Source organism: uncultured Christiangramia sp., from assembly GCF_913046405.1.
Classification (GTDB): Bacteria; Bacteroidota; Bacteroidia; order Flavobacteriales; family Flavobacteriaceae; genus Christiangramia; species Christiangramia marina.
The window spans coordinates 1-54,975 of the sequence record NZ_CAJWRQ010000005.1 but is presented as its reverse complement, the minus strand read 5'-3'; the positions used below and the strand labels follow the sequence as shown (position 1 = coordinate 54,975).

Annotated in this window: 43 protein-coding genes and 1 tRNA gene; 20 read left to right on the top strand and 24 right to left on the bottom strand. The window is 39.2% G+C overall.

The window, feature by feature from the left end; genetic code table 11:
* The first annotated feature begins 401 nt into the window (after positions 1-401).
* The 3 genes from QZ620_RS01360 to rlmB all read left to right on the top strand — a co-directional run bounded on the left by QZ620_RS01360 (position 402) and on the right by rlmB (position 5,968).
* Positions 402-3,656, top strand: a complete 3,255-nt coding sequence (locus QZ620_RS01360; RefSeq protein ID WP_295178275.1) for a SusC/RagA family TonB-linked outer membrane protein — start codon at positions 402-404, stop codon at positions 3,654-3,656.
* Positions 3,657-3,666: 10 nt separating this feature from the next.
* A complete protein-coding gene (locus tag QZ620_RS01355; protein WP_295178273.1) occupies positions 3,667-5,139 on the top strand; it encodes a SusD/RagB family nutrient-binding outer membrane lipoprotein in 1,473 nt (490 codons plus the stop codon).
* A gap of 94 nt (positions 5,140-5,233) precedes the next feature.
* Positions 5,234-5,968: a 23S rRNA (guanosine(2251)-2'-O)-methyltransferase RlmB gene (gene rlmB / locus QZ620_RS01350; RefSeq protein WP_295178271.1), complete on the top strand. Its 735-nt coding sequence runs from the start codon at positions 5,234-5,236 to the stop codon at positions 5,966-5,968.
* Here the strand turns inward: rlmB and QZ620_RS01345 are convergent.
* Positions 5,965-6,705 (bottom strand): rhomboid family intramembrane serine protease, encoded by a 741-nt coding sequence (locus QZ620_RS01345; RefSeq protein ID WP_295178269.1) that lies wholly within the window; start codon positions 6,703-6,705, stop codon positions 5,965-5,967. The two genes, rlmB and QZ620_RS01345, sit on opposite strands and share 4 nt — an antisense overlap.
* Before the next feature lie 77 nt (positions 6,706-6,782).
* Between QZ620_RS01345 and QZ620_RS01340 the strand changes: the two genes are divergently transcribed.
* Positions 6,783-8,057, top strand: a complete 1,275-nt coding sequence (locus QZ620_RS01340; RefSeq protein ID WP_295178267.1) for a replication-associated recombination protein A — start codon at positions 6,783-6,785, stop codon at positions 8,055-8,057.
* On the opposite strand, the gene QZ620_RS01335 is transcribed toward QZ620_RS01340, so the two are convergent.
* From QZ620_RS01335 to QZ620_RS01300, 8 genes are read right to left on the bottom strand one after another with little or no spacing between them, the layout of a single operon-like run.
* A complete protein-coding gene (locus QZ620_RS01335; protein WP_295178265.1) occupies positions 8,054-8,926 on the bottom strand; it encodes a hypothetical protein in 873 nt (290 codons plus the stop codon). The two genes, QZ620_RS01340 and QZ620_RS01335, sit on opposite strands and share 4 nt — an antisense overlap.
* Entirely contained in the window at positions 8,923-10,332 is a 1,410-nt protein-coding gene (locus tag QZ620_RS01330; RefSeq protein WP_295178263.1) for a DUF5723 family protein, read from the bottom strand. Before QZ620_RS01330 ends, QZ620_RS01335 begins: the two co-directional genes overlap by 4 nt.
* Position 10,333: 1 nt before the next feature.
* On the bottom strand, positions 10,334-10,885 hold the full coding sequence (locus QZ620_RS01325; protein ID WP_295178261.1) for a hypothetical protein: 552 nt from the start codon (positions 10,883-10,885) through the stop codon (positions 10,334-10,336).
* 42 nt (positions 10,886-10,927) lie between these two features.
* Positions 10,928-11,617, bottom strand: a complete 690-nt coding sequence (locus QZ620_RS01320; RefSeq protein WP_295178259.1) for a YjjG family noncanonical pyrimidine nucleotidase — start codon at positions 11,615-11,617, stop codon at positions 10,928-10,930.
* Complete coding sequence (locus QZ620_RS01315; protein ID WP_295178257.1) at positions 11,604-12,893, bottom strand: polysaccharide deacetylase family protein; 1,290 nt, start codon at positions 12,891-12,893, stop codon at positions 11,604-11,606. The genes QZ620_RS01320 and QZ620_RS01315 overlap by 14 nt, the downstream gene beginning before the upstream one ends.
* A gap of 11 nt (positions 12,894-12,904) precedes the next feature.
* Complete coding sequence (gene radC, locus QZ620_RS01310) at positions 12,905-13,600, bottom strand: DNA repair protein RadC (RefSeq protein WP_295178255.1); 696 nt, start codon at positions 13,598-13,600, stop codon at positions 12,905-12,907.
* A 35-nt stretch (positions 13,601-13,635) separates the two neighbouring features.
* The gene (locus tag QZ620_RS01305; RefSeq protein ID WP_295178253.1) at positions 13,636-14,988 is read right to left on the bottom strand and encodes a Mur ligase family protein; all 1,353 of its coding nucleotides are present in this window, start codon (positions 14,986-14,988) and stop codon (positions 13,636-13,638) included.
* 44 nt (positions 14,989-15,032) lie between these two features.
* The gene (locus QZ620_RS01300) at positions 15,033-15,911 is read right to left on the bottom strand and encodes a hypothetical protein (protein ID WP_295178251.1); all 879 of its coding nucleotides are present in this window, start codon (positions 15,909-15,911) and stop codon (positions 15,033-15,035) included.
* Between the two features lie 252 nt (positions 15,912-16,163).
* On the opposite strand from QZ620_RS01300, the gene QZ620_RS01295 reads away from it, so the two are divergent.
* The 3 genes from QZ620_RS01295 to QZ620_RS01285 are packed head-to-tail and all read left to right on the top strand — an operon-like array spanning position 16,164 to position 23,808.
* Positions 16,164-21,146 (top strand): gliding motility-associated C-terminal domain-containing protein, encoded by a 4,983-nt coding sequence (locus QZ620_RS01295; protein ID WP_295178249.1) that lies wholly within the window; start codon positions 16,164-16,166, stop codon positions 21,144-21,146.
* 22 nt (positions 21,147-21,168) lie between these two features.
* The gene (locus QZ620_RS01290) at positions 21,169-22,101 is read left to right on the top strand and encodes a type IX secretion system membrane protein PorP/SprF (RefSeq protein WP_295178247.1); all 933 of its coding nucleotides are present in this window, start codon (positions 21,169-21,171) and stop codon (positions 22,099-22,101) included.
* 12 nt (positions 22,102-22,113) lie between these two features.
* Positions 22,114-23,808, top strand: coding sequence for an OmpA family protein (locus QZ620_RS01285; protein ID WP_295178245.1), 1,695 nt, complete (start codon positions 22,114-22,116; stop codon positions 23,806-23,808).
* A gap of 85 nt (positions 23,809-23,893) precedes the next feature.
* Here the strand turns inward: QZ620_RS01285 and QZ620_RS01280 are convergent, their stop codons facing one another.
* The 3 genes from QZ620_RS01280 to QZ620_RS01270 all read right to left on the bottom strand — a co-directional run bounded on the left by QZ620_RS01280 (position 23,894) and on the right by QZ620_RS01270 (position 26,599).
* Positions 23,894-24,418 carry a DUF4136 domain-containing protein gene (locus tag QZ620_RS01280; RefSeq protein ID WP_295178242.1) on the bottom strand — a complete coding sequence of 175 codons (525 nt, stop codon included), beginning with the start codon at positions 24,416-24,418 and terminating at the stop codon, positions 23,894-23,896.
* Between the two features lie 69 nt (positions 24,419-24,487).
* Positions 24,488-25,483, bottom strand: coding sequence for a GTPase ObgE (obgE, locus tag QZ620_RS01275; protein ID WP_295178240.1), 996 nt, complete (start codon positions 25,481-25,483; stop codon positions 24,488-24,490).
* Positions 25,484-25,486: 3 nt separating this feature from the next.
* Complete coding sequence (locus QZ620_RS01270) at positions 25,487-26,599, bottom strand: adenylate kinase (protein WP_295178238.1); 1,113 nt, start codon at positions 26,597-26,599, stop codon at positions 25,487-25,489.
* 122 nt (positions 26,600-26,721) lie between these two features.
* Between QZ620_RS01270 and QZ620_RS01265 the strand changes: the two genes are divergently transcribed.
* The 5 genes from QZ620_RS01265 (at position 26,722) to QZ620_RS01245 (ending at position 31,530) form a co-directional block, all read left to right on the top strand.
* Positions 26,722-27,882, top strand: coding sequence for a 5-(carboxyamino)imidazole ribonucleotide synthase (locus tag QZ620_RS01265; RefSeq protein WP_295178236.1), 1,161 nt, complete (start codon positions 26,722-26,724; stop codon positions 27,880-27,882).
* A 4-nt stretch (positions 27,883-27,886) separates the two neighbouring features.
* The gene (gene purE / locus QZ620_RS01260; protein ID WP_295178231.1) at positions 27,887-28,378 is read left to right on the top strand and encodes a 5-(carboxyamino)imidazole ribonucleotide mutase; all 492 of its coding nucleotides are present in this window, start codon (positions 27,887-27,889) and stop codon (positions 28,376-28,378) included.
* Positions 28,379-28,584: 206 nt separating this feature from the next.
* Complete coding sequence (locus tag QZ620_RS01255) at positions 28,585-30,615, top strand: M3 family metallopeptidase (RefSeq protein WP_295178228.1); 2,031 nt, start codon at positions 28,585-28,587, stop codon at positions 30,613-30,615.
* Positions 30,616-30,706: 91 nt separating this feature from the next.
* Positions 30,707-31,258 carry a sigma-70 family RNA polymerase sigma factor gene (locus QZ620_RS01250; RefSeq protein WP_295178225.1) on the top strand — a complete coding sequence of 184 codons (552 nt, stop codon included), beginning with the start codon at positions 30,707-30,709 and terminating at the stop codon, positions 31,256-31,258.
* Between the two features lie 2 nt (positions 31,259-31,260).
* Positions 31,261-31,530 carry a hypothetical protein gene (locus QZ620_RS01245; RefSeq protein WP_295178223.1) on the top strand — a complete coding sequence of 90 codons (270 nt, stop codon included), beginning with the start codon at positions 31,261-31,263 and terminating at the stop codon, positions 31,528-31,530.
* On the opposite strand, the gene QZ620_RS01240 is transcribed toward QZ620_RS01245, so the two are convergent.
* Positions 31,496-32,335, bottom strand: a complete 840-nt coding sequence (locus tag QZ620_RS01240) for a hypothetical protein (protein WP_295178221.1) — start codon at positions 32,333-32,335, stop codon at positions 31,496-31,498. The genes QZ620_RS01245 and QZ620_RS01240 overlap by 35 nt on opposite strands.
* 131 nt (positions 32,336-32,466) lie before the next feature.
* Between QZ620_RS01240 and gcvP the strand changes: the two genes are divergently transcribed.
* The 4 genes from gcvP to QZ620_RS01220 all read left to right on the top strand — a co-directional run bounded on the left by gcvP (position 32,467) and on the right by QZ620_RS01220 (position 37,910).
* Entirely contained in the window at positions 32,467-35,316 is a 2,850-nt protein-coding gene (gcvP, locus tag QZ620_RS01235) for an aminomethyl-transferring glycine dehydrogenase (protein WP_295178219.1), read from the top strand.
* Between the two features lie 129 nt (positions 35,317-35,445).
* The gene (locus QZ620_RS01230) at positions 35,446-36,504 is read left to right on the top strand and encodes a 3-oxoacyl-ACP synthase III family protein (protein ID WP_295178217.1); all 1,059 of its coding nucleotides are present in this window, start codon (positions 35,446-35,448) and stop codon (positions 36,502-36,504) included.
* Entirely contained in the window at positions 36,504-37,025 is a 522-nt protein-coding gene (locus QZ620_RS01225) for a methyltransferase domain-containing protein (RefSeq protein ID WP_295178214.1), read from the top strand. The genes QZ620_RS01230 and QZ620_RS01225 overlap by 1 nt, the downstream gene beginning before the upstream one ends.
* 36 nt (positions 37,026-37,061) lie before the next feature.
* Positions 37,062-37,910 carry a glycosyltransferase family 2 protein gene (locus QZ620_RS01220; RefSeq protein WP_295178211.1) on the top strand — a complete coding sequence of 283 codons (849 nt, stop codon included), beginning with the start codon at positions 37,062-37,064 and terminating at the stop codon, positions 37,908-37,910.
* 1 nt (position 37,911) lies between these two features.
* On the opposite strand, the gene pafA is transcribed toward QZ620_RS01220, so the two are convergent.
* Entirely contained in the window at positions 37,912-39,543 is a 1,632-nt protein-coding gene (pafA, locus tag QZ620_RS01215; RefSeq protein ID WP_295178209.1) for an alkaline phosphatase PafA, read from the bottom strand.
* A gap of 117 nt (positions 39,544-39,660) precedes the next feature.
* Here pafA and QZ620_RS01210 point away from each other — a divergent pair, with 117 nt between their 5' ends.
* Both QZ620_RS01210 and QZ620_RS01205 read left to right on the top strand, forming a co-directional pair.
* Entirely contained in the window at positions 39,661-40,398 is a 738-nt protein-coding gene (locus tag QZ620_RS01210) for an ABC transporter permease (protein ID WP_295178207.1), read from the top strand.
* A gap of 3 nt (positions 40,399-40,401) precedes the next feature.
* Positions 40,402-41,166, top strand: a complete 765-nt coding sequence (locus QZ620_RS01205; RefSeq protein ID WP_295178205.1) for an ABC transporter ATP-binding protein — start codon at positions 40,402-40,404, stop codon at positions 41,164-41,166.
* 472 nt (positions 41,167-41,638) lie between these two features.
* Here QZ620_RS01205 and QZ620_RS01200 read toward each other — a convergent pair whose 3' ends face one another.
* The 9 genes from QZ620_RS01200 to porV all read right to left on the bottom strand — a co-directional run bounded on the left by QZ620_RS01200 (position 41,639) and on the right by porV (position 51,027).
* Positions 41,639-43,072, bottom strand: a complete 1,434-nt coding sequence (locus QZ620_RS01200; RefSeq protein WP_295178202.1) for a DUF389 domain-containing protein — start codon at positions 43,070-43,072, stop codon at positions 41,639-41,641.
* Between the two features lies 1 nt (position 43,073).
* The gene (locus QZ620_RS01195) at positions 43,074-44,165 is read right to left on the bottom strand and encodes a mannose-1-phosphate guanylyltransferase (protein ID WP_295178200.1); all 1,092 of its coding nucleotides are present in this window, start codon (positions 44,163-44,165) and stop codon (positions 43,074-43,076) included.
* A gap of 2 nt (positions 44,166-44,167) precedes the next feature.
* Positions 44,168-44,767, bottom strand: coding sequence for a SprT-like domain-containing protein (locus QZ620_RS01190; protein ID WP_295178199.1), 600 nt, complete (start codon positions 44,765-44,767; stop codon positions 44,168-44,170).
* A 3-nt stretch (positions 44,768-44,770) separates the two neighbouring features.
* Positions 44,771-45,454: an SDR family oxidoreductase gene (locus QZ620_RS01185; protein ID WP_295178197.1), complete on the bottom strand. Its 684-nt coding sequence runs from the start codon at positions 45,452-45,454 to the stop codon at positions 44,771-44,773.
* Positions 45,447-46,412, bottom strand: coding sequence for a M20/M25/M40 family metallo-hydrolase (locus QZ620_RS01180; protein WP_295178195.1), 966 nt, complete (start codon positions 46,410-46,412; stop codon positions 45,447-45,449). Before QZ620_RS01180 ends, QZ620_RS01185 begins: the two co-directional genes overlap by 8 nt.
* A 63-nt stretch (positions 46,413-46,475) precedes the next feature.
* On the bottom strand, positions 46,476-48,200 hold the full coding sequence (locus QZ620_RS01175) for a pyruvate dehydrogenase complex dihydrolipoamide acetyltransferase (RefSeq protein ID WP_295178193.1): 1,725 nt from the start codon (positions 48,198-48,200) through the stop codon (positions 46,476-46,478).
* A 3-nt stretch (positions 48,201-48,203) separates the two neighbouring features.
* Complete coding sequence (gene pdhA / locus QZ620_RS01170; RefSeq protein WP_295178191.1) at positions 48,204-49,205, bottom strand: pyruvate dehydrogenase (acetyl-transferring) E1 component subunit alpha; 1,002 nt, start codon at positions 49,203-49,205, stop codon at positions 48,204-48,206.
* Positions 49,206-49,316: 111 nt separating this feature from the next.
* Positions 49,317-49,799 (bottom strand): cytidine deaminase, encoded by a 483-nt coding sequence (cdd, locus tag QZ620_RS01165; protein WP_295178190.1) that lies wholly within the window; start codon positions 49,797-49,799, stop codon positions 49,317-49,319.
* A 73-nt stretch (positions 49,800-49,872) separates the two neighbouring features.
* Positions 49,873-51,027 (bottom strand): type IX secretion system outer membrane channel protein PorV, encoded by a 1,155-nt coding sequence (porV, locus tag QZ620_RS01160; RefSeq protein ID WP_295178188.1) that lies wholly within the window; start codon positions 51,025-51,027, stop codon positions 49,873-49,875.
* Positions 51,028-51,445: 418 nt separating this feature from the next.
* On the opposite strand from porV, the gene gldJ reads away from it, so the two are divergent.
* Together gldJ and murF are read left to right on the top strand one after the other, a co-directional pair.
* On the top strand, positions 51,446-53,140 hold the full coding sequence (gldJ, locus tag QZ620_RS01155; protein ID WP_295178186.1) for a gliding motility lipoprotein GldJ: 1,695 nt from the start codon (positions 51,446-51,448) through the stop codon (positions 53,138-53,140).
* 66 nt (positions 53,141-53,206) lie between these two features.
* Positions 53,207-54,517, top strand: coding sequence for a UDP-N-acetylmuramoyl-tripeptide--D-alanyl-D-alanine ligase (murF, locus tag QZ620_RS01150; protein ID WP_295178183.1), 1,311 nt, complete (start codon positions 53,207-53,209; stop codon positions 54,515-54,517).
* A gap of 255 nt (positions 54,518-54,772) precedes the next feature.
* Here murF and QZ620_RS01145 read toward each other — a convergent pair.
* Positions 54,773-54,847, bottom strand: a tRNA-Val gene (locus QZ620_RS01145).
* Positions 54,848-54,975 lie beyond the last annotated feature (128 nt).

The following is a 54,975-nucleotide window of genomic DNA, read 5'->3' as shown; positions in this document are numbered from 1 at the left end:
GTTATTTTGGCTCTTCCTTTTCGTACTAATTGTGAAATTGTTGGCATAATTTCCTATACACTAATTATTAATAAAATTTAATCCCCCGATTTTTAGGGTTTGCAAAGATATAAATAAAAAAGGATTATTCAAATACGTTACTATCTATTTTTCAAACAGTTTCATCTTCGGAGTACTTAAGTGGAACTATGGATGATTAAGAAATTCAATCAAAGGGATATAAAAGATCCTCAAACACAACTTCGAATTACTGGTTATGTTTAGCAAGTCTTCAATTTATCAACAATTAAAGCAGAATTTAACAAAACCTTCTAAAAAAGCACGTTTTTCGAGAGCAAAAGCTTGGTTTATTAACCATTTATTATCACATTTGGCATCGGCTAATTCAAACAAATTTTAAAATGAAAACAAAGTTTAGTAGTATTTTAACGCTATTACTGGCGTTCGTGGTGCAAATAACTTTTGCACAGGAACGTTCCATTGCGGGTACGGTGACTGACTCAGATGGTCTTCCCCTTCCTGGTGTGAACGTTCTTATTAAAGGTACAGGCACGGGTACCCAAACAGATTTCGACGGAAATTATGAAATCACAGCAACTCAGGGAGATGTTTTGGTTTTCTCTTTCGTTGGATTGAAACAAGCAGAATACACCGTTAGCACAAACGATCAAATCGATGTGGTAATGGAGAACGATTCTGCTCAACTTGATGAAGTTGTAGTAACTGCATTAGGTATTAAGAGAGAAAAGAAACAGTTAGGTTATTCTACTCAAGAAGTAGGTGGTGAAGCTGTTTCTGATGTTCCACAACAAAACTTCGTGAACTCTCTATCAGGTAAAGTTTCTGGTCTTAGTATTAAGTCTTCTGGAACACTTGGTGGATCTACGAACGTTGTAATTCGTGGTAACTCCTCTCTTACCGGGAACAACCAGGCGCTTTTTGTTGTTGATGGTACTCCTATTAGCAATAACACTCCTAACAGTAGCGGACAAGCTGCTGGTCGCGGTGGTTATGATTATGGTAACGCTGCTTCGGATATTAACCCGAATGACATTGCTTCCATCAACGTACTTAAAGGTGCTGCTGCGACTGCTCTTTACGGAGCAAGAGCTGCGAACGGTGTTGTAATTATTGAAACTAAAAAAGGTTCTAAAGGTAAAGGTATTGGTATATCTGTACAGTCTTCTATTACTGTGACGAATCCAGATATGGAAACACTTCCAGAATATCAGGATCAATATGGTGCTGGATACGGTGCTTACTATGATTCTGAAGACGGATACTTCAACTTGTATGATGTAGACGGTGACGGTAACCTGGATGAGACAACTCCTTTTACTGAAGATGCTTCTTTTGGTGCTGCATTTGATCCTAACAGACAAATTTACCAGTGGAACTCTATTTTTCCTGATTTAGACACTTACCAACAAGCTTCTCCATGGGTAGCTGGTAAGAATGATCCTAACAGCGTATGGCAAACTGGTTACACTTCTGTGAACTCTGTCGCTTTAGATGGTGGTTCAGAAACTTCTTCTTTCAGATTGAGTGGAACTCACCTGAATCAACAAGGTAACCTTCCAAACTCCAACATCAAGAGAAACACACTTAAGTTTAGTGGTTCTCATGAATTCACAGATAAGTTTAACGCTCAGGCGAACATTACTTATACTAAGACTGATGGTAAAGGACGTTACGGAACTGGCTACAGTTCTTTGAACATTATGCAACAGTTCAGACAGTGGTTCCAAACTAACGTAGATTTCGAAGAGCAAAGAAGAGCTTACGAGGCTACAGGACAGAACATTACCTGGAACCCGAATTCTCCAGATGATTTATCACCTATTTATTCTGATAACCCATACTGGACATTCTACGAAAACTTTCAAACTGATACTCGTAACAGATATTTTGGAAACGTAAACCTTAACTATGAATTAAATGATGTATTCAGCATTCTAGGTAGATTTACTTTTGATACGTTTGACGAACTACAGGAAGAAAGAATTAATGTAGGATCAGCAGATATTGCTAAATACAGCCGTTATAACAACAGAGCTGCTGAATACAACTATGACCTTATCCTAAACTTCAACAAAGACATTAGTGATGATGTTAACATTGATGGTAACTTAGGTTTCAACTTAAGAAGAAACGAAAGAAATAGCATTTTTGCTTCAACAAACGGAGGATTAAATAAAGCTGGATTCTACGCACTAAGTAATAGTGCTAGCCCACTTAACCCACCTTCAGAGTACGAATCTGTAAGAATGTTAGATGGTGTTTACGCTAGAGCAAGTGTAGGTTTATTCAACACTTACTTCCTTGAAGGTACAATCCGTAGAGACCGTTCTTCCACATTACCTAAAGAAAACAACACTTTCTATTACCCTGCGGTATCTGCAAGTGTTTTGTTATCTAACCTGATTGATGCAGACTGGTTAAGTTTCGCAAAACTTAGAGGTAACTATGCAGAGGTTGGTAATGATACTAATCCTTACAACGTATTTAACACGTATACCATATATTCTGGTTTCAATGGAGCTGGTGTGGCGAGTAACAATTCAACTCTTAGAAACCCTAACTTAAAGCCAGAGCGTCTTAAGTCTTATGAAGTTGGTTTGGAAACAAACTTCTTCGATAGAAGAATTGGTTTAGATGTATCTTACTATAGATCAAGAACTGAAGATCAAATTACTCCAGTTCCTGTATCTCCTTCAACTGGATTCAGTCAGCAATTGCTTAACGCAGGTGTAATTGAAAACAAAGGTATCGAGGTTGCATTAACTTTAAACCCAATTAGAACTGAAGACTTCAATTGGAACATCAACGTGAACTGGGCTAAGAACGAGAACGAAGTACTTGAACTTGCTGATGGGATCGAAAACCTTCAGTTAGCTAGCCTACAAGGTGGTATTTCTATTAATGCTGCTCCAGGTGAACCTTACGGTGCTATTAGAGGAACAGATTTCGTTTATGACGATCAAGGTAACAAAGTGATCACATCTGCTGGTTACTACGCTAAAACTCCTAACTCAAACTATGTTATTGGTGATTTCCAACCAGATTGGATTGGTGGTGTGCAAAACACATTCACTTACAAAAACATAGCTCTAGGATTCTTAATTGATGTACAAAAAGGTGGAAGCGTATTCTCTCTTGACCAATGGTATGGTACTGCTACAGGTATTTATGCAAGTAGTGTAGGTACTAATGAACTTGGTAATCCAATTAGAAATACTATCGAAAACGGTGGTGGTGTTCTTCTAGATGGTGTTCAGGGTGATGTTAGCTTTAATGCTGATGGTACTTACGAAGTAACTAACACTTCTCCAAACGAGACTAGAGCTAGAACAGATTATTACGCGAACCCTTATGGGTATGCACGTGCTCCTAACGCACTTCACGTTTATGACGCTGGATATGTTAAGTTGAGAGAAGCTACGCTTACTTATAACTTTGGTGACAGAATACTTGAAGCTTTACCATTTACTAGAGCTTCTGTATCATTCATTGGTCGTAACCTTTGGATCATCGACAAGAGTATTCCTTACGCAGATCCTGAAGCAGGTTTAAGTGCTGGTAACGTTCAAGGATACCAGTCTGGTGCTTACCCAACTATGAGAGAAATAGGTGCTAGTCTTAAATTTAACTTTTAATTAAAATACTATGAAAAAATATATTGTTGCTCTTTCAGCTGTTGCAATGCTTTGGTCCTGCCAGAGTGATGAACAGTATGAAAATTTAAACAGGGATCCTAAAAATCCCGATGCTGTAGCTTCAGATTTCTTATTTACCGCTGCTACGGTAAGTCTTGGTGACTATACTGCCAGCCCGAACGTGAACCAACCTCTTTACAGGTTCCTTGGGCAGTATTTGACTACAACGACTTATACTGATGAGCCTAACTATGATTTTACAGCTCGTCAAAATCCAGATGCAGTTTGGAGTGAATATTACACAGATGTAATTTATGATCTTCAGGACGCAAAAAGAGTTGTTAATGCAAACGAAGGTTTGACTCAAGCTCAAAAGGACGCTAGAATAGGACAACTTGAGGTGATTGAAGTTTATACTTGGCACTTATTGGTTGATGGATTTGGAGACATTCCTTATACACAGGCATTACAACCTAGTGAATTCTCACTACCTGTATATGACGATGCTGCAACTGTTTACGCAGACCTTATTTCCAGACTTGATGCTGTTGGAAGCATGCTTTCAGCAGGACAAGGATACTCAGGTTCAGATGTTGTTTACTCAGGAGACATGAGCAAATGGATGATGTTTGCTAATTCTCTTAAACTTAGAATGGGAATCAGACTTCAGGATGTAAATCCTTCTTTATCTCAAGCTACTGTTGAGTCTGCTGTGTCAGCCGGTGTTTTCACTTCAAATGATGACAATGCTACGATCGATTACCAATCTAATGCACCAAACACAAACCCACTTTGGGAAGATTTGGTACAGAGTGGTAGATCTGACTTTCTTGCCTCTGAGACAATCGTTGATTACATGAACCAATTTGAAGACCCAAGAAGAATGGTTTATTTCGATGATAATATTGCTGATGGTTACATTGGTGGTGATTATGGTGGAAGTAATAACTATGGTTCCTTTACTCACATTGGAGATGCATTCCTTGATCCAACTAGAGAAGGAATTCTCTTAGACTATGCTGAAGTTAGATTTAATCTGTCTAAAGCTGCTGAACTTGGATATAATGTTCCTGGAGATGCTGAGACTCATTACAATGCTGCAATTACAGCATCTATGGAGTACTGGGGTATTTCTGGTGATGCTACTGAAGAGTACCTGTCACAGCCTGAAGTTGCTTACGATGGTTCTGAAATGCAATTTGCAACTCAGTTCTGGATAGCAATGTATGATAACCCTGCTGAAGGATGGTCTACATGGAGATTATATGACGATCCGGTTTTCAATATCCCAACAGATAATGAGACTTTCGTTCCACTTAGATATACTTATCCAATCGATGAGCAGAACTTAAACAATGCTAACTACATTGATGCTGCTGGTGCAATTGGTGGAGATGATGCTCAAACTCCAGTATTCTGGGACACGACTACACCAGATCAATCAACTTACCCTGGTCCAGCGACTGAGGAAGATGATGAATAAATATTGATTTAATTAAAAATGAAAAGCCACCCAAATGGGTGGCTTTTTTTTATTAATCATTTCTCGAAGAATATAATTGTACTAACTTTGAAGCATGGAAGAAACTACAAGAATATTCGGAATTCGAGCTGTGATTGAAGCTATAGAAAGTGGGAAAAGTATTGAAAAGGTATTTATCCAGAAAGGCTTAGCCGGGAGCTTGTTTCAGGAATTGAACCGTCATCTAAAGGGCGGATCTTTCACCGTGTCTTATGTGCCAATTGAGAAATTAAACAAAGTCAGTAAGGGTAATCACCAGGGAGTCGTAGCTAATATATCGCCTATAATTTTTGTAAGTCTTAATGATCTTGTAGAATCTGTTCAAAATAAAAGTACAATTCCACTTTACCTGCTACTGGACGGGATTACTGATGTTAGGAATTTTGGAGCCATTATTAGAACCGCAGAATGTTGTGGAGTAGATGGCATCATTGTTCAGGAAAAAGGATCTGCTCCTATTAATGCTGATACGGTGAAAACTTCAGCTGGAGCCGTGTTCAAAGTACCAATATGCAAAGTAGATCATATTAAAGATGCATTATTTCATCTACAAACATATGATGTAAAGATCGTTGCAGCTACTGAAAAAACAGATGAAACCGTTTACGATATTGACCTCAAGCAACCTCTGGCCATCGTAATGGGGGATGAAGCTAAAGGAGTATCAAATTCCATCCTTAAGCTAGCAGACTTTAGGGCAAAACTACCTATGCTTGGAGAGATCGCTTCTTTGAATGTATCTGTAGCTTGTGGCGCCGTGCTTTACGAAACAGTTAGACAAAGAAGTTAATTCTTGTCGTCTGACTTTTTTTCGGTATAAATGTAGTTATACTCGGTTTCCTCCTCTTCCATATTCTGAAAAGGCAGATTATCTACAAAATTTCCCTGCTCGTCAAAATGCTGCATAAATAAATCATCAGAATCTTTAAAATCTGGAGATTCCCAATGATATTTAGGAGGTTTTGCGATTTGTTTTTTAAAAACCACAGCCAGCCCCAGTCCGCTCAATAGGCCAGCCAGGTGTCCCTCCCAGGAAATCTTTGGATCTATTGGAGTTACATACCATATCAACCCACCGTAAACAAATACTACTATAAGCGACAAGGCTACAAGGCGATAATTCTTAGAAAAGATTCCTTTAAAGAAAAGGAATGCAGCAAGTAAATAGATAATTCCACTAGCTCCAATGTGATTTGCAGGTCGACCTATAATCCATGTAATCAAACCTGTTGAAACGAGACCAATTAACAACACCTTCCAGCGTAAGGGTCTGTAAAAGTAAAATAAGGCGAGAGATAGTATAAATAAGGGAATTGTATTATTAAAGAGATGTTTTATATCTGAGTGAATGAAGGGTGAGAATATGATCCCCCGAAGCCCAACCGCTTCCCCCGGCCTTACACCGAAGGGCGCTAAATTTAAATTGAACCGAAGCTCTGCCCAGAAAACTATCCAGATCATCAACACGAATAACAAGGGATACCCTATTGTGCCGCTGGTAAAAACAAATGGAGAGGAAGGTTTCAAATTGTATTCAATTTTAATTAATATTACAAAAAAGCGTCCAAATAAATCAGGATGTTAACTTGTCAGACAAAACACCTATGAGTCAACCACTAGCAGAAAGATTGCGTCCTAAAACTCTTGATGATTACCTGAGTCAGCATCACTTAATTGGTAAGAATGGTGCTATGCGACAACAAATTAAACAAGGAATCATTCCATCTATGATCTTATGGGGACCTCCTGGTGTAGGCAAAACCACACTGGCGAATATTATAGCTTCGGAATCTGGCCGACCTTTCTTTACCCTAAGCGCAATTAGTAGTGGCGTAAAAGATGTACGTGAGATCATTGAAAAGGCTAAGAAAAGTGATGGTTTATTTACCACCAAAAGTCCGATTCTATTCATTGATGAGATCCATCGATTCAGTAAATCTCAACAGGATTCTCTACTTGGAGCTGTAGAGAAAGGATGGGTTACCCTTATTGGCGCCACGACTGAAAATCCAAGTTTTGAGGTTATATCTGCCCTTTTGTCCAGATGTCAGGTTTATATTCTAAAACCGTTCTCAAAAGAAGACCTGGTAGATCTTCTGAAGAGAGCAATGGAACAGGACAAGGTAATTTCGGCTAAAAATGTACAGCTAGAAGAGACTGAAGCTTTATTAAGATTAAGCGGTGGAGACGCCAGGAAACTTCTGAATATCTTTGAATTATTAGTCACTTCAGAAGAAGTAAATGTAAAGATCACTAATGAACTTGTGCTGCAGAAGGTTCAGCAAAATACCGTTCTCTATGATAAAACAGGAGAACAGCATTACGATATTATTTCTGCATTTATCAAATCTATTAGAGGGAGTGATCCAAATGCTGCGGTTTACTGGCTGGCAAGAATGATAGAAGGAGGTGAAGACGTGAAGTTTATTGCACGAAGGTTATTGATCCTGGCGAGCGAAGACATTGGGAATGCCAATCCAACCGCCCTGGTGATAGCTAATAATTCATTCCAGGCGGTGAATACAATTGGATATCCGGAAGCCAGAATTATACTAAGCCAGTGCGTGACCTACCTGGCAACTTCACCTAAGAGCAATGCAGCCTACATGGCTATTAATAAAGCTCAAAGTTTGGTTAAAAAAACTGGTGATCTGTCGGTTCCCTTGGCAATCAGGAATGCGCCCACGAAATTAATGAAAGATATAGGTTACGGAAAAGATTATAAATATGCCCATAATCACACAGGTAATTTTGTTGCAGCAGAATTTCTACCAGATGATATCGCTGGCACTACCCTATATGAACCCGGAAATAATCAGCGGGAAAATGCGCAACGTGAATTTCTGCGGAAGCGCTGGCAAAAAAAATATGGTTATTAATCTTTAGTTTTTAAGAATACTGACTCCTGCTTATTAGTTTTACTGTTGAAGTAGCTAATTTCTAATCCTGAATTTTTGCGATAAGATACCGTTCCACTATTCAGGAGTGATCTATATACAAATTCGTTGGGTTTATTGGTCTTCAATAATAACGCTATAGGTTCGGGTGCATTCAGCTGGTATAAGGCATAATTGGAATTGAAAGCTCTCAATTCAAAAACAGCATCACCGTAGATCCATTGACTATTTTCCAGAGAATCTAAATTTCCCTCAACTTCACTCCCTGCTGGCAGATCATTTTTTTTGGTAGCTACTACTTCATGAGCGACATCACTTTCAGATTCTGAAACTACCTCAATTTTTGCTTCAGAAGTTATATTCTTATCCTCTATGACAGAAGAAATCTCATTTGACTTTTCAACCGTTTCTGCATTGCCTGAGCTATAGTTATACTCATATTTCAAATCTGCCAGGTCCTGAAAAGCATCTCGAAAAGATTCCTGGTAGGCAGCTTGAAATTCCTTCTTTTTACTCTTTCCCTCACGAGTTTTATAGACGGTCATTCCTTTACAGTCCTGGAGTACTATCCGCATCTTGGTTACAAACAATCCAGAATCTTCCACTAAAACCGGACTTACGCCCAGACAAGGATTATGTTGGAGATCTTCTGGCCAGGCTTCAGTTTTCATAATAGTTTTAAAACCATTCTTTTCAAATAGGAATTTTGTAAGGGCGTTTAATTGATACTGGTTCGTTTTCCCAAGAATTTCATAGCTTTCAGGGACAATTATATATTTAAAATCCTTTAGATCCTGGGAAAAAATGTTCCCATAAAAAATCATTGCTGCTAATATTATTAATTTTTTCATAAGTCTTTAAATACGTATTGTATGCCTAATTGCAAGGATGCACTATGCGCATTGGCAAGGTTGGTATAACCAATGATATCGTTTGCTGCGATATAAGCATTAAAGTTTTTAAATCTACTGGAAGCCATTACCCCAAACTTTGTCCGCGAAAATTGATCCAAACCATAAGCCACTCTAAATCTAAAATAATCGTTTATTTTCCTGTCCCAGTAAGTGGTGACACCATAGGTAGGACCCTTAGGACGATTTACTCCGGAAACTATCATTCCGAATAAGTTCATATAGCGTGGCTTCTTGCTAATTAAATAGTCACAGGGTAAGATCGACTTGCCTGTCCCAAATTGAATCGAAGCATTATATTTCAATGGACGCCAGGTATTATAAGCTCCGAAGGTCTTGTCATCCTGTAGATTAACATCCAGTTCCTCTTCTAATACATCCCAATATGGAATTGTCTCCTGACCAGGATTTAACTCCGGAAATAATGGTTGCAAACCACTTGTCTCATAAGATCCAAAATAGCGTGAATTTTCGATATCCTTTTGGTGAAACATTACTCCAAAATCCTGTATGGCTGCATTCACAGAAAACTGTTCTGTGACCCTGTAGTGAAAACCAAGGTCTACTCCCACTCCAACATTCTGACCAAAGAAGGACCTGCTAAGAAGTTCAGCAGCTGCCTGGTCAACTGTCATATCCTCTTCATCACGTAGACTTGCATAACCGGAAGTGTTCACTACTATATCAAGGCCATTTACTGCATGTTGGTAAAAATTTACCCCACCTGGTGTTTCTGTAGTCACAAAGGCTCCTTTATTATTAGTACTCTCTACGTTAAAAATTCCAGAATATAGCTTGACTCGACCGCCAACGGTGAGTTTAGAATCCATTTTGTAGTTAAAGCCGGCGTGATAAACTGTAAGCACCTCTCCTGTAAAGCTAACATCATCGAATCTAAAGGGTTGGCCTATGTAGTCTGCATTTCCTTCAAAAGCAAGTTTTGCAGGATCACTGGGGAAGTACGCAAAGATATCGGCTTCCTGATATGCCCCTGCAGAAAAATAACCTCTATTACCCATCTTCCACCCAAAAGAAACGATCTCTATCTGCTCATTGATAGAAAAAAAATCTGTTGAAGTAAGATTCCTGATAGCGCTTTGAATTCTTGCATTGATATTACGCCCGTCATCTTCAAAAATGTCTTTGGCAGTAACACCTGTCGAACCTACAGAAAAATGAATTTGCGAAAACAAGGGAATTCCAAAATGTCTTGTAAAATCGATCCTGGCACCTGGATTCTGAAGTAATGCCTGTGGCAGATCATCTACATTATAAAGCAATGGTTTATTTTGCCCGGAGACAGAGCTGCAATAGAAGAATATAAGCAGTACTATTGCAATTCTCATATTAAAAAGTTAGTCTAAATAATCCTCTAGATGAAAATTTCAAATTTCCTTCGAGACTTTTAGAAGGCTCTAAAAGCTCTAATTCTACTGCTAGTTCTATAGATTTCTTAACCTGATTTATATTTGATTCCTGTACGATATGAAGCGTATCAATTACAGAGATCATTGTATCACTACCAGCCGGGATGATATAGTTCACATCAAATTCCTTCCTGTTTCGGTCATTCAAAAAATTCAGCTCACTTCTTATAGCATAAGGAAAACTATTTTCATGTCGAAACCTGAATTCAGCATAGGTTAGACCATCCTGCATATAACTGTCATCAAGATATTCAAGCCTAACTGTATCTCTAATGATAGCCGTAAACTCTCCGGTGTCAGAATCCAGAAAGTCATCTTTGTTGAGATCATAATAAATGATATCGACATCAATATCTGGCGTTATTTGAATATCCTCTGTCTGGCTAAGGTCTACATCTTTAAAACAGGAGGTGAAGAGCGCCAGTAAGAACAGGCCTGCAATTGTTTTGGAAATGTGGATTTGTCTAGACACGGGAAAGCTTTCTTAGTCTACGAAAATACCTAATCTTTGTTATTATAGATAATCCCTTAGTTGTTTTAACTTTTGGATCCGTGGATATTCAGTATTGAAATTATCTTCACTGGGATCCAGATAGATAACCTTCATGCCATATTGATGACCCCCACAAATATCTGCTTCGAAATTATCACCAATCATTACCGAAGTTTCAGGTTTACCGGTTCCCTTACCAATAGCTTTTTCAAAGATCAGCGAATGCGGCTTCTTTACTCCTGCTTCTTCTGAAGTTGTCACTGTCCTGAAGTATTCCAGAATGCCAGATTTCTCCATTTTTAAATGCTGAACCTCCTCAAAACCATTGGTGATAATGTGTAAATTATACGAGGCCGACAGATATCTGAGAATATCCACTGCGCCATCCAGTAAATAATTATTATTAGGAAGGTAATTAATGTAATCCTCAGACATTTTTGAGATTAAAGTATCGCTCACCTCAAACTTTAAAGCTTCAAAACTATCTCTCAATCTACCGTACCTAAGATCCTCTTTGCTAAGCAGATTGTTTCGATAAGATTTCCAGTACTGATGGTTTATAGGCATATAGATCTTTAGAAATTCCTGAAGTTCTATCTCCAGCTTCTGATCTTCAAAAATTTCCTGAAATGCGAGTGATGAATTTTTATCAAAATCCCACAGCGTATGATCGAGATCAAAATAAACGTCCCGGATATTAGTCAATTTCATGAATTTGGTTTAATACTGAATAATAAGAATTGGAATCTGAATACTGCGAAAAATCGTGATTAGAAAACACAGATCTTAAAGTCCCTTGAACTTCCTTTGTTTCCAGTATGATCCTGCGAAGATCTTCATTTAATTTATTGCGGGTCATTTTAGCTACTACATTCGAATTGAACGCATACGGGTGAACCTTTAGAGGCGTGGTCACTTCCATATTAATGTCATAAAAAAGGTAAGAAGTGCTCGTACCCGCTCTAAAGCCAAGTTTATCCGGGTAACCCATGGAGTAATCGTTATTGATCTCTAGCTCAATCAGGTTATTGTATTGATCAGGGAGCCTGAGATTGTACTGATGATTCATCGCATGTTCGACAGAACTATGCACTATATCCTCTAATCTCAATTTCTCTTTTCGCAGAATTCTGATATCTTCCATTGCATAATAACCCAACAGTAATCCAACTTTCGAATAATCTGCTACCGATTTGATCACTGCTCTGTGGGGAATCCTATTGTGGCTTATATTTCGATCATGTCTCGAAAAATCGCTTAATTGAAACATGAACAAAGTTTCGATCTTATCTTCTCTAATGATGCTAATAAGATCTTCAAAAGTATCATTGGGATCTGATTTTATTCGGATCCATACCTGCAATCTATCTATTACCTTCCCTATGTTAAACTGCACAAGGTCTGACAGCAAACCAACAAAACTTCTTAGAAAACCCTTGTTCTTAAAAATGAATGTGTTTTCTGAAGTAATAATAGTACTGTTATGGTAAGCTCTTTTTTTGTGTTCTAACTGAGGGAATCGCTCCATCAGGATTTCCTGAAACTTATAAGCCCAGATATCTACAATTGGTTTATGTAGGAAGTTTTCCTGAAATCCAATGCTTTCAGATGCCGGGAATCTTCCAAATGCGTCTTTAACGTGTGGCAGGTATTCTTCATATCTGCTAAGCAGATAGAAAGAAGCGGCAAATATATCAAAGGGTAGATCGCTGGATTCCGCCAGGGCAAAAAATCCAATCGTGTCATCCCATGGCTGCACCTTAATTTCTATTTCTGAAAAACCCTGCTCCAGAAGCAGGTCTACATTCTGAATAAAAAATTCGTTCCCCAATGCTTGTTTTCCGTAGCTTAACTTTGGTCCATCATGAGCGATAAACTCTTCGATCTTGGAGGTAAAGTTTATGGGAATCCCCAGAATTTGTGTACATAAATGCTTGAATATGTAAACAATTCGCGGTGTAACTTTCTGGGTATAAATTAGAAGCATTTAATGAAGTCTTATAGAATTCCGTCGTCGGCAAAGCTAAAATATGACTTTTCAGTAACAATGATATGATCAAGAATTTTAATATCAAGGCTTTCCGCAGCAGTTTTAAGCTTTTGGGTCAATTGCTTATCTGCTTCACTAGGACGTAAATTTCCACTTGGATGGTTATGAGTCAAGATAAGGGAAACCGCACCTATTTCTAAAGCCTTTTTCAAGCTTATCCGAACATCTACCAGAGTCCCGGTAATTCCTCCTTTGCTTATCTGAAATTTCTCCAGAATCTTATTACTGTTATTAAGATACAAGATCCAGAATTCTTCATGAGGTAATTCCCCTATTATTGGCTGCATTATCTCAAAAACTGAAGAACTAGAAGATATTTTACTTAATTCCAGAGTTTCCTCCAGCCGTCTTCTTCTTCCTAATTCCAGCGCGGCGGTGATCACTACTGCCTTTGCGCTTCCAATTCCTTTAAATTGACAGAGTTGCCCAATGCTTAATTTTCCCAATTGGTTGAGATTGTTTTCAGACTGCGCAAGAATTCTTTTCGACAGCTCAACAGCCGACTCGTTCTTACTACCAGAACCAATGAGAATTGCCAGTAATTCTGAATCGCTTAAGGCCAGACGTCCCTTTGATAAAAGTTTCTCCCTTGGACGATCATCTTCAGCCCATGTTTTAATACTTTTTAATGAATTTTCGCTCATACTCTAAAATATATCAATATGAGCTAATAGTAGCATTAGATAAGTTCTTTTAATGATTCCAAATCCAAGCCACCATAATTACCGCTGCTCATCATTAGCAATACAGCGTTATCAAAACCTAAATTTTTCAGATCAGCCTCAAAATTTTCAGGGCTTGTATATACTTTCAATCCTTGCTTTTGAAAAGCTTGTTCAATCTGATCTTCAGAAACATCATCTAGTTTTTTTATCGCGACCGCATCAGGAGAATAGAAAACAAGTGCTTCATCAGCCTTTTCTAAAGTATTTCTATATTCCTTCAAAAAATCTGCATTTAAGCTTGAATAAGTATGTAACTCCAGGCAGGCAATCAATTTCCTTTTTGGATACTGTTCTTTAACTGCGGCAGTAGTAGCAGCAACCTTGGATGGACTATGTGCGAAATCTTTAAAGATAACTCCATTGGAAGTTTCAGCAACTTTTTCCAGTCTTTTCGAAGCACCTTTAAAAGTGGCGATCGCTTCATAAAAATCATCCTCATCAATACCCATATGCTGGCAGATCCATTTTGATCCTGCAAGATTATTCATATTATGCTTACCAAATATCTCCAGCGGCAATTCACCTTCCGGGGCATCCAGTATCGTAGTATTATCTTCTGTATGATAATCTGGAGTATGATATGGATGTTTTCTAATTGGGTTTTCCGTAGTCTCTGCAAGTTTCTTTACCGTTTGATCCTCCTCGTTATAAACCAGTATTCCGCCGTTAACGATAGAATTGATGAAGATTTTAAATTGCTCTACATAATTTTCATACGTTGGGAATACATTTATATGATCCCATGCTATCCCACTCAGCAAGGCGATATTTGGTTGATAAAGATGAAATTTTGGACGTCTATCGATTGCAGAACTTAGGTATTCATCTCCTTCAATAACAATAAAATCATTCTCCTGGGTCAAATGAACAGGATTGTCCAGACCTTCTAGAGTTGCACCCACCATATAGTCAATATCCCTATCATGATAATTCATCACATGCAGGATCATTGAGGTGATACTAGTTTTACCATGTGAGCCACCTATAACTACCCGGGTCTTATTCTTTGATTGTTCGAATATAAATTCGGGATAACTGTATATCCTAATACCCAGCTCCTTCGCCTTCGCTAACTCTGGATTATCTTCCCGTGCGTGCATTCCTAAGATAACAGCATCGAGATTTGAAGTTATTTTCGAAGCATCCCATCCCATTTTCTGCGGAAGTATATTTTCTTTGTTAAGACGAGATCTGGAAGGTTCAAAGATAGCGTCATCACTGCCAGTAATATGGTACCCTTTTCGCTGAAGTGCGATTGCAAGACTATGCATTGCACTACCACCGATGGCTATAAAATGTATATTCATGGAAAAGATTTGTACAAATATAAAAGTAATATGAGGGCTAAATATTACATTCTCTGAATTTTCTGCTTTTCGATAAGCGCTTTATCGAAGTCCGGTGCAATCTCCAATGATTTTCTGATATAGCTCAAAGCTACTTCCTGATTTTGATTTAATCTCTCGATCTGAGCCCATCTATAGTAAGCCCATGATGGATCTTTTATGTCTTTATAACCATAGTTTTCGATATAACGTTTAATAAGACCTTGGCCATAGTCCAACTCAATCGAATAAATTGCCGAAACTTCGGCAAGTTCATAATTGAGATAATTGCGAGTAATTAACTCAGGCTTTCTTCTAGAAAGCTTAATCGCCGCTTCGTATTTTGTCTCCGCAAGCTTTTGGTAGTCCAAGAATTTATAGATGTAAGCGTCTGCTAAAAGACCATCCAATTCATTTATTCTATGAAGTTCTGATGCGTAGCTCTCTGCCATTGTTTGGCTTCCTCCTACAAATCCTGGAATCTGCATATAGAGTTCTACCAGCGCACGCCTTGACTCAGAGTGGTTTGGATCCAGCTCAGCAGCTTTTAATAAATGTTTTTTAACATCACCAATAAGCATGGCTGCCTGAAACTTTGACCCATAATAGGCTTTCATCCCCATTGCTCCGCCTAATTTGAAATTATAATTACTATCGTTTGGCTTCGCTTTTACAAGTTGCTCATACTTAGAGATCGCCATATCCCAACTTTTTCTGAAGCTATAAATATCACCTAGTAACTCAATCGCTTTAAGTTCAGAATCATTTTGAAGAAGCAATGTTTCAGCCGCTTTATCATCTCCAGAGTTTAGTAACTTTTCTGCCTTGGAAATGTCATTTTGTGAATTCCCGATAGCGGTAAAAAGTCCGCAGATGAATAGAAAGATTTTAAATTTTGTTAACATAAATTAAATTTTCTTAAATTTAGATCGCCCAAACTATTGAAGTTCAGTATTAAAACTATACAATTGTTATAATTAAGATGTTTCCTAATTTAACTACCCATATTAAAAATAATTTTAATATTTGTGCAAACTTAATTTAAGTTTAAACCTAATACTAATTTTGAATTTAACACCTAGCCTATGCAAAATTTTACCATGAGGTTCAAGGGTAAAATGTTTTACCTTTTTATCTTAACCCTAATTCTGGCAGGCATGTCGTCCGCGTATGGACAACAATGCCCTGTTGTAAACAATCCCAACCAGGAGTTCTGCTATTTAGATACTGTTGGTGATTTAGAAGCTACACCTGCAGCTGGTAAAACATTGAGATTCTACCGTACTTCTACTTCTACAAATCCTATTCCAAATTCGGAAATACTTGAATCAAGAATTTATTATGCAGGAAATGAGGATGGCTCATGTACTAATAGACCGCAAATCAACGTAACAGTTGATGATCTTGGAGCTCCAGTTTCTTCCTTTGGGAATTTCTTCGAACCATGTGTTTATTCTACAGGTTCAGTCACCACAGTTGGGGATTTAAAGGAATTAATAACTCCAGCAGACCCTTCATTCGATCTTAATGTCTATGCCAATGAATTTGGTAATGCAAACGATGAATTGTCTGATGCTACTGCACTTATTGCTGGCGAAAATTATTTCATTGGACAGGATGATCCAAGTGACGCTGATTGCAGATTTTCCAGCCGTATCGCGATTGAATTCAATCCTGTGAATGCTTTTGCTCCGAATGCCGCTGCAAATCAGGTATTTTGCGAAAGTGACGACCCAAGGGTAAGTGATCTTGAAGCTAGCGCTACAAGTCCCGATACTCAAGCCTTTAGATGGTATAGCACAAGAACTTCTCAACCACCTTTGGCCAATGCTACGCGGTTGATCGATGGAGAAACGTATTATGTAAGCCAGATTGTGAATAGAACTAACTCTACTCAACCTCCATGTGAAAGCACAAACAGGAGAGCAGTGACTGTGACTATTATACCTTCTGATGCAGGACCAGACAACCTGGATGAATCAACTTGTAAAGCCAATGCAGATGAAGCTTTTAGCTCTACAGAGAACTTAAGAACTCTGTTTTTAGGATTATTGGAGAACAACTTCGATTCAGACACAGATAATGATGTACCAACGAATGGAACTTTTTCAGATAGTAGTCTAAGTGAACTTGTAGCTGCATACAGTGGTCCAGGAACTTACTCAACTACCTACAGTGTAGAATTTACCGAGGATTGTACAGATGATGTTGATTTGGCAATTACTGTAGTAGAAAACCCAGAAGCTGGTGATAATACCGAATTATCTTATTGCCAAAGCGATCTTGCAGCACTTATAGGACAAATCGCTGCAAATCCTTCTTCAGCTGAAGATACATTTGCAGATCTTATTGCTGGCGCAGATGCTGGGGGAACTTTCTCCCCAGAACTTGGAACAATTGCTACTCAATATTTGAACGATGTAGCTACCAATAATTTTCCGGCTTCTTATTCTGTAACTTATACGGTTACTGCCGGAACCACAGATGATTCAGATTGTTCAGATTCTTCTACTCTTACTTTAAACGTTTTGGCTGATCCAGATGCAGGAACAGACAATTCTGAAACCTTATGTGAAAATGAGGTGGAGGATAGAAATATTTTTGATTCCAATGCTAACTTGAGAGCTTACTATCTTGATATTCTAGGTACTGAAGATGACAGAGGTAGTTTCTCACCAAATCTAACCAGCATTAGAAATGTTTATAATGATGGTGTATCTGCACCTTCTGAAGATTTTACAGTAACGTATACGGTTGATACCGGAGCTTGTGAACCAGTAAGTTCTACCGCCACCCTTACGGTAAATGCTGCTGTTGTAGCAGATGCCGGTGACGGGACAGATTCAAGTTTCTGCACCACAGATTCGGCATTCAATTTACAGACTCTAATTAGTGGTGGAAATCCTAATGGCGTATTTAGCGTAAACGGAACTGATTCAACAGATGGTAATTTTGATCCATCCAATGGTGCTGGAGAATTCACAATAGTTTATACCGTATCACCTGAAACGGCATGTGTGAGTACTACAGATACTGAAAGCTTTACTATTACAGTTCAGGAAGCTCCAGATGCAGGAGGTAACGCTACTGCAAGCTTCTGTGAAACTGATGATGAAGTTATGACTGCTTTCGCTAATGAAGATTCTCTCGAAGCTTACTTATTAGGTTTATTAGGAACAGATGATGAAAGCGGAAACTTTAGCCCTTCAGCTACTGAACTTATTTCTAATTACAACGATGGAATAGCTGGAGCTGAAGATTTCAGTACAACTTATACCATAGCTGCAACTGCAGACTGTGATGCTGTATCTTCAAGCGCGACAATTACAATCAACGAGGCTGTAGATGCAGAAGCAGGAACGATAGCAAATGTAGATGGAGTTTGCTCCAATGACGATGCGATCAATCTTTCTACCTTATTAGGTACAGATAGCATCACTGGCGGAACTTTTTCAAGTGACGATACTGCTATTACGAATGGCACATTTGATCCATCTTTAGCAGGTGCTGGAGAGTTCACTATTACTTATACAGTTGGTGAAGACGATGCATGCGTTACAGGTTCAGATTTTGTAGATTTCACTATCTCAGTAGATCAGGCTCCGAATGCTGGACCTGGAGGAGATTTTGTTTTCTGTCAGGCTGAGTTCACGGCATTAGCTGCGCAAATTGCTGCCAATCCAAGTGGACAGGGTGAAGAATTACTGAACGAATTTGATCCAACTATTGCCAGAGGTGGTACTTTCACAGATAACAACCTTGGTGAACTGTTAGCTCAGTATGCCGCTACCACTAGCTTTCCTGCGACTTTTACGACAACATATACTGTAAGCAGTGGTACATGTACAAGTTCTGCAGATTATACAGTAACTATCAATCCTAATGAAGACGCAGATGCAGGTGATGATCAAACATTAACCTTTTGTACATCTGATGGACTAGTAGATCTTACTGATTCTATTGGATCAGGGACTTTCTCTAGTGATGATTTAACTATTACCGATGGATCTACATTCGATGCTAATGCAACAGGCGCTGGTACTTATTCAGCAACCTATACTGTAGATGCATCTACAGACCCATGTGTTACTGGAACTGACAGTTCTATAATCACTGTGATTGTAGTAGCGAGCTTTGAATTAGGAGAAGATGCAACTGCAATCGTTTGCGAGAATAACGTTGATGCTGCTTTCTTTACTGAAGCAAACCTGACTACGGAATTCAATAATTTATTACCAGACGACGCTCCATCGGGATCATTTTCACCAAGCATTACTGAATTAGCAGCAATGTACACTGGAGGAATGACAACAGGTGATTTCACTACTACCTATACTATAGGAACCACTGATTGTAAAGATTCGGTTCAATTAACCATTACTGTTAGGGAAAATATTGAAGCAGAATTAGAAGAGGTTTCTAATCCAGCTCCTATATGCCAGAATGCAGGTATTCAGGATCTAACAAGTTTCCTAGAAGATAATCCAGAATTTGGAGTCTTTGAAGGATATGAAGATGGAACATTTGATCCATCAATGATGGCCGCCGGAGATTATACAATTACATATACTCTAAGTGAAGATTCTTCAGATTGCGTATCTGGAACAGATTCAATTTCATTTACGATCACAGTTCTTGACTCTGCACTTGCAGGTGAAGATTTTGACTTAACTGTTTGCACAAACGCAGGTGTACAGAACCTATTTGATGTTCTGGATGGTGAGTTTACAGATAGTGACGGGACATTCACATTAGATGGAAGTGTTATCACAGATGGTCTAATGGATCCGGCAGACTTTATGGCTGGAACTTATATGATCACTTATACAGTTGATGCTGAAAATGATTGCGGGAATGATTCTGCAATGATTAGTGTAACCGTGAATGACTCTCCAGATGCCGGAGATAATATGGCTGTTGCTGTATGTCAGAATGATGACGTAGTGGATCTTTTCACTCTTCTGTCTGGTGATACAGATATGACTGGTTCATTTACCCTTGATGGGAATATTATTACTGATGGATTGATGAACCCTGCAAATTTTGACGCTGGAGATTATTCTGTTACTTATACTTTAGAGAATGAGAACTGCGTAGACACGGCAACCTTTACAATTACTGTACAGGACGCTGCTTTTGCAGGAATGGATATGGACATTGCAGTTTGTCAAAACGATGGTGTACAGAATCTGTTTGATTTCTTATCAGTTGATGCTGATACAAATGGTGAGTTCACTCTTGAAGATGGTACTGTTGTTACAGATGGAATGATGGATCCTTCAGCTTTTGATGCAGGAACTTACACTGTAACTTATACTGTAGCTGCAATCAATGATTGTGGAGATGCTAGTGCTGAGTTTACAATTACTGTTCAGCAAGTAGGAGACGCTCCTGTAGTTGGTGATGCAACTTTCTGTGCGGTACTTGATCCAACAGGTGCAGATCTAACAGCAGGCAGTGAAGATCTAACTTTCTATACTGATGCTGATCTTACGATGATGGTTGCTGAAGATGCTCCTTTAACTGAAGGAACTTACTATGTGACTCAACGAGGAGATGCAGGTTGTGAATCTGCAGCTACAACGTTCGAAGTAAGCATTACAGATCCTGGAACTCCAACGATCGAAGATGCAAATCAAACTTTCTGCCAGTTCGACGATCCAACGATCGCAGACCTGAATGATGCAATAGACCAGACTTCAAATGTAACCTGGTATGCAAGTGCAGATAGTACTGATCCATTAAGCACTGGAACAGCACTTCAGGATGGAGTAACATATTTCGCTTCATTATACGACCCGGCATCAGATTGTGATAGCTCAGAAAGACTTGCTGTGAACGTTAGCCTGGAATGTGATTTCTTCATACCAGAAGGTATTTCACCAAACGGTGATCAATTAAACGATGATTTCGAGATTAGATATATCGAAGATTTCTATCCTAACTATACTATTGAGATCTACAACAGATGGGGTGACTCAGTTTACAAGGGGAATGCAAATACTCCAAACTGGGATGGTACCAGCAATCAAGGTTCATTCGGTGACGGTTTGTTACCAGTAGGAGTTTACTTCTATTACCTGGACTTCAAAGATGGTAGCACTGAGCCAAGAAGAGGAAAAGTATACTTAAGTAGATAATTAGGATAAACAAGAACAAGAGATGAAAAAAATAATCACAAAATATTTATTATTCGCAGGCATTATCCTTTTCTCTATAAAGGGTATGGCTCAGCAAGATCCACTATTCACTCAGTACATGTACAATATGAGTGTAGTGAATCCTGCATATGCGACAGACGATCCAGGCATGTTAAACCTGGGTGCGATTTACAGAATGCAATGGACAGATGTTGATGGTGCACCACGCACCCTCAACTTCTTTGCCCACACTCCGGTAAGCGAACGTGTTGAACTTGGACTAACTGTAGTTCATGACGAGATTGGTGATGTTGAGAAAACAAATAACATCACTGCAGATTTCGCATACGTGATCCCAACCGGTGATAACACAAAGTTATCTTTCGGTGCAAAGGCAGGTCTAACAACATTTGACGCAAACCTTGCAGGCTTAAGTGTAAATGATCCAGGTGATGCAGCATTCCAAAACATCAGCGAAGTATTTCCTGTGTTTGGGGTTGGAGCTTTCTGGTTTGGTGACAAGCACTACTTAGGTGTTTCTGCACCTAACTTATTAACGGCAGATCATCTTGATGACAGCCAGTTACTAAGAGATAAAGGTTCAGAAGAGATCCATTACTACCTTACCGGTGGTTATGTGTTTGACATTACTGAAAACTTTAAACTAAAGCCTTCTACTATGGTTAGAGGCGTTGAAGGATCTCCACTATCTGTTGATGTAAATGCGAACGCATTGCTTTATGACAGATTTGAAGCAGGTGTTGGTTATAGATTCGATAAGTCTGTTACAGGCTTGGTAAACTTTCAGGTTACTCCGGGATTAAGAATTGGGTACGCATATGATTACCCAACTTATGATCTGAGCGACGATGGTTCTCATGAGATCATGCTATTGTTTGATCTGGACCTATTCGGACTTAAGAAAGGATATGACAAATCACCAAGATTCTTCTAAAACCAGACTAAGATGAAAAATATATATAGTACACTTTTAATTTTATTCGTGAGCATTACAGCTTTCAGTCAAAAGTCTGACATTAGAGACGGAAACAAGTTTTTCGCCAATGCAGCTTATATCGATGCAGCTGATGCTTATGAAAACGTAAATGAGAAATCTCAGGAGATTCTTCAGAATCTTGGAGACTCTTACTTCTATACTAATCAGATGCAGAATGCAGCTGAAGTATATGAGATGTTATTTTTAAGACATTCCGGTGCTGTTGCACCGGAGTATCAATTCCGTTATGCTCACGCATTGATGGCTCAGGGCAATTATGTAAAAGCCGATGAGCTAATGAATGAGTTATCTGGAAATGACTGGAATCATGAAGAATTCAAGAATACTCTTGACACTGTAGTTCCTCATAAATTCAAGTACGATCAGATCATGAACAACGCTTCATCATCAGATTTCGGAATTGGATTCTATGGTGATCGTGTAGCTTTTGCATCGACAAGAAACCAGGAACGTCCTATCTATCCATGGAATAAAATGCCAGCATTGGATCTTTACAGTGCACAAATGGATGATGATGGTGAGATGAAAGACATAGTTCTTTTTTCAGATGTTATCAATACAGATGAGCATGAGAGTTCAGCAACATTCAGCAAGGATGGAAACACTATCTATTTTGACAGAACGAATGAAGATCGTGTGAAAAATGAGAATGATGTTCGTGTAGCTCACATTAGTATTTACCGTGCCGAGATGGTCGATGGCGAGTGGACGAACGTGGAAAAACTTCCTTTCAGCAGTGAAGACTACTCCGTAGAACATCCAAGTTTAAGCGCAGATGGATCGAAGTTATACTTTGCCAGCGACATGCCTGGAGGAAGTGGATCTTTTGATATCTACATGGTAGACATCAATGAAGATGGAACCTTCGGAACGCCTCAAAATCTTGGAGCTGGAGTCAACACTGCTCATAGAGAACAATTCCCATTTATCAGTGAAGATGATGTTTTATACTTTACTTCAGATGGACACCAGGGATTTGGTAACCTTGATATCTACAGAACTGAAGGAGACTTCAGTGAAGTAGAAAACCTTGGATCTTCCATTAACAGTGGTAACGATGATTTCGCATATGTTGTGAAAGAGAGTGATGAAACTGGATATTTTGCCTCAAATAGAAGAGGAACAGATAATCTATATCAATTCACCCGTGAAGAGAATGAGATCGTCGAAGCTCCTACTGAAGTTGACCCAACAAGTGGTCAGGATCTTATCCCGATCGATGGCAGCAAAATCTATTTCGACTTTGACAAAGCAACGATCAAGAAAGAGTCTGAAGTTGTTCTGGATTCAGTAGTAACTTACATGAATGATTATCCAAATATCAAAGTGAAAGTTGAGTCTCATGCAGATGCTAGAGGTTCAGACAGCTACAACATGGCATTATCTAAAAGAAGAGCAGCTTCTACAGTAGACTACCTTGTTAAGAAGGGAATTGACAGAAGCAGACTAACTTCTGAAGGTTATGGTGAAACACGTCCAGTAAATGACTGTACTCAACCAACCGGATGTACTAATGCAGAATATGCTAAGAACAGAAGAAGTGCATTTGTAGTATCAAACAGAAAATCTGAAAGTCAGTCGATGACAGAAGATGATTCTGAAGATTCCATGGATGACGATATGATTGAAGACAACGAGAACTAGTTTCAACCTTGTACTAACTAACCAATCAAAATGGAAAGCCCCATGCAATTGCATGGGGCTTTTTTATTAGTATAATTGAAGCTGACTATTCCTGTGGCGGATAGCCTTCTAAAGCTTTCTCAACTATTTTATCAAAAGTTTTTTGACGTTTTTCTGGATCAGCGTTTGCATCAAAGCTACTCTCTACTACCGCCTGCCAAACCAAAGCATCTTTCTCTATGTCTATAAAATCAAATGTTAGCTTCATGTAGGTATCCATTTTTCCAATAGGAATACCTCCGCTCACTCCTACTCCAACATTGCCTCCACCTCCACCAAGGCCAAGACCAACTCTGCTACGATTATCTCTTTCGTACTCCTGCGTATATACATTTACCTGAAGTCCGGCCGTCTCAGATCTACTGAAGCCCTTTTCCTGCATCTTAGAGTTTACAGCATTTAACAGCCTTCCCTGATCTAACTGATTGAGTCCTGTTTGTAAATCGGAATAAATTGAATAAGAATTGTATTGATCGAACTGAACCGTTTGATCGTAATCGTAGACTGCCCGTGGTGTATTACAGGCAGCCATAAATAATAATAATAAAGTAGATATTTTTAGAATTTTCATAACCGGTTTTTTCTAAAAATAGCCAAAACCGGCCGGAGCAAACACCTGTTTAACAGGATTTAAACACGCTTAATTAAGCATTTGCCATAGTTTGTCCTTCAATTCCTGTAAGCCTTTCTGGGCTACGGAAGATATAAACAGGTAAGGAAAGTCCAGTTCTTTATCTAATTGTGTCTTCATTTCCGCTTTAAGTTCTTCGTCTAAAAGATCACTTTTTGAAATCGCGATTAGCCTGTCCTTATCCATTAATTCAGGATTGTATCGACGCAGTTCATCAACAAGAATATCGTACTGGGCTTTAATATCCTTTGCATCTGAAGGAATGAGGAATAGCAGTGTTGAGTTACGCTCAATATGTCTTAAGAATCGATGCCCCAGTCCTCTACCTTCGGCTGCTCCTTCAATGATCCCAGGAATATCTGCAACCACGAAAGTTTGAAAATCGCGATACTGAACGATCCCTAAATTTGGCTTTAGGGTGGTAAATTCATAATTGGCGATCTTTGGCTTGGCGGCTGTAATTACGGAAAGTAATGTTGATTTTCCTGCGTTGGGAAATCCAACCAGTCCAACATCAGCAAGAACTTTCAGCTCCAGAGTAATGTCTACCTGCTGTCCATCAATTCCTGGCTGGGCATATCTTGGAGTCTGGTTCGTGGAACTTTTAAAATGCCAGTTCCCTAATCCACCTTTACCACCTTCAGCAACAATAAATTCCTGACCATCTTCAGTAATCTCCTTAATGATCTCGTTGGTTTCAGTATCCCTGATTACAGTACCTAAAGGCACATCGATATACTCATCTTCACCCTGAGCTCCAGAACTTCTTTGTTTACTACCATTGCCACCATGTTCTGCCTTTACATGACGCTTAAACTTGAGATGGAATAATGTCCATAGGTTTTCATTACCTCTCACGATCACGTGTCCACCTCGACCACCATCACCCCCATCGGGACCACCTTTGGTTATATATTTTTCCCTATGCAGGTGTGCAGACCCTTTCCCTCCTTTTCCGGAGAATACATGGATCTTCACGTAATCAACAAAATTCCCTTCAGTCATATCTTATTTCATTAAATCATCGATCACAGAGCTCAGTCTGGCAGTAATTTCTTCAATGCTACCTTCTCCATTAACTCCGTAATACTTATTTTGCTTCTGGTAGAAATTCTTTAAAATGGCAGTTTCAGAATAATAAACCTTGATACGATTGCGAATAACACGCTCATCAGCGTCATCTGGTCTACCTGAAGTTTTACCTCTTTCCAGCAATCTTTCAACAAGTATCTCATCCTCAACTTCCAGAGCGATCATGGCATTTACTTCAGTACCTTTCGCTTCCAGAGATTCACTTAATGCTTCAGCCTGGGCTTCAGTTCTTGGAAATCCGTCAAAAATAAATCCATTAGCACCTTCATTTTTTTCAACTTCAGCATTCAGCATATTGATGGTAACCTCATCTGGAACGAGTTGTCCCTTATCAATAAACGATTTTGCGCTGAGCCCAAGTTCTGTCTGATTCTTGATATTATACCGGAATACATCTCCTGTAGAAATATGTATAAGATCGTACTTTTCCTTTAAAATGGTTGCCTGAGTTCCCTTGCCTGCACCCGGAGGGCCAAACAGCACTAAATTTGTCATTTTGCTTTCTTTGCGTTTATATACTTGAGTTAGGTTCCTGCCCAGACCGTTGTAGTCAAGACCGTAACCAACAATAAATTTATTAGGTATCTCCATCCCGATAATTTGTACCGGAACATCTTTTTTGTAAGCTGAAGGTTTAAAGAACAGTGTTGCCACCTGGTAATTAGCTACACCAGCCTCAGTTAAAATTCTATCCACCTCAACGAGCGTATTACCGGTATCTACAATATCTTCCAGAAGAACAACTTCCCTACCTGCAAGTTCCTGTCCTAAACCCAATAAAGTTTTAACTTCCCCGGTTGTTTTGGTGCCTTCATAAGAACCCATTTTCACGAAACTTATCTCGCAGTCACTCTCAAATCGTTTGATCACTTCGGAAGCAAACATAAAAGAGCCGTTCAGGATCCCGATAAATATAGGTTTTCTGCCTGTATATTCGTCATTCAATCGTTTAGCAATATTATCAATGGCTTTCGTAATTTCCTCCTCAGAGATATAAGGTTCGAATTCCAGATCGTGTAGCTTTATCAAAATTCAGCAATTTTAAGTGGCAAAGATAAGGAATCTATACAAGCCGGCCTTCCCGAATTCTTGCTGAATAAATATGGCAGGAATCAGGAATAACTTATTTTTGCGAAAAGCCGAATTAACTTATGGTAAATTATTTCTCATCAGACTTTAAACTGGGAATTCTAGGTGGTGGCCAGCTTGGCAAAATGATGCTTTATGAGACCCGAAAGTACGATATCCAGACACTTGTGCTGGATCCAAGCCCAGAGGCTCCTTCAAGAATTTCCTGCGACTATTTTGAGCATGGAGATCTAATGGATTATGAAACTGTGCTTCAATTTGGTAGAAAAGCAGATGTATTAACTTTTGAAATTGAAAGTATCAATATAGAAGCTTTAAGACAGCTGGAAAGCGAAGGCGTTAAAACATATCCTTCCGCAGCAACACTCGAGAAGATTCAGAATAAGGCGGTACAAAAAGAATTTTACGAAAAACACAATTTACCGACTGCAGCTTTCAAAAGATTTCCAAATCTGAAACTTTTAAAATCAGACGTCAACGAACAGAAAGTAAGTTTACCTTTCGTCTGGAAAAGTGCTACCGGTGGTTATGATGGAAAAGGAGTATCGGTTATAAGAACGGAAGCTGATCTCGCCAATCTTCCCGATGCAGAATGTATTGCTGAAAACCTGGTGCCTTTCAAAAATGAACTGGCGGTTATCGTGGCACGGAATCCTTCAGGTGAAGTTCGCACTTATCCTGTTGTGGAGATGGAATTTCATCCCACGGCAAACCAGGTAGAATATGTCATCTGTCCAGCGCGTATCGATAATAATGTAGCTGAAAAGGCAAGGAAACTAGCTGAAAATGTTTCCGAAGCATTTGAACACGTAGGGTTACTCGCGGTTGAAATGTTTCAGACTGAAGACGATAAAATTTTGATCAATGAAGTAGCTCCAAGACCTCACAATAGTGGTCATTATAGCATTGAAGCTTCCTACACCAACCAGTTCGAACAGCAAATTAGAGCAATTCTGGACTTGCCTTTAGGTAAAACCGATAGTAAACTTGGAGGGATCATGGTAAATCTGGTAGGTGATGAAAATCACGAAGGAGAGGTTCTATATAAAAATATCGAGAGGATCATGGGTATGGAAGGAGTTACTCCGCATATCTATGGTAAAAAGATCACCAGGCCTTTTAGAAAAATGGGTCATGTAACCATCGTAAATAAAGATCTGGGCGAAGCTAGAAAGATCGCTGAAAAGGTAAAGAATAGTATTCAAGTTATTAGTAAAAAATAGTAAAATGGGAAAAGTAGCTGTGATCATGGGTAGTACCAGTGATATGCCTGTAATGCGGGAAGCAATCGACATACTGGAAGGATTTGATATACCGGTGGAAGTAGATATCGTTTCCGCTCATCGTACCCCAGAGAAACTATTCGATTTTAGTAAAAATGCGCACGAAAGAAATATCAAAGTTATTATCGCAGGTGCCGGCGGTGCAGCTCACCTTCCAGGGATGGTAGCTTCCATGTCCCCATTGCCAGTGATTGGAGTTCCAGTAAAATCAAGAAACTCTATAGATGGATGGGATTCAGTATTATCAATTCTGCAAATGCCTGGCGGCGTTCCTGTCGCGACAGTTGCACTCGATGGCGCTAAGAATGCAGGTATCCTGGCAGCGCAAATAATAGGCACGGCAGATAAGTGCATCATGGACAAAATTCTTGTTTACAAAGAAGGTCTTAAACAAAAGGTGATCGAAGGCGCGAAAAGCGTTCAGAAAAAGAGATAAAAAAAGGGATCACAAAGTGATCCCTAAGCAGTAAACCTTTAACCCGTTATTATTTATTAACCATTCTAAATTTTAACCAGAACTTGTTATACTACTGTATCGTTATAAGTTGATCTTTAATCGATTAAAAGGCTAAAATAGAAATTTTAATTAGATCTTTTGCAATAACGTTCATATAATATTGCAAAAGCGTTAAACTTACATTCATGAGCTCTCAAAATATATTACTGGAAGATTTCAATCAAGCTCCTTTTTCAAGCATAAAAACTTCAGATTACAAACCTGCCATTATAAAGGCTATAGAACTTGCCCAAAATGATATTGAGGTGATCACCTCCAGTAAACGAGAACCAAGCTTCGAAAATACTATCGAAGCATTAGAGTTTTCGGGAAAAAAACTTGATCGGGTTACCAGCATTTTCTTCAATATAAATTCTGCGGAAACCAATGAAGAAATTCAGAAGATCGCCCAGGATATTTCTCCTTTACTTTCAGAATTCAAGAATGATGTTATTCTGAACAATGCGCTCTTTAAAAGAGTCAAAAAGGTTTACGATCAAAGAAAATCACTGGACCTCAACAAGGAGCAAACCACCTTACTTGACCAGAAGTATAAGGCTTTTACTCGTAATGGCGCCAACCTGGCTAGCGAAGATCAACAGGCCTTACGTGAGATCGACAAGAAATTATCTAAGCTAAAATTGCAGTTTGGTGAAAATGTTTTAGCTGAAACCAATAAATATGAGCTGGTTGTTACTGAAGAATCCCGTTTAGGTGGATTGCCTGAAAGTTTCAAAGAAGAAGCCAGGAATATTGCAAAATCCAAAGATACTGAAGGCTGGATCTTCAGTCTGGAATACCCAAGTTACATTCCATTCATGAAATACGCCAATGACAGGGAATTGCGAAAGGAACTTTCTCTCGCATTTGGATCGAGAGCTTTTAAAGGTGATGAACTTGATAACCAGCAAAATGTTCTTGATATCGCAAAACTGCGATATGAAAGAGCAAAACTTCTCGGTTATAATTCCCATGCTCACTTTGTTCTTGAAGAACGTATGGCAGAAACCCCGCATAAAGTAGAGTCTTTTCTCGAGGAAATGCTGGAAAAAGCAAGACCTGCAGCAGAACGAGAGTTTAACCAATTAGAAAACTTCGCTAAAGAGCTTGACCAGATCGATACCCTCCAAAAATGGGATTCAGCTTATTATGCTGAAATATTGAAACAGAAATTATTTGATCTGGATGACGAAAAGCTGAAACCATACTTCCAGTTAGAAAAAGTGATCGATGGTGCGTTTACCATCGCAGGGAAACTTTACGGACTCAAATTCGAACAAACAACTGATGTTGATGTATATCACCAGGATGTTAGAACCTACAATGTCACCGATACTTTAGGGAATGATATTGCTCTTTTCTATGCCGACTTTCATCCCCGCCCAGGAAAAAGAGATGGTGCATGGATGACGATTTACAAACAGCAGTCGATAGAGAATGGGCAGAATGAGAGACCCCATATATCTATAGTATGCAATTTCACTAAACCAACAGAGAAGCAACCTTCATTACTAACCTTCAATGAATTAACAACTTTGTTCCATGAATTTGGTCATGCACTGCACGGTATGCTCGCAAATACAACTTACCCAAGTCTTTCTGGTGCCAATGTATACTGGGATTTTGTAGAACTACCAAGCCAGGTTCTTGAAAACTGGTGTTATGAGGAGGAAGCTTTGCAACTCTTTGCAAAACATTATAAAACCGGTGAGGCCATTCCTCAGGAATATATTACTAAGATCAAGGAATCTTCCAACTTTCTGGAAGGTATGGCAACCATGAGACAGTTAAGCTTTGGAATGTTAGATCTTAGCTGGCACGCGCAGGACCCTTCGAATGTAAGTGATGTAAAGGCACATGAAACAGAAGCATTCGAATCTACCAAATTATTCCCGGATGTAGTCAGTAATTGTATGAGTACAGCATTTTCCCATATCTTCCAGGGTGGTTATTCTGCAGGATATTATTCTTACAAATGGGCAGAAGTACTGGATGCAGATGCATTTGAATATTTTACGGAAAACGGAATATTCAGCAAGGATGTCGCAGATAAATTTAAAGATAACATACTCTCGCAAGGTGGTACAGAGCATCCAATGGAACTGTACAAACGCTTCCGCGGAAAAGAACCAAAACCAGATGCTCTATTAAGAAGAGCTGGCTTAATAAGTAAATAAATAATTCTGAAAAGAATGGTAAAACCTGATTATAAAGCTACGGGATCGCCATTCTTTTCATATTTTTGAGTTGCAACCGTCACAAGCACACATGCCTTCAAACCAACTTGAACCAAATAAATGGGTAGACAGATATTCAGATTATCTGTTTAATTATACGATCGTGCGTGTAAATGACCGTGAAGTCGCTAATGACCTTATTTCTGAAACCTTCCTGGCGGGCTTAAAATCTGCCAAAAACTTTAAAGGCGAAGCCAGCGAAAGAACCTGGCTCATTTCGATCCTGAAGCGAAAGATTATTGATCATTATCGGCGTAATAACTCCAGGAAAGGTCAGGCTGAAGTTAAGATCAATTATACTGGAGAAGATAGCGAAGGTGAATGGCTGGAAGAACAGGTTCCAGATCAATTTGTCCGTACCGCCGAGGATGACATGGAAAATAATGAACTTGGACTGGCAATTCTGGATTGTCTGGACTCTATCAACGAAAAACAAGCAGCAATTTTTAAGCGTAAAACTATAGATGGAGTTGATACGGAAGCGATTTGTAATGAATTTGATATCACGCCGTCTAATTTGTGGGTAATTATTCATCGCGCCAGAACTGCTCTGGCCGCGTGCATGGAAAAAAACTGGTTTTAATTATGAGTGAAAAAAGTAAATCTCTTTTTGTTGACTGTTCTGAAGCAGCTACCTGTTGCACGAAAGCACAGTACGATGAAGCCGGTTTTTTTGAAAAGATCAAGTTAACGATCCATCTTGCCTTCTGCAGAACATGCCGCACATTTTCCAGTAGAAATTCCAAACTCACCCATAAGCTGAAAGAAGCAAATCTGGAATGCTGTTCCGAAGAAAAAAAGAAAGAATGGCGTGAAAATATTAGTAAACTACAATCGGAAGAACATACTTCATAAATAATACAATACCCAGGTATATTATGGGAATCGACTCCACCACGAAAGAAGCATAATATTTAGCCTGCCGCTCTCTGCTCCTAAGCAGAAATACTCCAAGAATTACACAAACCAGAAATAAACTTAGAAAGCTATAACTGCGAAATTGCTGCTGAAATATTTCAATAAGACATATCAGTATCAATAAAATAACCCCAAAGATCCTTGTTTTCCTAATTCCAATTCTTTGCGGAATCGTTTCAAGAGAATGAGAATCATAAATTAGATCCCTTATTTCAAAGGGCAACGTAAGCACAACCACCATACAAAACCGCTGGAATAAATCTATAAGAGTTGATTGATTAAGCAGTTGCTGAGCATTGATCACGGGCAGTAAAACTGTAGTTCCCGCCCATACCATTGCAATGACAAATATTTTAATCCCGGCTAGACTTCTCAAATTCCTGCTGTTTCCAAAAACCGGTAATGCATACAAAAGTGTTAGTAAGCCTAGGATACCTGTTGCTAGCAGGACATTTACTGACAGTTGAACAGTAAAATAGATCAATGCAAGAAAACTTATAAAAGAAAATATTTGTATGATTCGCAGGTTTCCGGCAAGACTGGAATGATGCAGTTTCGCAATGCCAGCGTATTTGACAAAATTATATCCAGTGATCGTCGAGAAAAAAATAAAAGCCAGTAGACCTAGGCTTATTTGGAAGTTATTTTCGACTATACTTATCACCGCGAAACATACCACCGCAACAGCAACGTGAATACTGCTATTTATATATAAGTCAAAAGCCAGGCGAAGGTACCTCATCTTACGAAATTACATATTCTTTACTAGTTTTTGATCAGTCAAAAATCTTAACAACTGTACACCTCTAAACCACTTTAAATTAGCACGGAATTATGTACTTTTGCGCCACAAAAACACAACTTAATTTATTGATGAGAACAGATTCTTTCGCATTACGCCATATTGGTCCCAAAGCTGAAAATCTTCAGGAAATGCTGGACACGATTGGCGTTGATTCTATAGAGCAACTTATATACGAAACAATTCCTGATGATATCAGGCTGGAAAACCCACTTAATTTGCCAAAAGCAATGAGTGAGAACCAGTATGCAGAACATATCAAGAAGCTTTCAGAAAAGAATAAATTATATAAAACCTACATTGGTTTAGGATACCATCAAAGCATCCTGCCAGCGGTAATCCAGAGAAATATTCTGGAGAACCCGGGTTGGTACACTGCTTATACTCCTTACCAGGCAGAAATCGCTCAGGGTAGATTAGAAGCCCTTCTGAATTTCCAGACCATGGTAAGCGATCTTACCGGTATGGAGCTAGCGAACGCATCCTTATTAGATGAATCTACTGCTGCGGCTGAAGCAATGGCACTCTTATTCTCTGTTCGCGAAAGAGATCAGAAAAAAGCAAACGTCAATAAATTTTTCGTTTCTCAGCAAACATTACCGCAGACCATTTCTCTAATGGAAACGCGTGCTAATTTTCTTGGGATCGATATGGTTGTTGGAGATCATGAAGAATTTGATTTTTCTGATGAATACTTTGGAGCACTTGTGCAGTATCCTGGCAAATTCGGTCAGATCTTCGATTATAAAAAATTTGTCGAGAATTGTAAAGCAGCTAATATTAAAACCGCCTTTGCGGCAGATATACTTAGTCTGGTAATGCTTCAGGCTCCGGGAGAACTTGGAGTAGACGTGGTTGTTGGAACTACGCAGCGTTTTGGAATTCCGTTAGGATATGGAGGACCTCATGCAGCATTTTTCGCGACAAAAGAAGAATATAAAAGAAATCTTCCAGGACGCATTATTGGCCTTACAAAAGACGTAGACGGGAATAATGCCCTTAGAATGGCATTGCAAACCCGTGAACAACACATTAAAAGAGATAAAGCAACTTCCAATATTTGTACTGCACAGGTTCTTCTTGCGGTAATGGCAGGAATGTATGCAGTATATCATGGTCCACGCGGACTGGAGTACATCGCCGGGATTGTGCATGCGACAGCAGTTAGCCTGGAGGATAGTTTGAAGGAGCTTGGTTTCGAACAGCAGAATTCAGCATATTTCGATACGCTACATGTAAAGGTTGACGCTAAATCTTTGAAAACTATTGCTGAAAAGCACGAGATAAACTTTTTCTATCCCGATACTGAAAGCGCCTGTATTTCGATCAATGAGACCACTACTACAGACGATCTGAACGCGATCATTTCAGTTTTTGCTGAATTAAAAGATAAAGAGGCTACTGAAGTATCTGAGTTATCTTCAGAAATTAGGATTCCGGAGTCACTTCAACGTACTACTGAATTTTTAACTCACGAAGTATTCAATTTGTATCATTCAGAAACTGAATTGATGCGTTATATCAAAAAACTGGAGCGCAAAGATCTTTCATTGAACCACTCGATGATAAGTCTTGGATCCTGCACCATGAAATTGAATGCCGCTTCAGAAATGTTACCTTTAAGTAATCCACAATGGGGGAACTTGCACCCATTTGTTCCTGTAGACCAGGCTCAGGGTTATCAAACCATATTAAAAGAACTGGAAGACCAGTTAACTGAAATTACAGGATTTTCAGCAACCTCATTACAACCAAATTCCGGTGCTCAGGGCGAGTATGCTGGTTTAATGGTTATACGTGCGTACCACGAATCGAATGGAGACAGTCATAGAAATATTTGCCTGATCCCATCGTCTGCTCACGGTACAAATCCTGCTTCAGCAGTAATGGCCGGTATGAAAGTGATTGTCACCAAGGCCACTGAAAATGGAAATATAGACGTTGATGATCTACGTGAAAAAGCATTAAAACACAAGGACAATCTTGCTGCACTAATGGTTACCTATCCTTCTACGCACGGGGTATTTGAATCTGCTATTCGTGAAGTAACCAATATCATTCATGAAAATGGCGGTCAGGTTTATATGGACGGCGCTAACATGAACGCCCAGGTTGGACTTACCAATCCAGGTAAAATTGGTGCTGATGTTTGCCACCTTAACCTGCACAAAACTTTTGCCATTCCTCACGGAGGTGGTGGACCTGGAGTTGGTCCAATATGTGTAGCTGAGCAGTTGAAACCTTTCCTTCCTGGAAACCCGGTGATAAAAACAGGCGGGGATCAGGCGATTGGTGCAATTTCTTCAGCACCATGGGGTTCTGCACTCGTTTGCCTTATTTCTTACGGATACATCAAAATGCTTGGTACTGGAGGACTTCAAAAGGCAACGGAATATGCAATTTTGAATGCTAATTACATAAAGGAACGTTTAAACGGACATTATAAAACCCTTTATTCTGGAGAAAGAGGGCGTGCTGCACATGAGATGATCGTAGATTGCAGACCTTTCAAAGAAAAAGGGATTGAAGTGACAGATATCGCCAAACGTTTGATCGATTATGGGTTTCATGCTCCAACAGTATCATTCCCGGTAGCTGGAACTGTAATGATCGAACCAACCGAAAGTGAATCAAAACCTGAACTGGACAGATTCTGTGATGCGCTTATTTCTATTCGAAAAGAAATTGACGAAGCATCGGTAGATGAACCAAACAATGTGTTGAAGAATGCTCCGCATACCATACATATGCTTACCGCTAACGAATGGAATTTACCGTATACTCGTGAGAAAGCAGCATATCCACTAAGCCATTTACATGAAAATAAGTTCTGGCCAAGTGTACGACGTGTGGATGAAGCTTATGGAGACAGGAACCTTATGTGTACCTGCCCTCCTACTGAAGAATATGCCGAAGTATAAGCCAGATAGCACTTTAGAAATAAAAACCTGTCAACTGGCAGGTTTTTTTTCGACCAAAAAGTATTAAATTTTAAATGTAGCTTAAGGCTATTTAATTAAATTGTGAAATATTTATAATCTCAGAGTCAGATGAATTTTAAAATTACCGGTACTGGAAGTTACATACCCAATGTTGTCACAAGAAATGCTGACTTTGAGCAACATGAGTTCTTTAACCTCGACGGGAGTTCTTTTCCTCAGGACAATCCTACTACGATTCGCAAGTTCAAGGCTATTACTGGCATTGAAGAACGCAGGTATATTGAACCTGAAATGAATACTTCAGACATTGCAACTCTGGCTAGCAAAAAAGCTATAGAAGATGCTGGAATAGATCCTGAAACTCTTGATTATATAATAGTTGCTCATAATTATGGTGACGTTAAATCTAATACTGTTCAAAGCGACACCGTACCAAGTTTAGCTACCCGGGTAAAAGCAAAATTGAAGATCAGCAATCCTAAATGTGTAGGATACGACATCCTCTTTGGCTGTCCTGGCTGGATCGAAGGGATGGTGCAGGCAAATGCATTTATTAAGGCAGGCATCGCGAAACGCTGTCTGGTAATTGGTGCTGAGGCTTTATCCAGGGTTGTAGATAGTCACGATAGAGATAGCATGATCTTTTCTGATGGTGCCGGAGCAGCAATTTTAGAAGCTTCAGAAGAAACTGGAGGTATTCTTTCTCACGAGTCGGCAACATTCTCATTGCAGGAATCTGAATATATTTACTTCGGAAAATCTAATAATAGCAAATCTTCCGAAGATATTCGTTTTATAAAAATGAATGGTCGCAAGATCTATGAATTTGCACTGGTGAACGTACCAAAAGCGATGAAAACCTGTCTGGAGAATAGCGGGAAATCAATTGAAGATCTTAAAACTGTATTTATCCACCAGGCGAATGAGAAGATGGATGAAGCTATCATCAACAGGTTCTACAAATTGCATAACATGCAAGCACCTGAACATGTAATGCCTATGACCATCCACGAACTGGGAAATAGCAGTGTAGCCACCGTTCCAACGCTTCTGGACCTTGTACGCAAAGGTAAAATTGACCATCAAAAACTTGAGAAAGGTGACGTCGTAATGTTTGCCAGCGTTGGTGCAGGAATGAACATTAATGCGATCACTTACGAGGTATAATGTACGAACAAAGTTTCCCGGAAGAACGCTTTCATAAGACACTGGAATTTTTAGAAAATCATATTTCCAGAGAGGAACGAATTCTGGATCTGGGAGTTCCCAATCCGTTTTCAAAAATTATGGAAAAGGAGGGTTTTCAGGTAACTAATACCAGTGGGGAAGATCTGGACGATCACTTTGAGGCGGTCCAAACGAATTCTTATGATTGCGTTACGGCTTTCGAGATTTTCGAACATCTACTCGCTCCATACAATATTCTAAAAGAGATTAAAGCTCCAAAACTTGTAGTAAGCGTGCCATTAAAACTATGGTTTGCTCCCGCCTATCGTAGCAAAATAGATCCCTGGGACCGGCATTATCATGAGTTTGAAAAATGGCAGTTTGACTGGTTGCTGGAAAAAAGTGGCTGGCAAATAAAAGATAGTATTCAATGGGCACATCCAGTGAAGAAAGTTGGATTACGCCCTATTCTTCGGAAGTTTACTCCAAGGTACTATGCGGTCTATGCTGAAAGGATCTAATACTCTATCTTAGCTGCTTACTGAAATTCCCATTTCGTGAGAATCTATATTATCATCCCCGCACATAACGAGGCAAATATTATTGGCAGAACTCTACAGTCGCTTGCTGAGCAGTCGCTGAAACCGGCAAAAATAGTGGTTGTAGATGATAATTCTACAGATTCAACTTCAGAAATTGTAGAGGGTTTTGCTGAAAAATATGACTTTATAGATCTCGTTCAGAATCAATCTTCTGCAGAACATGCTCCTGGCAGTAAGGTAATCAACGCATTCTACCAAGGCTACTATCAGCTTGACGATGATTTCGATATCATTTGCAAATTTGACGCTGACCTTATTTTTCCAGAAAATTATCTGCAAAGGATCGTTGAGATATTTGAGTCGCAACCTGGTGTTGGAATGGCTGGAGGCTTTTGCAGTGTCCAGAGGAAGGACAAATGGATTCCCGAAAATCTTACAGGCAAAGATCATATTCGTGGCGCTTTAAAAGCTTACAGCAAACATTGTTTTATACAAATAGGGGAACTTAAACCTGCTATGGGCTGGGATACTGCAGATGAACTTCTGGCTAGATTCCACGGATGGAAAGTTGTGACTGATGAAAATCTTCTGGTCAAACATCTTCGTCCTACCGGGATGAATTATTTTGAACATTCTGGTCGTAAGCAAGGAGAGGCATTCTACAGACTTCGATATGGAGTTGCTCTAAGTATGATCGCTTCAGCTAAACTTGCTGCTCTAAAGATGAATCCCTTCGCTTTTTTACATTATCTATCTGGTTTTTTTAATGCCAGAAAGAAAAAACGACCTTTTCTCGTTTCCGAAGAAGAAGGCCGTTTTATAAGAAAGTTGCGTTGGGACGCTATTAAAGATAAGTTTCTTTAATTTACCTGTCCAGTACTTCTTTTAAAGGTTTTCCGGTACTAGCATTTGGAAAAGCAATTCCCAGCATCGCTGAAATAGTGGGTGCAATATCTCTAATGTACGTTTTCTCGTAAGTTTCACCTTTCTTAATTCCTTTTCCGTAGAAAAGAAGAGGCGCATGTGTATCGTAAGCGAAACCACTTCCATGAGTGGTTCCTTTATCAGGGTATACAATATAACCAGGATCTATCACAAATACCAGGTCTCCACTACGTTTCTGATTATATCCATTCTGGATAAGTTCTCCTATCTGGTTTGAAAACGCACCGATCTGAAGTTCATTCCTCGTGAATACTCTTGATATTTTCTCCTGTTTCAATAAAAAATGAGACATTTTAGAAGTCACTTCTTCCAAACTAAAATCTTTAGCTATTAATTCATCGTAATTAAGGAAGATCTGGCTGTTGCTTATATTTTTTATAAGACTATCATTTTTGAATGTTTCAGAAGAAAATTTATTCAGTTTTTCCTTCATGGTTAATTCGTCATAATAACCAGCAGGTACTTTTTTAGACTTTAAGTAAGCAGGCACATCTACTCCACCGTGATCTGCAGTCAGGAAAACCACATACTCGCCAGCACCAACCTCAGCATCCAGATATTGTAGAACATCGGCAATATTTTGGTCCAATCTCATGTAGGTATCCTGAATTTCCTTGCTGTTCACTCCAAAGTTATGACCTACATAATCGGTACTGGAAAAACTAAGGGTAAGCACATCTGTAACATTATCCTTTCCAAGCTCTTCACCCTTGATCGCAGCTTTAGCAAATTCTGCAGTAAGATCATTTCCGAAAGGCGTAGCTTTTATAAGATCATATTCACCATTTTCTTTAGCCAGTGCTTTCAAGTCGTAAGGGAAATCTGCAGTTTCTTTTCCGTCGAAACCAAACTCAAATTCATTACGATCCACACCACTTTGCTGATACGTCATAATATCCTTCAACGGCGCCCACTCCTTTAAATAAGATTTGGCTATACCCGATTCGTTGAAATCCTGCACCCATTGAGGTAATTGCTCCATATAGTAAGAGCTGGTGATCCATTTTGCTTCGTCCTTACCATGAAACCAGTAAGCGGCATTAGCTGCGTGACCAGCTGGGAGTATTGCTCCGCGATCCTTTAAGGCTATCCCTATGGTTTTACCCTTTCCCTGAGTTTGCAGCCTGTTCTCATCACCAAAAGTGGTAGATTTCATGCGATGAGGCGACATTTTTCCAGCACGGTCTGTAGTTCCTACAGGATTCACATTATCATCACCGGCACAATAGACAAAGGAATCCTCGAACTTGTCATACCAGTTATTTCCTATGATACCGTGATTTGCTGGAGTTGTCCCGGTGAATACTGAAGCATGCCCGGGGCCGGTATAGGTAGGAACATAATTAAAATGATGATTTTTAAAGTTATAGCCATTATTAACCATTCTCCTAAATCCATTTTCTCCAAATTGATCCCAGAATCGGGTTAGGTAATCATAACGCATCTGGTCTACAACGATACCAACTACTAATTTCGGTTTTTCTTTTGTGATCTGAGAGCTAACTGGTTTAAAACTTATTAGCATCAGTAGTATGATCAAGCTTCGTTTCATTCTGTAAAAGATTAGTTTCAATTCCCAAAATTACTAAACTTGAAACGCTAAAGTTTAATTAAGCGTTAAATACTTTAGAACGAAATTTTAGTATTTTAGCTGGACAAAATTGAATTGATGACGTACCTGTACTCCATTGGGGAATACTTTATAATGCTTAAGGGAGTTTTTGGCAGAATGACCAAAGGCTCGGTTCTAAGAAATCTAATATTTAAGGAGATCAATGAGCTTATTATGGGCTCTATGGGAATTGTATCATTCCTGTCTTTCTTCATAGGTGCGGTTGTCGCGATCCAAACAGCTTTGAACCTCAACAATCCGTTAATTCCAAAATCACTGGTTGCTTTCGCAGCAAGACAGTCGATCATTCTGGAATTTGCTCCCACATTTATCTCCATTATCATGGCGGGTAAGGTTGGATCTTTTATCACTTCCAGTATTGGTTCCATGAGGGTTACGGAGCAGATCGATGCTCTTGAGGTTATGGGTATTAATTCCAAGAACTACCTTATTTTCCCTAAGATCATGGCGATGCTTACGTATCCATTCGTGATCGCCATATCTATGTTCCTGGGAATTGCGGGGGCTTATACAGCTGCAGTTTTTGGTGGTTTTGTGACTAGCGATCAATTTCTTACTGGGTTGCAGGATGATTTCATTGGCTTTCACCTTGTTTACGCTTTTATTAAAACAATATTATTTGCCTTTATTCTCGCTACGGTCCCATCTTATCACGGATATTTTATGAAAGGTGGAGCCCTCGAAGTTGGAGAAGCTTCTACCACCTCATTCGTATGGACAAGTGTGGTCTTGATCATTACCAACTACGTTATAACACAACTTTTATTAAGCTAGCAGATGATACAGGTAAAGAATTTACATAAAGGTTTTAACGGTCAGGAAGTACTAAAAGGTATCGACTATCAATTTGAGCGCGGTAAAACGAACCTAATCATCGGGCAATCTGGATCTGGGAAAAGTGTTTTTCTGAAGTGTATGCTTGGATTGTTCAAACCAGATCAGGGTGCGATAGAATATGACGGTAAACCTTACTCCAACTTTTCAGATGAAGAGCAGAGGGAATTACGAACTGAAATTGGAATGCTGTTTCAGGGTGGAGCGCTTTTCGATTCCATGACCGTTGAAGAGAATGTGATGTTCCCATTGCGAATGTTCACTAATCAGAAGAGAGGTGAAATGCGTGATCGCGTACACGAAGTATTGAAAAGAGTTAATCTCGAAGGAAACGACACTAAAATGCCTTCTGAAATTAGTGGAGGGATGCAGAAAAGGGTAGCGATTGCCAGAGCGATTGTAAATAAACCTAAATATCTTTTCTGCGATGAACCAAACTCGGGTCTGGATCCACAGACAGCCACCATCATTGATAACCTTATACAACAGCTGACTCATGAAAATGAAATTACTACTGTTGTAATTACGCACGATATGAATTCTGTATTAGAGATTGGAGAAAGAATCGCATTTTTAAAAGACGGACTACTAGCCTGGAAAGGTACTAAAGAAGATATATTCCATACTCAGGATAAAACTGTAACAGATTTCGTTTACTCTTCCAATTTATTCAAGAAAGTTCGAGAAGCTCAGCTGAAGGGGCATTAGAAATATAAAGATTTTTGGTAATTCGTAGGACTTGCAGCAGTAGTTTTCTGTTATCGCAAGTTGTGCGATTTTGGCAACTGAATTTTCGGATCAATATTTTCTTTGTCTAATAAAAACAATTTTTCCGCTTTATACCCAGTATAAGATTGACAGTTGTTCTAAACAGACCTAGTTTAATTCTACCGGTAAAAATTCTTGTTCAAGAACTTTTTCAAAAATCAACCATCATTATCTCATTCAAGTTCTATCCAATTACCAATTAGATCTTTAAGATTATTCCATTTCTTTCGCGGTATTTATTCAGCTAAATTTTATACTAGTTTCACATGAAAACTTATCCCAATCAAAATCAGTAGTAAAATCTGTCCTATTCTCCCAATTTTCTGAATTGTTTACAACTTCTTATAGTCGTATAAGTCTAAATTTTGAACTTTCACTCAGTACAGATATTTAAGTGCTCATAAACTCTTGACTAACGAACATTCTTGATCGCTACTGTATCCAGCTTTAATCGCACCTTCATCCACTGACCAAATTTATCTTGCTGAACTTTTAGCTTGTCCCCACGCAAATCTCTATCCCAGGTTACAGTAAAAGTTGGTATCGTATCAGTCTTCTGGAAATTTGTGGTCATAAGATTAGAGTAGCCTATTTCTTCAATGTCTTCATAATTGATCTTAGCTTCCTTACTCAATTCAGTAAAACTGAATTTTTCTCCGCGATATTTAGACAACTCTTTTTCGAGAAGCTCAATTCTTTTATCCTTGTTCGCCATCACTTCCTGATTCTTAACATAAAGATCTTCAAGAATACCGCTTCTCAACTGACTCGACAGCATATCCATATCCTGTGATTGATCTGCTCCCTGGTGGACTATCAGTTCAGCATCTGCCAGTGCTTCAATCTCTTTCATCTGGCTCTTCCAGGTTTCGATCGTGGCATTCGGAACAGGGTTCCCAATAAAATAGATATCAACTTCCTTATCCTTAAAATCACTGGTATTTTTGATGATTTCAGCTCCGTTATATCTTAGGTTATTTGTAATGAACTCCTCAGCCTTACTATGATAAACCTGCTCTCTTAAAAGCTTAACAAATAAAACAACACTCGGGATCATTACGATAATGGCTATAGTAGATGCAATCTGCGCGATTCTCTTCCTTCGCTTGCTATTGGCATAACGTACTAATGGAAAACCAAGTAATTTGGCAACCACAAATGTAGATAGCGCTATAAATACGGCATTAATTGAAAATAAATATAATGCTCCAAGAGCATATTCCCATTTAGCATTGGCAATACCGTATCCTACAGTACACAGCGGTGGCATCAAAGCTGTTGCAATCGCAACTCCAAGTATCACACTGGCAATGGTTCCTCTTTTCGTCTTCGCCACTATTAGCGCTAAACCACCAAAAATCGCTACCAGCACATCCAGTATGGTAGGATATGTTCTGGCTACAAGCTCCGGTGTTTCGTTCTTAACGGGTGAGATAAAGAAGTAAACAGTGGCAGTTAAAACACTAAGCCCAACCATTATTCCCAGGTTGACAAATGAACGTCTGAGTGTATCCACATCGTTTATAGCTACCGCCATTCCAATTCCTACAATAGGACCCATTAATGGAGAGATAAGCATGGCACCGATAACTACAGCAGTGCTACTTACGTTTAGACCAATAGACGCTACAAAAATGGAGAAAATAAGGATCCAGGCGTTGTGTCCTTTAAAGGAAATATCCTTCTGCACAGCCTCTACCGTAGATTCTCTATCGGTATCCGGACGTATATCCAGCAATCGGCTCAGGAAATTTCTTGCCTGGCTGCTTATTTGCTTCGCATCCTTACTAAGGTTTTCTGAAACCTTCTCTTTCGGCTCTTCCTTAAGAGCTTGTTTTTCTTCCATCTTAACCTAATTCTACACCAAATTTGTCCATCACCGTTTTACGCCATTCTTTAATCCCCTGTTCGTTGGATTTGGGAACGATCATAAGCACGTCCTTATCTTCTACGATTATATAGTCATCAAGTCCCTGAATCACTACCAATTTATTTCCAGAGGTAGAGATGATGTTATTACTTGCATCCTTCGAAAGCACTCGGGCCTTCATTAAGGTATTCCCGTCTTCATCTGCTGGTAGCTCAGACTGGACAGATGACCAGGTTCCCAGGTCATTCCAGTCAAAACTGGCAGGGATCATATATACTTTATCCGACTTTTCCATGATACCGTAATCAATAGAAATATTAGCTGCCAAATGATAGTTCTCCTTTATAAATTTTTTTTCTTCCGTAGTATTCAAGAGTTTTTCGGCCTTCGCGAACAGGTCATACATTTCACGCAAATGAGTCTTGAAATTTGCAATGATCGTCTCCGCCCGCCAGATAAAAATACCCGCGTTCCAGGCATAATTCCCTGCATCCAGAAATTCCTGAGCTTTCTTCTCGCCAGGCTTTTCAGTAAATTTAATTACTGGTTTAACCTCAGCAGCTTCATCTTTATCATACTCTATATAGCCATAACCAGTATTGGGGCTATTAGGCTGAATCCCGAGAGTGATAAGCTTATCATTATTTTCAACCTCTAAAAAGGCCTTTTCCAAAGCTGTAATGAAATCCTCCTCTTCCTTAATCCAATGGTCACTTGGAGCAACCACAATACTGGCATCTGGATTTTTATCGTAGATCTTCATGGACCCCAGTAAAATGCTGGGTGCAGTATTTCTCATAGCCGGTTCTCCAACAATTTGATCATCGTGGATCGAACTAATCTGTTCCTTAATCACATCTACATAATCTTCATTCGTAAGCACGTAGATGTTTTCCTGGGGAATTAATCTCGACAGTCTTTTAAAAGTGGTTTGAAATAGAGTTTCACCAACAGCAAGTATGTCCAGAAATTGCTTGGGAGAAGACTTCTTGCTGGCGGGCCAGAACCTGGAACCGACTCCACCGGCCATAAGGATAGCATAATAATTGTCTTTCTTGGTTCCAGTCATATTTAAACTTTTAGCAGTTCTACTTCAGCATTAGGCTGAAACAAATATATACGTCCGGTATCAATTTCCAGACATTCAAATCTTTTTACTTTTCTAGGCCCTTTCTTGAAGGTTTTACCATTATGAATTCTGAAAATGCTACCAGAAGGGATCTCAAAAACATAGTTCTTATCATTTTCGGCATCATAGCTTTTCAATGCTACTGAAAGATGTGCATCTGTATCACTTGAAGCTTTAGGGTTTCTGAAGTGATTTGCTATCACTGGCAATAAAGAACCTGGAAAAACCTCGGGCCTGATGAAAGGTAACATTAAACTTCTAAAACAATGTTTCCATTCCTGGCCATGTGGTTTGATACTTCTTCCATATTTTTCGAAAGCTACCAGATGTGCGATCTCGTGTACTGTGGTAATTAGAAATCTATATTTATTCAAATTAGAATTGATGGTAATTTGCTGAGACCCATCTGGCATTCTCCGGTAATCTCCATGCCTGGTCACTCTTTCGTTTACAATCTTCAAATGAACCGAATGCAACCTGATCATTTCAGAAATAGGTTCCACAGCAGTAGCCGGAAGATATTTTGAAAGAATTTCTCTCATAAATTATGGAGTACTATTAGAAACCTGCATGATCTTGCCATTGTAGAACTGCTGACCGTTCTGACTAAAATCGGCTATATAACTCGCCATTTTTTCCGCAGAAATCGGTGCCTCGTAACCAGGAAAAGCTTCTTCAAGCATCTCAGTTTGAACAGCACCTAAGGCAAGAACATTGAAGGCTGGACCATTCTCTTTGTATTCTTCAGCAAGTAGCTCAGTAAGTGTAATCAGCGCTCCCTTACTTGAACTATAAGCAGCAAGTCCCGGGAACTTCATACTTCCCTGTATTCCACCCATACTACTAACATTAACAACATGTCCTCCAGTGTTCATAAATGGCAATAACTGGCGGGTAAGCTCAGCGACTCCTATCACATTCACTTTATATACTTCTGAAAAATCCTCCATGGTAGACTCAGCAAAAGGTTTATTTAAAAGTGTTCCTGCATTATTTATTAGAATATCAACTTTAGAGTCCCATCTATCAGCGATCCATTTACCAACACTTTCAATCTCAGAAACACTGGTAATATCGAATGCGAGCGCATTCACTTGGTCAAGGCATAGATTTTTGACTGGTTCATTATTTCTGGAAAGTGCCAGTACTTCGTGACCCTGTTCTGCAAAGATCTTCACCATTTCGAATCCAATTCCACGACTGGTTCCGGTAATCACAATTTTACTCATCACCCATCATTTTAATTTCTTTCTCTTCAGAATTTGCCATTTTGGTAAGTCCTGGGATTAATGCACTGATGAGCTCAGACATGAATTCCGGATCAAGTTTTTCGGCTTCATCATCTACGTGATGGTAGTAATTATAATTTGAAAAATCGAAAGTAGAAACAGTTTGTGACGGCACACCAAAGGTTTCATAGAATGGGTAGTTGTCGCTTCGTTTGAATAAGCTCATTTGCTGCGCTTGCGGCAAAAATCCAAGCACCTTCTCACCATTAGAATATTCATTGAATTTTTCAGCCAGGTTAGATTTTTCAAATCCGGTGAGATACGCCTTGTAATCTTTGGCTTTCATGGGAACTCCAATCATTTCAATATTGAACATGACATAAAGATCAAGCTCTTCAGATTTTAGTTTATTGGCAAGATGTTTTGAGCCTACCAACCCCATCTCTTCCGCAGAAAATAAAGTAAACAGGATGCTTCTCTTATTATTTTTCAGCTTAGCGAACTCTTTTGCCAGCGCGAGGACTGCAACGGTACCCGCAGCATTATCATTAGCACCATTCGCTATAGCATCGCCATCCACCGGTTTTCCTTCACCAATATGGTCGTAATGAGCTCCTATCACGATAAACTCATTTTTGAGCTTTTCGTCACTTCCCTCAAGGTATCCTACAATATTAAATCCATCGATATTTTTAACCTGAAAACTATCCCGGTAAGTTTCAAAATATGGCTTAATTCCGGCGGTTTTAAATTCTTTTTCTATAAAGCTGGCGGCCTCTTCAATTCCGGCTGTACCGGTCTTTCTGCCCAATAGATCATCTGAACTTAAGTATTCCAGATGCTCTGCAACCTCTTTACTGTCTATAACATTCTCAGTAGTTTGCGCATTACAGGATAATAATCCTGCAACTACCATTGTCAAACCAGCTATTTTACCTTTATATGTTGTATTTCTCATAAAGTTAAAGATAAAAAAATCCCGCAATTATGCGGGATTCAAATATAGTTATGACGGCTAAACTTATGCCAGCATTGTCACTGGGTTTTCCATATATGTTTTTAAAGTTTGCAGGAACTGTGCTCCTGTTGCTCCATCTACTGTACGGTGGTCACAAGCAAGGGTAAGTTTCATGGTGTTACCAACTACGATCTCCCCATTTCTAACTACAGGCTTCTCTACAATCGTTCCAACAGAAAGAATTGCTGAGTTTGGCTGATTGATAATACTTGTGAATTCTACAATCCCAAACATTCCAAGATTAGAAACAGTAAAAGTACTTCCTTCCATTTCGGCTGGTTGTATCTTTTTATTTCTAGCTTTCCCGGCAAGGTCTTTAACATTACCTCCAATTTGAGTAAGAGACATTTGATCAGCAAACTTAAGTACTGGAACTACCAATCCTTCATCGACTGCAACTGCAAATCCCATGTGGATATGATTGGCAAGTTTCATCGTGTCACCTGTCCACTGGCTGTTCACCTGCGGGTGCTTTCTTAAGGCCATTGCTGAAGCTTTGATCACCATATCATTGAAAGACACCTTAACATCAGGCATCTCGTTGATATGCTTGCGTGAAGCCATCGCGTTCGCCATGTCTACTTCTATCGTAAGATAGTAATGTGGTGCTGTAAATTTAGACTCTCCAAGTCTTTTGGCGATCGTTTTACGCATTGGAGAGTTTTTACGCTCCTCATAGCTTTCTTCACCTGCTGGAGTGTATGGCTGTACTGAAGCAGTAGTTTCTTTTGAAGAATCTGATTTTGCTTCTGTAACAGCTTCCTTCTTTTCAGCTCCTTTAAAGTTTTCGATATCTTTTTTAACGATTCTTCCATTCTCTCCGGAACCATCTACATCTGCAAGATCGATTCCTTTATCTTCGGCCATTTTCTTAGCCAGAGGGGAAGCAAAAATTCGTTTTCCATCGTTAGATGAAGAAGAATCACTCGATTTCTTATCTTCTTTTTCCTCCTTATCTGAATCTTTCGATTCGTCTTTTTGTTTTTCTTCGGAAGAATCTGAAGATTTCTTCTTGGCTGAAGTGTCTGTAGAACCATCAATGCCAGAAACATCTGTTCCTTCAGGTCCAATAATAGCTAGTAAGCTATCAACTTTCGCAGATTCACCTTCCTGGATACCGATCTTTAGAAGTGTTCCTTCATAGAAAGATTCGAATTCCATCGTTGCTTTATCTGTTTCGATTTCAGCAAGAATATCGCCTTCTTCTACTTTATCCCCTTCCTGCTTCAGCCAGGCCGCAACAGTTCCTTCTTCCATTGTATCACTAAGACGTGGCATTTTTACCACCTCAACTCCTTCAGGAATAGCTCCTGAAGAATCAGAATCATCAGAAGAGTCGTTATCTGAATCAGATTTACTCTCTTCCTTATCCTTTTTATCATTTTTCTTCTCTTCGGAATCATCATCTGAAGAATCTTTAGCCTCTTCTTTATCTTCCGAAGAATCTGAAGATTTTCCACCACCTTCAATAAGGTCTGAAATATCTTCCCCTTCTTCTCCAATAATTGCCAGAAGCTCGTCAACTGGTGCGCCGTCTCCCTCTTCAACACCTATATGAAGCAAAGTACCATCATAGAAAGATTCAAACTCCATCGTCGCCTTATCGGTCTCGATCTCTGCAAGAATGTCTCCCTCTTCTACTTTATCTCCTTTTTTCTTTAACCACTTTGCAACGGTACCCTCTTCCATGGTATCGCTCAAACGCGGCATTTTGATAACTTCTGCCATAGTTTAATCTAATTTATGTGCTAGAAATGGATAATCTTCCTGTTCGTAAACAACATCGTACATGATGTTCTTATCTGGGAAATCTGACTCATCTGCAAATTTCTCACACTCTGCCACTCTTTCCTTTACTCGCTTATCGATCTCCTTGATCTCTTTATCTGAAGCGTATTTTTTATCCTGTATGATCTTCTTCACCTTAGTGATTGGATCTAGTTTTTGATAATCGGCTACCTCATCCTTAGTTCTGTACTTCTGAGCATCACTCATAGAGTGACCTCTGTATCGGTAAGTTTTCAACTCAAGGAAAGTTGGACCGTCACCTTTACGAGCACGTGTGATCGCTTCATCCAAAGCTTCAGCAACCTTTACTGGATCCATAGCGTCTACAGGACCACATGGCATTTCGTAACCATTACCTAACTTCCAGATCTCTGTATCTTTAGAAGTACGAGCTACAGATGTTCCCATCGCGTATCCGTTATTTTCAACACAAAATACAACTGGAAGGTTCCAGTTTACAGCCATATTCAGAGTTTCATGAAGAGAACCCTGTCTAACAGCACCGTCACCCATGAAAGTTAGAGTTACGTTATCCCTTTTGTGGTATTTATCTGCAAAGGCCAAACCGGCTCCTAGTGGAATCTGACCACCAACGATCCCGTGACCCCCGTAAAATCTATGTTCTTTTGCGAAAATGTGCATAGAACCGCCAAGTCCCATAGATGTTCCAGTCTTCTTACCGTAAAGCTCTGCCATCACCCTTTTTGGATCCACACCCATACCTATTGGCTGAACGTGATTTCGGTAAGCAGTGATCATACGATCTTTCTCAAGATCCATCGCATGCAATGCTCCGGCTAAAATTGCTTCCTGCCCATTATATAAATGTAAAAATCCTCTAACTTTCTGTTGAATATAAACCTGCGCAAGCTTGTCTTCAAATTTACGCCAGAACAACATATCCTCGTACCACTTTAAGTATGTGGCTTTTGTAATTTTCTTCATCTAAAATTTATATTTAAAAGGCCAGACAGATTGGTTTTGCCGAGCGGATAACAAAAATACTATTTTCAGCAAGAAACGAAAACAGTTTTAAAGCAAAAAATTACGAAAACCTTATAGACAATTACTGTCAAAAACTAAAGGCAGAATCTCGGCAACCGATGCTGCTTTCATCACCTCTCCGGTTTCACCCATAAAATATAACTCGATAGCTTCCTTTTGCTTTACTTCGTATTCTACCAATGCCTGCCTGCAAGCTCCGCAAGGTGGTACCGGTTTGGTGATTTCCTGGTTCAAAGAACGAGCAGTAATTGCGATCTTCAGGATTCTGGACCCAGGAAACTTTGCGCCAGCATAATAAACAGCGGTTCTTTCAGCACAAAGACCAGAAGGATAGGATGCATTTTCCTGATTGCTCCCAACAACAACCTCACCGTTATCCAGTAAAATCGCGGCACCTACTTTAAATTTCGAGTATGGTGCGTATGCTTGATCTCTTACTTCAACAGCCTGCTTCATAAGATCCTGTAATTCTTCGGAAAGCTCCTGCGCAGAATCATAAACCTCGAGGCTGGTAGTAATATCTAATTTTTTCATTAGTAATTATTAAAGACAACAAAATCGGAAACCCACAGGATCCCCGATTTGTTTATAATTTGAAATGTTTTATTTAATTATTGAAAGTATCGCCAAAATTATAGCTCAAACCGAATCTAAGCGTTCCTTCCAGTGGACTAGGCACTGTAGAGGTCGAGAATAAATATGAAGCATCGATCACTACAGATTCATAAGCGAAGCCAGCTCCAAGTGCAAAGAATTTTCTAAAACCTTTTTGATCACTTTCGTTAAAATAACCTGCTCTCAAAGCAAATTTCTCCTGATACCAGTATTCCGCTCCTACTGCAACGGTCACCTCTTTCAATTCTTCTGAAAAACCATCTGGAGCATCTCCGAAAGATTCGAAAATACCACCAATGGAACTGGTTTCGTTATAAATAAGATCATCTTCAGCAGATATTTGTCCATCACCATTAAAATCCTGCGGAGTTGGAACCAGAAGTTTATTAAATTCTACGTAAGTCCCTAATTTATTATCCACATCAAAAATAAAATCAAAACCACCTCCAAGCTTTAAATTGGTTGGTATGAAGTTTTCCTGACCTGCATCATCATACTTCATTTTAGGTCCAATGTTCGCAATGTTTGCACCTAATCTCCATTGCCCGTCAAAACCTCCAAAGGTTAGATTGGCACTCTGATAATATGCGGCTACATCCACTCCAAAGGTAGAGGCCGGTCCAAGATCCTCGTTATCCTGTAAACCAAGATCAGATCGTAAGTACCGGCCGGCTACAGCCATGGAAATATAATCACTTAGCTTTAAGGAATAAGAAATATCAAAAGTAAGTTCGTTAGGATTCACAAGGATTGGCATCTGCTCGAAGATCTCTCTGGTTTCAATAGAACCAAGGCTGAAATATCTTAGCGAGGCTGCGGCCGCACTTCTATCATCGATCTTATGGAAATAGTTTAAGCTACCAAGAAAGATATCATTCACTATTTCACTGAGGTAAGGAGTATAAGAAACAGAAACTCCATTTTCACTGTTAGCAAAAGCATATTTTGCTGGATTCCATTGTTGAGAGAACACATCTGGAGAAGTAGCGACTCCCTGGTCTCCCATCCCTGCAGCTCTGGCATCTGCCGCTACAAGCAAAAAGGGAACAGCCGTAGTTATCACACGATCCCCACTATCCTCCTGTGCAAATATTGAAAAGTCGACAAGAAAGATAGTCGCGATCAATAAGATTGTAGTTTTTTTCATTTTCCTTATGAATGAATGATAAACAAATATATAGTAATATTCCTGTTAAGAAAGCACCATTTAGCTAAAATGCCTTAGACAGGGGTCGATCAGAAGCTTATGTGAGATAACTAAACCTTAAATAGTTATAACTCAATATACGACCATTTATTGCAATTTATGAGTATAAATTAAAATTACGGGAATGAAATATACATACAACTGCAATTTTTCATTTTCCTTTCCGTTTTGAAAACCAGATAATCATGAAATTCTAACAGTCTAGTAACTAAGCTTCTATAAATCATTGTTACCTATATCTATATCAGGCAGTTATAGCTTTCAGCGAGCTTTTAGAATTAACAAAATAATCTTGTACTTTTATCGTTAATTAGTATATTGCAAAGCCTAATTTTCTATCATTTAAGAAGGGAATACTATGAATTTGAATGTAGCTTTTAAAGCCGTAATTGCTGTGGTTTGTGGCGTAAGCTTACTGAGCTGTAATAAATCGAACAATTACAAAAATACCTCAAGAGCAACCGGTTGGGATATCAATTCTGACGAAGGTGGCTTTCAATACAATACAGATTATAAAGAGCAGGATGCTGCACCGGGTCTTGTATTTGTAGAAGGAGGAACCTATACAATGGGACGCGTTGCCGATGATCCTATGCACGATTGGAATAACACTCCAACCCAACAACACGTGCAGTCATTCTACATGGATGAAACCGAGGTGACCAATAAAATGTATCTTGAATATCTTGATTGGCTAAGAAAAGTTTTTCCACCAAGTGAAGAGAATTACAAAAACATTTACACCGGTGCTTTACCGGATACCCTTGTATGGAGAAACCGTTTAGGATATAATGAGACTATGGTAACCAACTACCTTCGTCACCCGGCATATGCTGAGTACCCGGTAGTAGGAGTTAGCTGGATACAGGCTGTGGAATTCAGTAAATGGAGAACAGACCGTGTAAATGAAAGCAATCTTGAAAAAGAAGGTTTTATAAAGAAAGGTGCAAGATATACAGATGTTGCTGCAGGTACAACTTTCAACACCGACACCTATATTCATTCTCCTAGCAAGGCTTACGGAGGTAATACCGACATTAGCCAGGGTGGAGACGAATCTCAGGATAGACTTTCTGAAACTAATGAAGCAGGAAATCCTATCAAAAAGGTTTACCCAGGTCGCGAAAGTGGTTTAATTTATCCTGAATACAGACTTCCAACTGAAGCAGAATGGGAATATGCTGCACTGGGCCTTACAGGAATTAGAAGTTATAATACTTATCGTGGACGTAAGAAATATCCATGGGATGGACAGTACACCAGAAATGGTGATGTAAAGAAAATGGGAGATCAGTTGGCTAACTTTAAGCAAGGTGATGGTGACTATGGCGGAATTGCCGGATGGAGTGATGATGGAGCAGATATTACTGCTGAAGTAAAATCTTACGAGCCTAACGATTTTGGCCTGTATGATATGGCTGGAAACGTTTCTGAATGGGTAGCTGATGTTTACAGACCTATAGTAGATGATGAATTCAACGATTTTAACTACTACCGTGGTAACGTTTACACCAAACATGCTATCAATGAAGATGGCTCAGTAAAAGTAGTAGGCACAGATGATGTTGTTTACGACACTTTAAGTAACGGGAAACTGGTAGCAAGAAATCTTCCAGGTGAAATTGCTCAGGTAGCAGTTACCGAAGAGGATACTTACATGAGAACTAACTTCACAGATAGTGACCAGAGAAACTTCCGTGATGGTGATAAGAGCTCTAGCAGATATTACCAGGCATTTCAGCAAGATGATGAAGACCCTAACAAGAGAATGTATAACTCTCCTAAATATGACAATTTCACTTACGCTGATAGTAGTTCTGATGCTTCCCTGTCTAAAAGAGGATATGACACGGAGAAAAGAACAACGCTTGTTAGCGATGAAGTAAGAGTATATAAAGGTGGTAGCTGGAGAGATCGTGCTTACTGGCTGGATCCGGCACAAAGAAGATATTTCCCGCAGGATATGGCAACAGACTATATTGGTTTTAGAAACGCTATGTCCAGAGTTGGTTCGAAGTCTCTTAATGACAATAAAACCGCAAGAAGCAACTAGACTTCCTGAACATAAAATAAACTTAAAGCCCTAACTTGTTTAGGGCTTTTTTTATAGATTTATTTCATGAATACAGCCAGACTACACCAACGCTTCTTATTATGCAGTGGAGCAAACACAGATACCAGAAAAATAAAACAAGGTTCCATGTACTTCGCTCTTAAGGGCGAAAACTTCGACGGAAACCTATTTGCGGCAGATGCGCTTGCTGCGGGCGCACGTTACGTGGTTGTTGATGATAAATTGGTTGCCGAGTCCAGTGAACAATACATATTAGTAAAGAACGTACTTGAATCATTACAAAAGCTAGCGCTGTTCCATAGAAATTATTTAGGCATTCCAATTTTGGCAATTACTGGAAGTAACGGCAAAACGACAACTAAAGAGTTAATCAACGCAGTACTTTCCAGAAAATTCAAAACCATTGCTACGCACGGTAATTTAAATAATCATATCGGAGTGCCACTTACCTTGCTATCCATGGATCAGCAAACTGAATTCGGGATCGTTGAAATGGGTGCGAACCATCCATTAGAGATTGCCTTTTTATGCACCATCGCAAATCCAGATTATGGGTATATTACAAACTTTGGTAAAGCCCACCTGGAAGGATTCGGTAGTCTTGAAGGTGTTATAAAAGCGAAGACAGAACTGTATCATTATCTACAGGAAGAGACCAAACTTATATTCCTGAATCTGGATGACGAGGTACAACAAAAGCACAGGAACTATAAGCATACGTTTGCATTTGGTGAAAATCCTGAATCTGAAGTTCAGGTAAAATATCTGGACGGCGAGAAATACGCCGGTTTACATTATAACCAAACCGACTTCATCAGCAAACTTACTGGTAATTTTAATGGTCGGAATATGGCCGCTGCCTTGTGTATTGGACTCTACTTTAAGGTCCCATTTGATGAGATAGACAAAGCGATTGCCGCATATTCGCCAGATAATAATAGATCTGAGATGATAGAAGCAGGAAGCAACACGATTATTCTGGATGCTTACAATGCAAATCCAACTAGCATGCAGGCAGCGCTTCAAAACTTTACGAGCTTAAAAACTGACAAACAAAAAATAGCCATTCTTGGAGATATGTTCGAATTAGGAAGTTCTGCACCGGTAGAGCATCAAACGATCATTACAGATGCCGAAAACGGCAATCTGACCGAGATATACCTGCTTGGAGATAATTTTAATCTAACTGAAACTTCCAGCAGCTTTACTTTTAAATTCAAGTCGATGGAAGCCTTGAAAAATCACCTGGAAGAAACGAATTTTAAGAACTGTTATTTTTTGATCAAGGGCTCAAGAGGAATGGCTCTCGAAAGAGTGCTGGAAAATATTCCCGCAGAAAAGTCCAGTAAGAAGTAAGCTAAAATAGTGTGTAATCTATCGTAAAGCGGCATCATCTATTCGAAAGGAGCTAAGACTGTATGCTAATTCGCGTTAGTTTCGCACTATGATAAAGAAACAATACAAGATTCTGATATCAGCTTTAGGCGTCACGGTCATAGCACTTATCATTTTGATAAGCACCTTGCTTTCGTAAAGCTGTAAAATAAAATATATAAATAAAAGGTTCCCTCGGGAACCTTTTTTAGTTTCAACGAAATTTAACCTCAATAGTGAGTGATACTGGATTCGAACCAGTGACCCCTACCCTGTCAAGGTAGTGCTCTGAACCAACTGAGCTAATCACCCTTAATATCAAATATAGAAAAACAAAAGACATTGCATAAAAAAAGGCTTCCAAATATGGAAGCCTTTTTAATAAGTGGGCGCGAAGGGATTCGAACCCCTGACCCCTTGGGTGTAAACCAAGTGCTCTG

Excerpts from the sequence above, each read along its gene's own strand:
- QZ620_RS01360 (WP_295178275.1), top strand. The coding sequence starts at position 402 with ATGAAAACAAAGTTTAGTAGTATTTTAACGCTATTACTGGCGTTCGTG.
- QZ620_RS01355 (WP_295178273.1), top strand. The coding sequence starts at position 3,667 with ATGAAAAAATATATTGTTGCTCTTTCAGCTGTTGCAATGCTTTGGTCC.
- rlmB (WP_295178271.1), top strand. The coding sequence starts at position 5,234 with ATGGAAGAAACTACAAGAATATTCGGAATTCGAGCTGTGATTGAAGCT.
- QZ620_RS01340 (WP_295178267.1), top strand. The coding sequence starts at position 6,783 with ATGAGTCAACCACTAGCAGAAAGATTGCGTCCTAAAACTCTTGATGAT.
- QZ620_RS01335 (WP_295178265.1), bottom strand. The coding sequence starts at position 8,926 with ATGAAAAAATTAATAATATTAGCAGCAATGATTTTTTATGGGAACATT.
- QZ620_RS01330 (WP_295178263.1), bottom strand. The coding sequence starts at position 10,332 with ATGAGAATTGCAATAGTACTGCTTATATTCTTCTATTGCAGCTCTGTC.
- QZ620_RS01320 (WP_295178259.1), bottom strand. The coding sequence starts at position 11,617 with ATGAAATTGACTAATATCCGGGACGTTTATTTTGATCTCGATCATACG.
- QZ620_RS01315 (WP_295178257.1), bottom strand. The coding sequence starts at position 12,893 with ATGCTTCTAATTTATACCCAGAAAGTTACACCGCGAATTGTTTACATA.
- radC (WP_295178255.1), bottom strand. The coding sequence starts at position 13,600 with ATGAGCGAAAATTCATTAAAAAGTATTAAAACATGGGCTGAAGATGAT.
- QZ620_RS01305 (WP_295178253.1), bottom strand. The coding sequence starts at position 14,988 with ATGAATATACATTTTATAGCCATCGGTGGTAGTGCAATGCATAGTCTT.
- QZ620_RS01300 (WP_295178251.1), bottom strand. The coding sequence starts at position 15,911 with ATGTTAACAAAATTTAAAATCTTTCTATTCATCTGCGGACTTTTTACC.
- QZ620_RS01295 (WP_295178249.1), top strand. The coding sequence starts at position 16,164 with ATGTCGTCCGCGTATGGACAACAATGCCCTGTTGTAAACAATCCCAAC.
- QZ620_RS01290 (WP_295178247.1), top strand. The coding sequence starts at position 21,169 with ATGAAAAAAATAATCACAAAATATTTATTATTCGCAGGCATTATCCTT.
- QZ620_RS01285 (WP_295178245.1), top strand. The coding sequence starts at position 22,114 with ATGAAAAATATATATAGTACACTTTTAATTTTATTCGTGAGCATTACA.
- QZ620_RS01280 (WP_295178242.1), bottom strand. The coding sequence starts at position 24,418 with ATGAAAATTCTAAAAATATCTACTTTATTATTATTATTTATGGCTGCC.
- obgE (WP_295178240.1), bottom strand. The coding sequence starts at position 25,483 with ATGACTGAAGGGAATTTTGTTGATTACGTGAAGATCCATGTATTCTCC.
- QZ620_RS01265 (WP_295178236.1), top strand. The coding sequence starts at position 26,722 with ATGGTAAATTATTTCTCATCAGACTTTAAACTGGGAATTCTAGGTGGT.
- purE (WP_295178231.1), top strand. The coding sequence starts at position 27,887 with ATGGGAAAAGTAGCTGTGATCATGGGTAGTACCAGTGATATGCCTGTA.
- QZ620_RS01255 (WP_295178228.1), top strand. The coding sequence starts at position 28,585 with ATGAGCTCTCAAAATATATTACTGGAAGATTTCAATCAAGCTCCTTTT.
- QZ620_RS01250 (WP_295178225.1), top strand. The coding sequence starts at position 30,707 with ATGCCTTCAAACCAACTTGAACCAAATAAATGGGTAGACAGATATTCA.
- QZ620_RS01245 (WP_295178223.1), top strand. The coding sequence starts at position 31,261 with ATGAGTGAAAAAAGTAAATCTCTTTTTGTTGACTGTTCTGAAGCAGCT.
- QZ620_RS01240 (WP_295178221.1), bottom strand. The coding sequence starts at position 32,335 with ATGAGGTACCTTCGCCTGGCTTTTGACTTATATATAAATAGCAGTATT.
- gcvP (WP_295178219.1), top strand. The coding sequence starts at position 32,467 with ATGAGAACAGATTCTTTCGCATTACGCCATATTGGTCCCAAAGCTGAA.
- QZ620_RS01230 (WP_295178217.1), top strand. The coding sequence starts at position 35,446 with ATGAATTTTAAAATTACCGGTACTGGAAGTTACATACCCAATGTTGTC.
- QZ620_RS01225 (WP_295178214.1), top strand. The coding sequence starts at position 36,504 with ATGTACGAACAAAGTTTCCCGGAAGAACGCTTTCATAAGACACTGGAA.
- pafA (WP_295178209.1), bottom strand. The coding sequence starts at position 39,543 with ATGAAACGAAGCTTGATCATACTACTGATGCTAATAAGTTTTAAACCA.
- QZ620_RS01210 (WP_295178207.1), top strand. The coding sequence starts at position 39,661 with ATGACGTACCTGTACTCCATTGGGGAATACTTTATAATGCTTAAGGGA.
- QZ620_RS01205 (WP_295178205.1), top strand. The coding sequence starts at position 40,402 with ATGATACAGGTAAAGAATTTACATAAAGGTTTTAACGGTCAGGAAGTA.
- QZ620_RS01200 (WP_295178202.1), bottom strand. The coding sequence starts at position 43,072 with ATGGAAGAAAAACAAGCTCTTAAGGAAGAGCCGAAAGAGAAGGTTTCA.
- QZ620_RS01195 (WP_295178200.1), bottom strand. The coding sequence starts at position 44,165 with ATGACTGGAACCAAGAAAGACAATTATTATGCTATCCTTATGGCCGGT.
- QZ620_RS01190 (WP_295178199.1), bottom strand. The coding sequence starts at position 44,767 with ATGAGAGAAATTCTTTCAAAATATCTTCCGGCTACTGCTGTGGAACCT.
- QZ620_RS01185 (WP_295178197.1), bottom strand. The coding sequence starts at position 45,454 with ATGAGTAAAATTGTGATTACCGGAACCAGTCGTGGAATTGGATTCGAA.
- QZ620_RS01180 (WP_295178195.1), bottom strand. The coding sequence starts at position 46,412 with ATGAGAAATACAACATATAAAGGTAAAATAGCTGGTTTGACAATGGTA.
- QZ620_RS01175 (WP_295178193.1), bottom strand. The coding sequence starts at position 48,200 with ATGGCAGAAGTTATCAAAATGCCGCGTTTGAGCGATACCATGGAAGAG.
- pdhA (WP_295178191.1), bottom strand. The coding sequence starts at position 49,205 with ATGAAGAAAATTACAAAAGCCACATACTTAAAGTGGTACGAGGATATG.
- cdd (WP_295178190.1), bottom strand. The coding sequence starts at position 49,799 with ATGAAAAAATTAGATATTACTACCAGCCTCGAGGTTTATGATTCTGCG.
- porV (WP_295178188.1), bottom strand. The coding sequence starts at position 51,027 with ATGAAAAAAACTACAATCTTATTGATCGCGACTATCTTTCTTGTCGAC.
- gldJ (WP_295178186.1), top strand. The coding sequence starts at position 51,446 with ATGAATTTGAATGTAGCTTTTAAAGCCGTAATTGCTGTGGTTTGTGGC.
- murF (WP_295178183.1), top strand. The coding sequence starts at position 53,207 with ATGAATACAGCCAGACTACACCAACGCTTCTTATTATGCAGTGGAGCA.